This is a genomic window from Yersinia ruckeri ATCC 29473 (assembly GCF_000754815.1).
GTDB classification, from domain to species: Bacteria; Pseudomonadota; Gammaproteobacteria; order Enterobacterales; family Enterobacteriaceae; genus Yersinia; species Yersinia ruckeri.
Window position 1 is genome coordinate 2,576,896 of the sequence record NZ_KN150747.1, and the last position, 57,671, is coordinate 2,634,566.

Consider the following 57,671-nt stretch of genomic DNA (forward strand, 5'->3'; position numbering starts at 1 on the left):
TGAAGGCCAGTCCTACCGGCAGATTGGCCGGCATCTGGATCTGAGTAAAAATACGGTACTGGGAATAGTCAAACGTGAGCGAAAAAAGCAGGTGAATGAAATGGATAGTACCAACACTGACGGATACGAAACTCAGTAGTATTTGTAACGTTCAACTATCACCATATTCTGACAGGCCAGATGTGGCGAAGGCTAGAGGGCGATCTTACACATTTACGTACGAATCCTTACGCCTAGCCAACAACGCCTGAAAGGCTCCATGAGTTCATTACTACATAGCGCGCCGCTAACGGTGGATTCGCTCTGTGCTGCGGCCATGACGGGCGATCAACTTGCCAAAGATATTATTCTGGATGTGGGTCATAGCGTGGGTCGTATCGTTGCTATTATGGTCAACTTATTTAATCCGGAAAAAATATTGGTCGGTTCACCGCTAAATCAAGCCGCCGCTATTTTACATCCAGCGATAGAATCCTGTATCCGTCAGCAGGCATTACCGGCGTACAGTGAAAATATTCAGGTAGAGTCCACCCAATTTTATAATCAAGGCACAATGCCCGGTGCGGCACTGGTCAAAGAGGCATTATATAATGGCTCATTATTAGTGAAGCTACTTCAGGGCTAATCACCTCAGCTTAATAATTTAGAGTTAATTATTAATAGGTAGTAATCAAGATCCCCCGCAAAATAGCCGTTTCTTTTATCGGCTATTTCAAAAAAAACATTCCCGTTCGGCAAAACATTGCGCTAACGCAAGCTGTCCTGTGCTGGCATCGCCTAGACTTTTAACCCAATCGACAATTTCGCCACCCTTTGGCGGGACTATTTTAAGTTGAAACAGTTGATGTCAAAACGGCAAAATTGCGGAGTAATTCCTTTATGTTAACGCGTGTATTTGTTACAGGAACAGATACCGCCGTGGGTAAGACGGTGGTATCTCGAGCTTTACTGCAAACTTTCAGTCAGAACGGTAAGACTGCGGCAGGATACAAACCGGTGGCGACCGAAAGTAAAGAAACGCCGGACGGACTACGCAACGCTGATGCACTGGTGTTGCAGGCATCCTCATCGATTGACCTGGATTATGCAGCGGTAAATCCATTTCCACTGCATGAAGAAGTGATACATGCTAGCACTGAAACCCTGATCAATTATGACCGGATGAGTGAAGGCTTACGCTTCCTGTCAGAGCAGGCTGACACGGTGGTGGTAGAAGGCTGCGGTGGCTGGCAGGTATTAATGAATGATCAACGTTTTTATTCCGAATGGGTAGTCAAAGAAAAACTGCCGGTTATTTTAGTCGTCGGAATTAAACTCGGTTGTATTAATCACGCGATATTAACCGCGCAGGCAATTATTAACGATGGATTACCGTTATTAGGTTGGGTTGCCAACCGAATTAACCCTGGACTGGCACATTATGCGGAAACCATTGATGTATTACGGCAAAAAATACCCGCTCCTCAGCTAGGTGAACTACCGTATTTACCTCGTCCTGAACAGCGTGATTTGGTTAAATATCTCGATCTTTCACTACTGAATAAATAATGCATTAAATCAATCGTCAGAACGGTAACCTAAACGGTTTTAATTCTGATGATTATGACAGATGAACGACTCTGAGTGATAAACGGATATTGGCCGTAACCAGCGAGCAATGGCCGTTGCTATCACGCAGGATAATAATAGTCCCGGCAGTAACGTATATTCCCCAGTCATTTCACATACCATCAGCGCGGCCATGATCGGCGCGTGAGTGGTAGCGGCTAATAAAGTTGCCATACCGGTTAGCGCCATTAACAACGCCACATGCTCACCCAGTAAAGGCCACCAAGTGAGTAGCTGGCCAACCAACATACCTAATGCGGCCCCAATAAATAGTGTTGGGGTAAATACGCCACCGGGTGCGCCGGAACCACTACTGGCTAATACCGCCAGCAGTTTACAGATCAAAATACCGCCCAGTAATAATATTCCCGGTGATGCCGTTAACATTGATTGCACCACACTGTAACCATTGCCCCAAACCTGTGGAAAAATCAGCGAGAGTAAGCCGACGATCGTGCCACCCAATGCGAGTTGCAAAGGCAAGGGCAGATGCAGAGCACGAAAAGCATGACCGCTGGCGGTCATACCTTTTAAAAATAATGGCCCACAAAATCCAGCCAGCACGCCCAATACGGCCATGAGCAGATACTGAATCGGCAGCGGCGAGGGCAACGGCTGCACCTGATACAAGGGAAGTTGTTCTCCCAACAATAGATTCGTGGTCAGTAACGCAGTCACTGCGGCAATCACCACCGGGCCAAGAGAGGCCAGCATCAAAGTACCAAACAGAATTTCGGCGATAAACAGGCTGCCTGCCAGCGGTGCATGATAAGCACTGGCCATACCGGCCGCGGCACCACAGGCAACCCACAGTTTCCACTCGCTGGCTTTGGCATAACGCTGGGCAAAAACCGAAGCGAAAAGGGCGGCCAGCAGAACCATGGCACCTTCGCGCCCGATGGCACTGCCGCTGGAAACAACCAGCAGTGAAGCCAGTGATTTCACCAAACTGGCCGATAGATCCAGCCGCCCATCACCGGTCTCGATCGCTTCCATATAATCGGTGGGTGCCGCTGGTCGCTGATGACGATAACGCTGAAAAATCCACAATAGAGAACCGGCTACCAAACCACCCAACGCTGGGACTACCGCGCGTTGCCAGCCATCGATTGACGAGGCGGCCGCGACCAGACTGCCATCGGTTCGGGCAAACATCAACCACTCTAAACCCAGCATGGCGCGATGGAATAGCCAAACAATCACCGCTGAAGCCACGCCTAACATCATTGCGATTAATAGTCGCCGCAGCATGGCGCGATAGAAATACGGGTGTACAGGTTGTTTCATGCTTCGCCAGTTAACCGGATATATTTATTCCGCCATTGTTACGTGCGGGCAAACCAATGGCTAGTGAAAATTTAGTGAAAACGTTAAAGTGAAACCAAACAAATAAGCGGAAAAGGGCAACTGCGGATAAGGATAAGAAAAAAGGCACCACCTGGATGCCTGAAATCGGAAATCATTAAAATGCCCGTTATTTACTCGCCATTATTTATACGGGTATATACGATTTTATGTGTGTCGTTTTCACAGTGCCCAACCACCTGACCATTACTTTTTTCTGCTTGATCATTGGGAACGATATCAAGCGTAAAATCAGATGCAGGTACACCGTTGTTTATGATCTTTTGCGCAATATCCGCTTTCACGCTTTCGCAAGATGCCTGTGCCGCTAGAGGGGCCATTGCCAGCAATAACGTACCAATAATAAGTGACTTTTTCATCAGTGAATCCTTATGTAGAGTAAATAGGTTATATACCTAATAAACCGTTCAGCCAACTTTAACTCCCAGTATAAGTATAAAATCGCGCAGCATGGAGTTAAGGATTAATCTTGTGACCGCTCTGACGATCCAGGCAACGCTCCGTATTGGGTTCCCAATAAGCATTAAAATTACTGCTACTCAAACATTGGTCTTTTGCATCTTGCGCGACATCATATTTATCAAAATCTTTTTCTTTACGATTATTCACTTTTTTACGCAGGCGTTGGGTTTCATCCCATTGCTCTTTACTTTGGCGAGCCTCTTCTTTGGCCAGAGGATCGTTAGCATTATTGCCGCCAACAGAGACGCAAGTGCTGCCCTGGGTACAAGAGCTTGATTGCGCTAAGACGGCGGAAGACCAAGAAAGAGGCAGCATTAAAACCGCGATGGGTAATAAAGCACGCATTGCGGCATGCAGGCGATGAGTTTTCATGATTAAGTCCTTAGCGAAAGATGAGCAAGCTCACTTTGTTTACACGATCAAATACATGGGTAAACTATACCATTGCACCAGGATTCTGTACTCACTACTGTAACCTCATTTAACCTTTAGAGAGCAAGCCAGCCTTTATGTTAAAAACTTTATTACTCTTTTTCGCTACTGCGTTGACTGAAATTATTGGCTGTTTTCTGCCTTATTTATGGTTAAGAAAAGGTGCATCGATTGGTCTATTGTTGCCAGCAGCGGCCAGCCTAGCAATATTCGTCTGGTTATTAACATTACACCCAGCCGCCAGCGGACGCGTTTATGCCGCTTATGGTGGGGTTTATGTGGTAACGGCGTTGATCTGGTTACGAGTCGTAGACGGAATAAAACTGTCGACCTTTGATTGGCTGGGCGCAGGTATTGCATTGATCGGTATGCTGATTATTGTTATCGGATGGCGGGTAAATTAATCGGGCGCGGCAGAGTTACGTCTAGAAAATAAAGCGACGCTGAGGTTAATAACAACGTGCTTTCCGCGGTGAAACCGACAGGTCGTCAAGGCGCTGTGAATACGTCCTTGTAGGCTCGTTCTGCGCCATTTCTGGTGTGGATACGGGTCTTCCTCCACCAGAAATCACAAAACCGCGGTTTGTCAGCAGCCTGAGCGTAGCCAAGCTACGCTCCATAATCAATCGTTATGACTCGCGGTGAATACTCAGACCAGCGAAGGATTGGCTCACTGGCATCATTTCCAGCGTGTTGATATTAACGTGAGCTGGCAGGGTGGCAACCCAGTAAACGGCTTCGGCAATATCCTCAGGCATTAACGGATTGGCGCCGTCATAGGTCTTACTGACTTTATCAGCATCGCCCTTGAAACGAACGGAAGAAAATTCGGTGCCACCGACTAAACCAGGCTCAATATCTGTCACCCGAATTTGTGTACCCTGTAAGTCTGCACGTAGTCCTAAGCTGAATTGTTTGACAAAAGCTTTCGTCGCACCATAAACATTGCCGCCTGCGTACGGCCAATTGGCTGCCGTGGAACCAATATTGATCACGTGACCGATATTGCGGCTGACCATTTCTGGCAGCAAGGCGCGAGTCATATTGACCAAACCTTTGGTATTAGTATCAATCATGGTATCCCAGTCATCGACATTGGCTTTATGGGCAGGTTCTAGCCCCAGCGCCAGCCCGGCATTATTAACCAACACATCAATATTTCGCAGATTGAGCGGAAGTTCATCGATAGCCTGCTGAATAGCGGCGCGATTACGCACGTCCAGACGCAGAGTATGCAAAGATTCACCCAACTCAAGTTTTAGCTGATCAAGCCGCTCTAGACGTCGGCCAGTCGCAATAACCTGATGGCCGTGGCCAATAAATTTGCGGGCAATCGCTTCACCAAAACCGGAGGTGGCTCCAGTAACAAAAACAATCATGTTCGTTTCCTCAATAATGAAAATGATGCCGGTAACTCATTTTATATCATTAACATACACCGATAATAGGCAACCATCCATCCATTATTACCTTACTCGCCATTACTGAAATGCAGGGCGAAAGAAAAGGGCAGGGAATAGACTAACGCTAGATTGACATATAAAAATAAGATGCTAATACCAGAGAGGTATTTCCCGTGCGGAGAAGCATTACTGTGGAATATTAAATTAAAAGCCGATTTTTTACTCTGAAAATTTCATGTCGCAAGGATTATGATCAATAATAAAAAATAGAATTGATGCTGGCACCAAAAAACACGGGTGCCAGACTGATATATATGTTTCATATCAAAAAAATAAATTAATTTATTTTCACTGAAAATGATGGGTAATGTTGTGTATGTAAATTTTCTGATATTATTTTAATTAAACGATAAAAAGCTAACGCAGGCTGATGTTGATTATTGATGGAAGTATTTTTCCACCAATGCGGCCAAAATAGCCATAGTTTCACTGTCAATGATACCATCGTAACATTCAGGACGAAAATGAAGTTGAAAGCCTCGCACCAAAATTTCCAATCCAAGATCGCTTTCTGCGTGTGAGACATCATAGCCATAGGTCTTAAATAAATGCAGCACTTCACTTTTTGGCGGAATACATTTTGAGAATTTCAACTCATATTTATCTTTTGTTTCATCATCATACCAGGCTCCTATACCGCACATATAAAGTTCATACCAAGGAAATGCGGCACCGGGGTCACTTTTCCGACCGAGAGAGATATCAGAATGTGCCAGCACATGTGTAGGCGTAATATCAGGATAGCGTTGCAAGATATTAAAAGCCAAATCTTTTAGCGCTTCTATTTGTTCATCATTGTAGGGTGGGAAAGTAAAACTCCCTTTATTATCAATGGCCTGATTAACAAGTTCGATCCCGATAGAACTGTCATTAAGATTTGTTCTATCGTGCCAATGACTGATACCTGCATGCCAAGCCCGATCATTTTCATCAACCAGATTAAAAATACGCAAACCATCAAAACCTGCGGCTATATATCCAGGATCGGTGGGATCAGGAATAAGATAGTGTGAACTGACCGTACTCCCCGTTAATACAGTTATCGCACCAACAAAATCGACTACGGTATAGTGAAGTATAAGAAATCTTACGCGCTTATTGAACCCTTTCACAGAACGATAGGAATTATAATCAATGTTAATAACCTGAGCGTTTTCCATTTATATCTACTCCTTGTTATAGCGTGAATAGCTTTAATTACTTATTCATATATCTAACCAGCTTAGCTGATTGGGATTTACATTAGTTTAATTTTACATACTGAGCAAGCCGCATTTTTAAATATATAAAATCAGCATTACTTAATTTAATTTCAGTATTTTTATATATCTATGAGTGCCCGTCACATTAAAAAACTGAAGTTTAAAATAATGCATAGCTAATTATTTAATAAAAATGTATTAAATATGATTGTACACCATCAAATTTAATACAACATGGATTATAGATTTGATTTATTGATTGAGATAATGTGAATCTTTTCATCTTTGGTAAATAAATGTGGAAATTGAAAAAATAAAAACCATGCTTGCGGTATCTTTTATTCGCTCAACGGTAATGAAAGATAATATTTCACAGAAATTAATCAGCCATAATGTTAAAGATGCCGAACTCACAGCTAACTACATTAACGCTGTAACGGGAGGAATGTTCTCAACGAATATCCAGGCAAGAAATTATTATTTTTGCAGTGAGATCACCAAGAACAGCGATACCTTTGATCAACTACTTATTTTGGGTATAGGTTTGGATACAAAAGCAAACCGTCTGTCTCTACTGAACCATAAAGAAGTGTACGGATTAGACATCAATGCATCCTTTATCAACAATCTCTATATCACCAATGGTATTGCACCAAAGGCGAAAATTATTCGCTGTAACTTTACCGGTCTTCCAATCGATATAGTACTGAGGAAATTAGTCGATGCGGGTTTTTCACTCAAAAGGAAAACACACATGATATGGGAGAGTGGTAGTTTTTATGTGACGCCAAGAAATATCATTCGAGTAATAAGATTGCTTACTGAACGTCTTAACCTTGTCAGCCTGAATATCGATATCTTAAATAAAAATATTTTCAATAATGCTGACCATCCACAGGCATCGATGATCAGCAGCGTAGTCAGCTTTCTCGCGGAGATTCGTGAACCCTGGACGGGTTTCTGTCATCCCCCGAGCTTTATCACTCACCTCAAGAAGATGGGTTATAAGCGGGTTGAAATGCGCAGTCACGGACAGGTTGAAATGGATTTATTATCATCACAGAAAGTCATTTCTGATTTGATATTCTTTATCAGTGCACATAAGCAATAGTAAAATAACCCTTTAATATCAATACGATAAATTAATCATCAATGGCTATTTATAGATAGATAAACTATTTAATGGCTGAGAATAAGCTAATACAAAAGGGTGTTAGCTTGTTTTTCATACCATTCATGATGATGATAGGTGATTTCTTGTGGGTAAATGTACTGGCAGTTTGCCAGATTTTACGTAGCGCGATCCTAAAAGATGAGTATTTGTAGATAATAATCCGAATGGAGCAACAATATTGAACATATGATAACGCTATAGTGAAAAAATGCGATGACTTGGATTCAGGGACGCAGGTCGCTAGCATCAAGCGAACCCTTATCAGAGTGCGATAAGAACAAACCAGCATGACATACAGTGAAAAAATTGAGTCAGTACACGGCAAAATATTGAGATAGAAGTTATCAGAATCTGTGAACCAGCAGACGAATTTGATGGCTGTACAGCTAAGCGCAGTTCAGTCATCATTCTTGCTGGAACTGGAATCTTGGTGGAACGAAAAAACTAATGAAGTTGAATATGATAAAAATCATTTTGTGACGATTAAATCCCAAAACTATCCGGTGACAATGGATGCGCACAGATGAAGAATTTATCCTGATAAACCTGATAAACCTGATAAACCTGATAAACCTGATAAACCTGATAAAGACTTAAATCTGAATATTAGCCTAGGGTTACCTTGGTGCGCATAATGTATATTATGTTAAATTGAATCCATCAGCAGCCTGACCATTACCCGCCAGTGCCACGCAGTTACATCAACCCTCACCTTTCTTACTATAATCTTGCAATACATGTATTGGGCAATCCATTCACATATCGCGATATCAATAAAATGCCAATCAGTCTTAGCTAACGGTTAAATGGATTGGCCAGAACCAAAACAGCCATGACGACATTTCAAAGTAAAAAAACTACCGTCATGGTGGCACCCAACAAGCCTCTACTTTTAGCTCTGGCACTGATTGCCATTTGCAGCGTCACGACTTCTATCGATTTATCACCAGCTGTTCATTCATTTGGCATCGGGATAAAAAATTCAGATTTCACCACCCATCACATGACTGGCAACGCCAATTTATTACATACAAATAATACTGAAAATATTAGTGAGCCATATAATACTGCGTGCTAATGCAAATAATAAGAATAAAACAATAGCCTTAACGCAAACCCAACCGAGGGTAAACTGAATCAGATTCGGGTGCCATAATAGCATTCTGGGCTTGCATTGATCCCCCCTTTCAACCACTAGAGGTAAGTGATATATTGCATCGATAAAATCCTCAAGAATGATAGCCATGCGAATCGAGAAGATAAAAAAAATCCTATCAAAAGTAGTAAATAATACCAGTGAGAAAGAAGCCTATACTGCGTTTATTATGGCGGCTAATTTGATAAGGAATGAAGGTTTATCTTTGGAACAAATATATTCCGATAATGTCGTTTATCGTGACCGTATCGTTTATAAAAGTGTTCAGGATGATGAGCATGACGAAATCATGTATTACAAAGAGCGAGAAATTGAGCTAATCAACAAGTATAACTCTTTGTTATCAAGAAGTAAGGAGCTACGTAAGGAAAGAGACCTGGCTCACGATTATAGCAAAAAAATAAAGTCTGAATGTGAACAGTTACAGCAGAAAAAAGATGCTATCGAAACTAATTATAATGAACTTAAATCAACAATACTCCTTCTGCAAAGAAAAACTGAAGACCCGAGCAAAATAGAAATTATAAAACTCAAACGGGATCTTCATGATTCAAACATGAAGTTAAAAAGATTAAATAACTTATATGAGACGCTTTATCGCAGCACAGTAGAAGAGCGAGAAAAGCTACAGGTATTATTGATAAAATACTCCGATTTATTACAGCGCTCTTAATACTCGGCCCTTCTCTGTTATTTATTACTCCTCGCTGCGCGACGATATCTTCGGGCTAACGCTATGAGCCGCCAACTCGGAATGGATCAAACCGAGCCAGCGGCAACGTACATCGCGCTAAAAAATAAGATTAACGGAATGGCGGTTCATTAAAAGTACGTAATTTGCGGGAATGCAGTTGATCGCCCTCCTCTCGCAATAAGCCGATAGCGCGGATACCAATTTGCAAATGTTCCGAAATGGCACCTTCGTAAAAGTGGTTGGCCTGACCGGGCAGTTTAATTTCGCCGTGTAACGGCTTATCAGAAACACAGAGTAACGTGCCGTAAGGCACGCGGAAGCGATAGCCCTGAGCGGCGATGGTTGCACTTTCCATATCAACGGCTACGGCACGACTCAGGCTAAAGCGCAATGCCGAGGCCGAAAACCGCAATTCCCAGTTGCGATCATCAGAAGTGACGACCGTTCCGGTACGTAATCGCTGTTTGACTTCTTTCCCCGGCATACCACTCACTGCTTTGGTCGCGTCATATAATGCCCGCTGTACTTCGGCAATACTGGGAATAGGAATATCCGGTGGCAGCACCGCGTCTAAAACGTGGTCATCACGCAGATAAGCATGCGCCAATACATAATCGCCAATCGCTTGACTTTCACGTAATCCGCCGCAGTGGCCAATCATCAGCCATGCATGTGGACGGAGCACCGCGAGATGATCACAAATAGTTTTAGCGTTAGATGGGCCAACGCCAATATTCACCAGCGTAATTCCCTGTCCGTTGGCAGCGATCAGATGGTAGGCCGGCATCTGATGTTTTTTCCATGCCAAATCAGAAGTGGTTTTCTGTGGGTCCGCATTCTCTGCGGTAATATAAGTGCCGCCAGCGCAGGACAAGGCATCATAAGGACTGGCTGGATCGAGGATCTGCTCACAGGCCCAACTGACAAACTCATCGACGTAACGACTGTAATTGGTAAATAAAATGTAGGGTTGGATGTGTTCAGCCGGTGTGCCGGTGTAATGTTTAAGGCGCGCCAGTGAAAAATCAGTGCGCAACGCATCAAAATGCGACAGCGGAAAACTGTCGGTGCCAATATCTAATCCGTCGGTGATCCCATCGCCAATTTTCGCCAAATCGGTGGTAGGAAAATGCTGGGCCAGCCCAGCAGTCATGGTGCGGTCGAGAATAAGATCCGAGCCATCAATGACAAAGGGATAAGGCATTTCTTGTTGTGACGGTGTCACTTCGAATTTGGCACCATACTGTATTTCCAGCAAGGTTAATTGTTCGGTGAGATAATTTCTAAATAGTGCCGGTCGAGTCACGGTCGTGCTGTATTGGCCAATACGCGAAAAACGACCATAAGCGCGAGTGCGTGGATTATCGCGGAACTGACCGTCCCAGCTCACGCTCAGTTGCGGATAAGCAAATAATCCTGCGGCTCGTTTTGCGACATCCGGTAACGAACCGTCACGAACAAAAGTGCTGATGGCCTCGCGTAAGGCTGCCAGTGCCGACTCATACCGCGTTTCCAGTTGGTCAAGTGCCTCAGATGCACTGAGATAGATGGGATTCTGTGTATTATTCAAAATATCCTCTTTAAGCAACAATGACAGCAATCTAGCCAGCTTACTCAGATAGTCTGTTTTTGGGAAACGCTAAACGTCGGGAAATCTACTGATCGTAACCGCTCGCTCACGAAGCTCGGTGATCACTCTGGTGAGTGTTGTGTCTCCCGGTAATAAAATTTTATGCTGCCCCCACTATGGCGTGACCAAATCAAACCTATTTAAACACCTTATGGTGGATCAACTATGCCGATTGAGCATCAGAAAATACCATTGCAAAGAGCCAGAGACTCGACAGGGATCGTTGGAGCAAAGTAATAAACCCCGTAAAAAAGAGCCGCTTTTGCCACCTATTCAGCCGTTTGATTGGCCTTAATAGCAATTAAAGTATCCGCTGTTGCAGATAACACATTATTTTCTGCGTTAGATCTCTCTGTCAAAGGGTCCCTTTTGCGTGGCAAAATCATTTTTACGTAGTGGAAATTTGGATGACATGCTTGCCCTCGGTGAAAATGGGCAGCCAGTTTTTGCGTCAGCACTTCAACTACGGGAGGCTTTACGCCTGAAACAACAGCAACATATTGCTGATTGCCTGGCAATCCCTCAACCCAACGAAGATGGCGATCGGATGGATTGGTATTCGCCTATCCCCGGTAAAGTGACGTCATGGATTGCCGCCAGTCATGGCGAACGTACCCGCGCGATCAAACAATTGGAAATGTGTCAGGCCACCGTAGCGGCGATCGGTCAACGCGCACTACAGGCCGAAAAAACCGGCCACAAATTGTTCGGTGCCTTGTTATCTAAGGCGTTTCAGTTCCCCGATCAAAATCATGTCTATTTGGTGGACGGGAAACCGGTTATCACTTTCTGGGGCTTCGTCGACCTAGATAAAAAATCTCGTCTTGATGCATTGGATTGTTTACGCGCCACCGCAGATGAACCCAAAGTGGAAATGACATTAACCGCCGCACCGGCGCCGATAAAAGCAACAGTGCCGGTTAAAGTACCGAGTCAGGCCGCGCCAGTGTTGCCCGTGGCAAAAGCGCCGATGGAGACGAATACCGCAGCGGTTGATGCAGTTAAGTCTGCGCCAAACCGGTGGCGACGCCTGCGTTTATGGTTGTTGGTTCCCGCTGCTGCATTAGCCGCCGTATTCGCACTCCAGTTGATAGGGACAAAACCTACGCCAGTGCCAGCCCAACCGCAACAACCGACAGCTCAATCGCTGAGTAAACCGGTCGCGGTAGCCAGCAAAACCGTGCCGCCGCCGGTGTTGAAAAAATCGCTGGCGGAGGCTGATACTCATCTCGCATTGCCGGTGGCCAAAGCCACTGTGGTTGCGCCAGTCGTCGCGCCGGTTGCCGCTGAACCGGTTTCGCTACCGGTGGCGGTCTCTAAAGATGCGCTAGTATTGCCGCCTGAAGCGGTAAAAATCGGCTCAACCAAATTCCTCAATGGCCGTTGGCGGGCGAATCTGGATATCAAAGATCCCGTAACTGGCCGTCCACCGGTACTGAAATACCAAATTAAAGACGGCAAAGGTAGCGCCAGAATCACCTATGGCGACAATATCAGTTGTCGGGTGGATATCCACGCTGGGTTGATGCAGTCCGGTAATCTGGTGATCAATAGCCGTACCAAAGCCCGCTGTAGCGACGGTTCTCGCTATCAAATTCCGGAGCTGGTGTGTAAACAGGGTTTGACCGGCGCGGCCGATTGCACTGGCCGCTATGATGCCGACACCCTTCTTCCTATTACGATGAAACGTGAGAGTAAATAAACCTTATGTTGGCAACGATCACGGATTATAAACAGCGGATTACGCTGATTCAGAACAGCGGGATTCAGTTTTTAGATTTTGCTTTAACGCCTGAACTTGATATCGAGCACCCTAACGCCTTTGTGCGTAAAAGTGCCAATGGCCCATTATTGCGGCTGATGTTTCATCCCGAGCGTGAGAAATATGTGCTGCCAGTGGCAGGCTCGGCTCCAGAAGTGGTCAAGCCCGAATTTAGCTTCCCGCTGGCTCAATCCCTGCAATTGCTGGAAAAAATCTGGCTGCCGCTGCCGTTTCTGCGTTTCAATCCGCCCCGCACCTTTACCGGCGGGCCAGATAACTGGGCGCGAATGCAAGTGTTGGCATTGGACTCTCCAGATCAAGACGGCAATACTCATCGGGTTTGCCTGGCGTTCGATACCAAAGTGTATCCTGAAGGGCACGATAATGAATTTATGGCACCGGGTGAGCATGATGTGGATACCGGAACCCATTTCGCTCTGGCCTACCAAAATGATGAATTGGGCGAGTTCCTCGATCTCACCTGGGTAGATGGCTGGCTGCGGGAAATCTTTATTCAGCAGGCTTCGCGACAAGAGGAACGCACAGATCGCGATATTAAAGCATCGCTGCGGGAATTTGAATATCAGGCTCATTATCTCAACTTGCTGGACATGCTCGGGAAGCAATTAGCTATACCGGACATCAAAATAGCCACCGCGACGTTGCAGGCACCGGCAATCAATGTCGATCTGATTCTGGATGTAGGTAACTCCCATACCTGTGGCGTTTTGGTTGAAGATCATGCTGATGGTAGCCATGGTTTACAGCAAACCTATGAATTGCAACTACGAGATTTAAGCCAGCCTCATTATTTGTATAATGAATTATTTGATAGCCGAGTGGAATTTGCCCAAGCGGCGTTCGGCAAACAGAATTACTCGGTAGAAAGTGGTCGAGACGATGCTTTTATCTGGCCATCGATCGCCCGAGTGGGCCGCGAAGCCAGCCGTATGGCGCTGCAACGTCAGGGAACCGAAGGTTCCACCGGCATCTCCAGTCCGCGTCGCTATTTATGGGATGAAGATAGCTATGCACCCGGCTGGCGTTTTAGTCGCGTTGCCAGCAAATCGTTGAATGAAGCGCTGGCTACCGCCTATCCATTGACTAATTTACTGAATGATGAAGGCCAGCCGCTCTATACCCTTCCCCTTGCCGATCGCCTGCCGGTATTTTCCCCGCATTACAGCCGCAGTTCATTGATGACCTTTATGTTGTCGGAACTATTGGCACAAGCGCTGATGCAAATTAATAGCCCGGCTCAACGTCAGAAAATGCCGCATACTGTGGCTCCGCGCCAGCTACGCAATATCATATTGACGCTGCCTTCCGCGATGCCAAAACCTGAGCGGGAAATTTTCCGTCGTAGAATGCATGAAGCTATTGGCCTGACATGGAAAGCTCTGGGTTGGCATCCAGCCGATGACAATTTTATCCGTAGAGAAGATCAGGCCAAAAGTCGAGTGCCGGTTCCTGCGGTGCAAATGGAATGGGATGAGGCCACCTGTGGCCAACTGGTTTACCTGTATAACGAAACGCAGGTGAATTTTGGTGGTCGTACCGAAGCCTTTTTTGCCAGCATGGCGCGGCCAGATAAAACACTGGCGGCCGGTGAACAACTCGGTAAAAGTCTGCGTATTGCTTCCATTGATATTGGCGGTGGTACTACCGATCTGGCGATTACCCACTATCTGCTGGACGATGGCGTCGGTAGCAATGTTAAAATTACACCGCGTTTGCTGTTCCGCGAAGGCTTTAAAGTCGCCGGGGACGATATCCTGCTGGATGTGATTCAGTTATACCTGTTGCCCGCGTTGCAAGCCGCATTGAAAAAAGCGGGCGTCCCTGCGCCTGACCTATTAATGGCCAAACTGTTCAGTAATGATGGCCGTGCGGACGGACAGTCAACTCTGCGTCAGCAAGTCACTTTACAACTGTTTATGCCGATTGGCCGCGCTATTTTGCAGGCTTATGAAGGTTTTGATCCACTGGATAGCAGTGCCGAATTGGATGCTGTTTTTGGCGAATTGTTGACACAAGTCCCTACGGTACGGGTGTGTGATTACCTGAACACGGAAATTCAGCGAGAGTTACCCGCCGAAGCCGAAGCCTTTGATATTTTGCAGGTTCCACTGATGGTAAAACTGGGCAAATTGCACGCCGAGTTCCTGTCAAATCGCATGAATCTGACGCAAAGTCTACGTTCTCTGTGTGAAGTCGTGGCGCTGTACGATTGTGATGTCTTGCTACTGACGGGAAGACCGTCGCGCTTCCCTGGGATATCCGCGCTGTTCCGCCACTTACAACCGCTACCGACCAACCGAATCCTCTCGTTGGATGGTTATCATACTAATGATTGGTATCCGTTCAGTCGACTTGGCCGGATTGATAACCCTAAATCGACCGCAGCGGTAGGCGCAATGCTGTGCCTGTTAGCGTTAGATCTGCGCCTTCCGGGCTTTTACTTCAAGGCCGGTGATTTCCAACCTTACTCAACGGTACGCTATCTTGGCATGCTGGACGGTAATAACAGCCTGAGCACGGAAAATCTTTACTACCGTGATATCGATTTGGATACACCAAACCATCAGTTGGCCCATGACGCCAGTTTCCCGGTGCGTGGCGCGCTTTGTCTCGGCTTCCGTCAGTTAGATAACGAACGCTGGCCTGCCTCGCCGTTGTATTCCCTGTCGATTGTCGATCAGGAATTAGCGCGCAAAGTCGCCGGTGACGGTGACCTGCAAGTGAAACTGGCGTTGGTCAACGGGGAACCGGATAGCAGCCCGGAACGTTTTGAAATTGCCGAAGCTCGGCTGGGCGATGGCAACCGTGTGCCGTTGCACCATCTGCGCCTTAAATTGAATACGCTGGTAGGCAACGGTGCCGGCGAGACGCATTACTGGATCGACAGTGGGAGCGTATTTAAAAAATGAAATCATTAACCCCCGAACAACTGTCGGCCAGCCTGACCCAGCAGTTACACTCCGTGGCGCAAGGCATTGACCACAGTCTCGAGTGGATCGACAACTGCCGCCATCAGGCTCCCCGTCTGGATACCGAGGCTGAAGGACTGAAATTAAAACTACGACGTCATCGCAGTAAAGCCCGGCGTCTGGCCGATACCTCGGCAACCGGCATGACCATTGGTTTTTTCGGGCAATCTCATCAGGGAAAATCCGCCCTGATCACCGCGCTGGCAACGGACGGTGAGCCTAAACTGGCAACCCGTCTCGGCACAAAAACCTATGATTATCTAACGCATATCAATCCTGATAATCAGGCGAGCGCATTAGCCACCCGCTTTACCCGACAATATGATCCGGTTGATGCGGCCTATCCGGTACAACTGACCTTATTAAGTGAAACCGATATTGCCAGAATGACCGCCAACATTTTTCTGCATGATTTCAGTCAGGTCAAAGGATTATATCAGCCTGATATGACCTATATCGACGAACATCTGCACCTGCTGACGATGCATCGTCAGGCCCAGCCGGTGGCGGGAATGACGGCCGATGACGTCGTCACACTGTGGGATTATCTGCTGGTGTGGTGAGCGGTTGCACCGCCCGCTGTTCAATATTTTGCCGATAGTCGGCGATCAGGTCGATCATGGCATAGCCATGGCGACGAAACTCATCTGGAGTCATAGATAATTGTCCGCAATAGATATATCAGGTTGATTTAGCACCAAAAATAGAATGGTTGGTCGGTGTTATAACCAATAAATGACTGCATGCTGATCCGCTTACCTGAATCAAAACCGCCAATGGCGTGAGGACGGCGGGTATTAATAATCACCAGTTCATTCTTTTTCGGCTGTATTCGCAGCGGTAATTGCAGGCGATCTGCCGGTAATTGCTCGCCTTCAAATAACGCGACTTCATCGAATGAAAAAGCGTCGGTATCCCACACCATTAACTCCCCGCCGCTTGGCGGCGTTTCAATATAAATATTAGCGCTGAACTGGTGTGCTAATTCCGCCACCGAGATGGGCAGACAATCCACATGAGGAACCGTTTCGGATAAATGTGCCGTCTCTGGAAACATGACGCGAATAATCCCGGCAAACATCGGTTTTCCCTCAAAAGAGGCGGTAACGGCACCGTCTGGCCAGTGCTGCTGAAAATCGGCGATCAATGCCTGAATCGGCGGTTGCTCAGGTGCGCAAATATCATCGATTAGCGTGCGCATTTGCGCAGCATCAGCGTAATACTGCTGCCTAGCGCTATCCCCGTCGGATTGACCATAAGTCATATTGAAGGGTGTCCCCCAACGATGAACACCGTAAAAATTCTGTACAACCTGACCCTCTTCATAAATTTCGTGCGTGTATTGATGCAATTTTGCCGTTTGATCGATATAGCGCCTCAGTGCCGAGGCCGTCGCATCTGAACAATAATCCGGAATACGAATAGCCAGAATTTCGCCACTGATTAAACGCTCAAGACTGTGCTGGTTCAGTTGTTTTAATGTGATGATTTTGTCCTGGCTGGACGAAAGTGAATAACACAGGGATGATTGCGGGTTAGACATGATGATGTTCCTACTCCATTAGTTAACATGTAGCCATAAAAATCCTTTATATACAAAGGATTAAATTATATTTTTGTCGTTTAGGAGGGATGCATATCATGATAAAAAATAAGCTTAATCAGCGTTCCCTCGCCAATAATAGAAATGATAATAGTTATTATTACTAATAAATCCAGTGTCATATATAACAATAATCGTTTTTTTAATGAATATTTATGAATTCAAGCATAAGCAAGCCGATGGGCATGGAGGTAAGGCGGTGTAACCGGTAAAGCGTAGACCGTTAGACTGAGTATTCTATGGGCAGAATTGCGCGGGATATTGCACAAAGCACTAACATACATTCTGACTGAGATTTAATCTTATGTATCGTGAGGGAATTAAGCATTTCACCGCTTCGGTGATTTCTTATGAAAATGATCGCATTCTGATGCATTTTCATAAGAAATTGCCGTTGTGGCTCTACCTAGCCGGTCACATCAAGGAGAATTTCTTTGCGAGAAAATTCCAGAAAAAAACGGGTGGATGGCATTGGCACCTGGATATGATTTATCTCTGTAGTCTTCCTGCTGACCTGATTGACGTTGAGGGTGAATTTAAGTGGCTAACGGTGCCTGAAATCGAAGCGTTACCGACACCGCGTGAATTCCCGTCGCTGATCCGTCGGGCTATTGTCGCGAGAAAATACTATTCCAATATTTAGAAGGAATCGCAGATTGTTTTTTTACCGCATTTCAGCGTTCGTGCTGACTGCTATTAATCAGGCTAATAGCAGTTGCTGCAATTCAGACAAAGAAGAAACCTGATAATGCGGTTCAATACCATCCGGTGCCACATTCCCCTGCATATTCAGCCAGCAGGTATCAATCCCTGCATTAATACCTCCCTGAATATCCGAATGTGGATTATCCCCCACCATGAGAATCTGTTCTCTTGGTGGGTTGGACATCAAGTTAAACGCATATTCAAAAATACCCACATCCGGTTTGGCTACGCCCACCTCTTCTGATATCACCAGCGGCGAAAAGACATTTAGCAAGCCAGTGCGTTGCAAACGGACATGCTGTAGATCAGTAAAACCGTTGGTAATAATGCCCATATTGGCTTTGCCATGTAAGGCACCAATTAACTCTTTGGCTCCGGGCAGTAAAGAACAGATATCGGCCATCGCCACCAGAAACGCGCCATTCAGCGTCGAGGGTGAAACCTCCAATCGGTTCGCCCACATTTCAAAGCGTATGCTTTGTAGCTGAGCTGCGGTGATTTTACCGTCCTGATAATCAACCCATAATGGTTTGTTGATCAATTGATAATCCTGGTAATCCTGCGGGGTAAAGTCAGTTTTGAAGCGGGAAAACATCAGTTTTAACCCTTGGTATGCATCAAAATGAAATAGCGTTTCGTCCGCATCAAAAAGTATCCATGTGTACTTCATTCTTTCTACGACTCCTGCGGTTAACGCGCGCTATAAAGGCTAGATTTCATGTCAGTCCGCCATTCTCCAGCAGTTCGTCAGCATGATCAACCCTGCCAGCTAACAGCCAGTCGCTTATATCCGTTATAAAAACAACCGCTAGCCGGTTACCGACCTCAGAAACCGCCTATGCTGCCAAGGAACGCAATATTTCTGGATTGATTTTCACTTGGTTATCACCTTGAGTCAGCGGCAGATTAAACTGACTTTGCATTCTTTCATTCAACAGATGCAAGGCATCGTCCAATGGTAATCCCATATCTGCAGCCACATCGAGTAATTCATTGCGGGACCACAGTAGGCGACTGAGCAAGAAACGGAGTAATGCCGAATGGTCGGCGTCGAGACCAAAGATCTCAACCGGTTTGATCCACGTGCTCAACGGTTGGATCGGTGACGACGCGGGTTGGGCACTGGGGGTGGAAAACATATTTTGCAGCACCGAATACACCGCCCGACTTTCCTGCTGCAACTGAGCCACGCGAACGGTATCGGTCAATATTCTCCCTTTGGTCGCGCCCGGTTGCTGAAGATCGGTATAAACCAGCTTATTATCCAGTGATAAACGCAGATACACCCGCTCGAGAAACTTCACTTCTTGCGGTGTGACCTTGCCATCGGCCTGAATAAGATGAGACAGGAAACGTGCAATAGCCCGACGGGTGGCTACATTCAGCGGTTCAAGTTTTTTTCTCAACGCGCCCAGCGTGCTGGCTTTTTTAATACCGGGTTGCAGATAGGCTTTTAAACGCATGCGCTGTCCGGGACTCAGGTGACCCCAGGCATCAATATGCTGACATAACATGTTTAATTCCGGCTCAGAAATACTGCCATCCACCATCACGGCAGCGCAAGCCAGATCGAGAGTGACAACGGTTACCCGATAGGCGGGTAAGGTTTCAGATTCAGTTTTCAGTAACGTAATCGGGAAAAGTGCAATCGTATCTTGTGCTGAGGGGGTAATATTATCAGTTAATATATCCGGCTCGACACCAAGCTGCATTTTCTCCAAAGCCTTAACCAGCGCTGCGACTTTATTTCGCGTCACTTCGCCTGGGCTTTTCAACCGGCTAAACAATTCGCGGTAGGTCATCAGCAATAAACCATAGCCGACTCTTTCTTTAATATTTTCCAACGCCTGCTGCAACTCTGCCGGCCACAATGTCATCGGCAGCAACAGTACCGCTTCCAAATCGTTAATCTTGTCTGGATTAAGTGCAATAAACTGGCTATAGGTTTCCAACTCGGCATAACATTCATTCAGTATCAGGCGTATTTTCTCCCGATTTTCTTTGGCGACCACCACATCGGGTAAATCATAAATTCGACGGGTGAATTGCTGATCCATGAGTCCGGTCGATGCCGAGCGATAGCAAATTTGTAGCTTGGTTCTATTGATCGGCAGAATAAGCCCTTGTGGAAAATGTTGTTGATAGCGCTGTTGGAACAAATGTGAAAAAACGGCAAAGTTACGGGTTGCTGCGCGATTATGCGGTAAATTCGGATCGGATAAGGCCCAGGCAACGGCCCATTCAGGCGGTAACGGATACTGATCCATCGCCAATTGCCCTAAGCCGATTTTCACCGCTAACGGTAAATCGTTACCGTAGCCATCAAGCGTTTGCGGTGCGGATAGGTAGGTTTTCTCACTGGGATCAAGCGGCGTCAGATAGGCCAGTAAATGACGGCCGCTCTGCTCAAATGCACGGTGTTCACCATAAATACTCAGCAGGCGGATAATTTCTGCTTTTAGCACCGGTTGTTCATTTTTTGCTGCCGCATCCACATTAGCGTCGATTAATAAGCGATGTTCCAATCCATAGAAAAAGAGGAAAACATACCCAATATGCGCATGGGGAGATTGACGTCCGTCAGCCAGCCACTGTAAATAAGCCCGCCGCGCTTCTGGCGACAAAGTTGAGTAATTTGGGCGTTCGTCTGTCAGTGGCAAAGTAATATCTACATCACTCACTGCCACTTTTAACGTTGGATTAATGAAAGCGGGTTCCGCACCGTGACGATTACTTTTCAACTTATTGCCGATATAAATCATACCATCGGGTAAATTAATCCCCGCCACTACCGCCAGTTCGCCGGGTGGTAACCAAGAAGCACGGGATAGAGAACCCTGCGGTAACACCGGTGCTTGATAATTTTGTTTATTCAATTCATCTGACAGTTGGAAAATATAAAACTCATCATCCGATGGTTGCGGCAACGACGGTTCGATTTCATCCAATGACACCACCGTTGCCTCTGCCAGTAACGGGGGCGCATCGACGGTAAGCGCTGTGGTGGTATTTTTGGCCGCTTTAAGGTAACGCCAGAAAAAGAATACGCATAAAAGTGCAGCGCCAACCGTTATTGACGTTTCTTTTGGCAACAATGACAGCAGCCCCAGAATAATCATTAAAAATATCACACGGCCAGTTCCGGCAGATTTTATCTTAATCACGATGGTTTATAAGCCCCTATCTTAAAATAATAATTTTTATTCTGCCCTAAGGGCAATTTTTTAATAATCATTCGATTTTGAATAACACTGATGCGACAGACAGCCAAATTCCCCCGTAGGTGTGCAGGTTTATTGGTTGAACTGGTTATCAATATAAATAATATAAAATAAAACGCCCCTATCGCAGCATCCGTCAATTATGCCAGCTGACTGGGTTATCAGCACGCGGTTTGTCAGGAATAATATTTCCTCCCACAATGATTCAGCGTATTTACCCACGCGGATGAGTCATTTATTAACCAATAAATCCATTTGCAAACATGTTAATTTTGCTCCAATGAATACACTATTAATGCCGCGAAGGTTTACGACCAAAGTCGTGCGGGTAAAACCACGGATGACTTTGGTGGCCCCCATCACTCTGCGCTAACAGGTTCAACCGATTGGTAAATATCAATATCAAAGTACCCGTCGGCCTGCCCATCATTCAGATAAACTTCATAGCACGCCCCTTCTGCGGGCACATAGCCACTGGCTGGCAAATGCTGGCCATATAGCTCGCCCCAGGCTTTGGCGTAGTCACCATCAATAACGCGAGTGCGATAAACGGCGTAAGTGCCGCCAGGAATAACTTGCAGCAAAACCCCTTCGCTGGCATTGGCCGGTAAGACAAAATCATCCGCGACGGAACATGCAACATCAGCGCGCAGTTCTGCCGCTGGCGTGGTTTCAGGATTATCCCAGTACAGCGCCAGCCATGTCTGCGCAGGAATTTGATGATGTTGATGCCAGCTAAACAGTTGATTGAATCCCTGAGGGATGGTTTCGCCATAGGGACCGACAACGCGCATGCTGATAACTTGCAACGGTGTTTTTTCAATAATACGAAATGCCATAATCAGAACCTCGTGATAGCAGGTTTAGGGGCCTGGGGGTCAGTCCCAGTACGATACTACGCGTTACTTAGCGGTATAAAACCAACGATCATTGGTGTGCTTAAACGTACATACTGTACAAACATACAGCATGGCGGTAATATCTGACAATCGTTTATTTCTTCACCGATAGTTGCTGCGTCTTCACTCAATCTGCCGCAAAGTGGTGCAAAAGTCATCAACTGCGTCGATCTCGATAATCAAATGGGCAGTAACGGGCAAGCGATGACGATCGATCGTGGTTACAGTGGGTCACTCATCTGGAATAACGAGGAGAATGAATAGGGCATTCAGAAGTTCGCTGAACCGTTTTCCCCCTAAGTGATTGATGGGGATAACGACACCGAGTCACCGATAAATTAGCGTCTGATCTCGCTTTTTTCGTGCAATACTGCTCGGCATAGCATGCCTTATTATACGCATCTATTTTCACCATCACATTCAACCTGCGGAGCCACATGGAAACTTTTTATATTGATCAAATGCCCACCCCTCAGGGTGAACTCGTGATTATCTGCGATGAACAACATAACTTGCGCGCCATTGATTGGGTCGATCACTATGAGCGGTTATTGAAATTGCTGAGTGCGCACAATGGGCCAAATACCTTTACCCTGACCAAACAATCTAATCCCGGTGGACTTACGGAAAAAATGCAGCGTTACTTTGCCGGAGAACTGACCATTATTGATACCTTGCCAGTAAAAACCGCCGGTACGCCGTTCCAACGTCAGGTCTGGCAAGAGTTGCGCAACATTCCCTGCGGTACCACTATTTCCTACGGCGAATTAGCGCGACGTATAGGCCGGCCAACCGCTTCCCGCGCAGTCGGTATGGCTAATGGCCTCAACCCCATTTCAATCGTCGTGCCTTGCCACCGGGTGATCGGTGCATCCGGCACACTAACCGGTTATGCGGGTGGCATTGAGCGAAAACGCGGGTTATTGGTCCATGAGGGTTATCTTTTAGCGCGCTAAGTGTTGTTGCGCTTATCAGACGCCTTAAAAGATGTTAAAATTGACAAATATCAATATTAATGGGAATACCCTCATGATCCCGGAAAAACGTATTATCCGACGCATTCAGTCTGGCGGTTGCGCAATCCATTGTCAGGATTGCAGCATCAGCCAACTCTGTATTCCTTTTACCTTAAATGAGCATGAGCTGGATCAGCTCGATAACATCATTGAAAGGAAAAAGCCTATTCAGAAAGGACAGGCGTTGTTCAAAGCGGGCGATGAGCTAAAGTCTTTGTACGCCATCCGTTCCGGGACCATTAAGAGCTATACCATTACCGAAGAAGGCGATGAGCAAATCACTGGATTCCACCTGGCTGGTGATCTGGTCGGCTTTGATGCTATCAGCAATGCGCAGCACCCCAGCTTTGCTCAAGCGTTGGAAACCTCGATGGTGTGCGAAATTCCTTTCGAAACCCTCGATGATTTATCCGGCAAGATGCCTAATTTGCGTCAACAAATGATGCGGTTGATGAGCGGTGAGATCAAAGGCGATCAGGATATGATTCTGTTGCTGTCGAAAAAGAATGCAGAAGAGCGTCTGGCGGCGTTTATCTATAACCTTTCGCGACGTTTTGCCCAGCGTGGTTTCTCTCCGCGTGAGTTCCGTTTGACCATGACCCGTGGTGATATTGGCAACTATTTGGGGCTAACAGTAGAAACCATCAGTCGCCTGCTTGGCCGTTTCCAGAAAAGTGGCATTCTTAGTGTGAAAGGTAAATACATCACCATTGAGAATACCGAAGCCTTGGCCCAACTGGCTGGCAATCCAAAACCTGCGCTGTAACATATGATGCCAGATTAATAACTCACTTATTTATTGGTCTGGCGTTCTCTTCTCCTGTTCTGTTTTTCTATCATGGTTTACTCTGTAAGTAACAAACTGTTGATTCACAGTTGTAAGGAGAACCTATGGCGAAGTATCAGAATATTCTGGTGGCTATTGACCCCAATCAGGACGATCAACCGGCGTTACGTCGGGCTGTTTATTTAGTGCAGCGCAACGGTGGGCGGATTAAAGCCTTCTTACCTATTTATGACCTTTCTTATGATATGACTACCCTGCTCTCTCCCGATGAAAGAACGGCGATGCGCAAAGGGGTGATCAGCCAGCGAGCGGCCTGGATCAATGAACAATGTCGTTTCTATATTGATGCCGGCATGCCGATTGAAATCAAAGTGGTGTGGCATAACCGTCCTTATGAAGCCATTATTCACGAAGTTCTGAGCGCCAAACATGATTTACTGCTTAAAATGGCTCATCAGCATGATCGGTTAGAATCGATTATTTTTACTCCGACCGATTGGCATTTGCTGCGTAAGTGCCCGTGCCCGGTCTGGATGGTGAAAGATCAACCTTGGCCAGAAGGCGGTACTGCGCTGGTGGCGGTAAATCTTTCCAGTGAAGACCCGCTCCATGATCCGCTAAATATCAAATTGGTGCAGGAAACCCAAGAATTGGCGGCGCATGTTAATCAGATTGCGGTACATCTCATCAGCGCCTATCCGGTGACACCGATCAATATTGCTATCGAGTTACCGGATTTTGACCCTAGCGTCTATAACGACGCCATTCGAGGGCAGCATTTAGTGGCAATGAAAGCGCTGCGGCAAAAGTTTGGTGTTGATGAACAATTTACTCACGTTGAAAAAGGATTGCCGGAAGAAGTGATTCCCGATCTGGCTGAACACCTGCATGCGGGCGTAGTGGTACTGGGGACTTTGGGGCGAACCGGTCTTTCTGCTGCCTTTATTGGCAATACCACCGAGCATGTGATTGACCGTCTCAAATGTGATTTATTGGCAATTAAGCCGGATGGTTTTACCTGCCCGATTGAATACCATGAAGATGAAGAAGGTTCGGCATTGAAATAAACGGAGCGACTCGCTAATTCAGTCTCTGTAACCTTTAAGCCAGTCTGTCAGCGTGGGCTGGCTTAACATCCATGTTGCTTGTTTCATTTGCTTGGTTCTACCTACCCCCAGCTTGCCCAGAACATTCCCTCACCTGAAATTCCCTCGTCGCTGTGGTCGTGGCGGTTTTTTAATCCGAAAATAGAACAGATAAAGCAGACGAGGAATTAACTTCCCGCGTCTGCGCACCATCAATGTCCAGAAAGCATTACAAGAATGCTTTGTATGGCAGCTCCGGCTCATCGATAAAGATATCGTGGAAGCCCCTATCATGCTGATAATACATTTTGTTTTTATCCGTTGGATAAGTGTACTTCCCGCCTACTTGCCAGAAGAACGGCGCAAACTTGTAGTCTAATCGATCTTTTTTCATTTTCCACAACACCTCGATCTCGCGAGTGTCGCTTTGGAAGTTGGCCCAGATATCATGATGGAACGGCACCACAACCTGCGCATTGAGGGATTCACCGGCACGCAGAATATCGGATGAGGTCATTTTATCGGTCACACCGCGTGGGTTTTCGCCATAGGACAACAGCGCCACGTCAATATCATAATCATTACCGTGTTTAGCATAATAATTTGAATAATGAGAGTCGCCCGAATGATAAATTGAGCCACCACTGGTTTTAATCAGATAGTTAACCGCTCGCTCATCCATGGTATCCAGCAGGGCTTTATCCTTGGAAGAGGTTCCTTTTGGCAAGGTAACCAGTGCGGTGCGATCGAAAGAATCCAATACGGTGATTTGAATATCACCAATCTCAATTATCGCCCCGACTTTGGCCACAATGCAGCGATCCTCTGGGACGCCCCAGCCAATCCACAAATTAACGCAGGCCTGTGGGCCAATAAATTTCACGTGGTCGCCACAGTTTTTCAGCACCGCAGCCGCCACATTAATATCGATATGATCAGCGTGATCGTGGGTTGCCAGCACGGCATCAATTTTCTTAATGGCAAAAGGATCCAACACAAATGGCGAGGTTCGAAGATTTGGCTGTAATGCCCGCACACCGCCCATTCGCATCATCTGATGTTGAGCATTCATATACGGATTCGCTTGCGTTTTTTTCCCAGTACCGCACCAGAAATCAATAGAGATATTGGTATCTCCAGCGGATTTTAGCCAAATCCCGGTACAACCCAGCCACCACATAGCAAAGGTATTGGGATAAACCTCGGTTTTTTCAATTTCTTCATTTAACCAGGTTCCCCATTCAGGGAAGGTGTTCAAAATCCATGATTCGTGGGTAATCTCGTTTACTTTGCTCATAATCAGACCTTTAGGATAAAGAAATCAGACCAAAATGACGTCTACCCCTTGCGCTTTCAGGCTGCTGATGACCTCAGGATTTGCATCCTTACCGGTAATCAGAATATCGATTTTACTGGCTGGGCAAAAGAGTAATCCCGTGCGCTGCCCCACTTTGGAGCTATCAACAACCACGACCAGCTTGCTGATTTTATCCAACATTTGCTGTTCCGAAACCGCAGTTAACATATCGGTTTTGTACAGGCCGGTTTCATTGAGCGCCTTGCCACTGGTAAACATCCATTTGCCTGCATAAGCATCAAAAGTTGTCGAGGTAGGGTTAAGAATAATATTCTGCGTTTTGTTGTATTGACCTCCAATAATGATCACGCATTCGTGGTCGTGCTCAATCAGATAGCAAGCTAGTGGAAAGTAGTTTGTTACAATTTGAACATCGCGGCCACACAAGGTTTGACCGAGTAAAAATGCGGTAGAACCGCAGTTAAGTACGATGCTGTCACCGTCCTCGCACAGTTCGGAGGCTTTGGCGGCAATGCGCGATTTCTCTTCATAGTTATCGGCGTTATTGATGTTTAACGGCGACCAGGCCTGCTTTTTATCCGCGAGACGCTCAGCGCCATTACGCACCTTTTTCAACTGCTTTAACGCATCAAGTTTTGCAATGTCACGTCGTGCCGTCGCGGGAGAAATATCAAAACGTTCCGTCAGGTCACTGATAGTGAGAGACCGTTTTGCATTAACCCAAGCGACGATTTCATGGTGACGCTGTCTTTCATTCATCTCAGTTATCCTACAATAACCGCTCATCCATTGATTACTGATGATTGGTTTTGATTTAAATTGATCATATACGCGAGAAAAACAACTGTCAATGGTGTGATGCTTAACAATTCAATGACAAAACCCTCGGTATATCCGATCTCTATTTTAGCTTCAAAACTCTCAATTCTCATGATATTGAGATTTATTGCTTTTATTTCATTATATTATAAAAATTACACATCTCGCCACTGCGAGTAAATGTGAGAGGAATCAAACTAATCATATTGAATCATTGAATGATCACATTTGATTGTATACCTTGTGATGGTGTCATGTTTTATCCGAAAAAGGGATCTCTACCGGGCGGTCATTAATAAAGGTTCCGTCCAACCATAATGAGTATCAGGGGGTGGTATGGAGTATCTGTATGACGTTTTTTATATCTTCTACAGTCAGGTCATGACAAAAGCGCCGTTGCTGCTAGGCCTGGTGACTTGTATCGGCTATAGCCTACTACGCCGTGATATCACAACCATTATCAAAGGAACAATCAAGACTATTGTTGGTTTTATGCTGGTTCAAGTTGGTGCGACCACATTAGTCTCCGGTTTTAAGCCAGTGATTGAAAAAATGGCCGAGTTCCATGGTCTGACGGGATCGGTGATTGATCCCTACACGTCAATGATGGCGACCATGGAAACTATGGGCGATGACTACTCCTGGGTCGGGTACGTGGTGTTACTGGCGCTAGCGATTAATATTTTGCTGGTTGTGTTGCGTCGCTATACCGGGATTCGCACGATTATGCTAACTGGCCACATTATGTTCCAGCAAGCCGGGCTGATCGCGGTGTTTTACTTTGTGATGGCGGTTCCTATGTGGGAAACCGTGATTTACTCTTCCATTCTCCTGGCTCTTTACTGGGGTATATTCTCCAATATTATGTTTAAACCGACCGAAGCCGTGACCGGTGGTGCCGGTTTTTCTATTGGTCATCAACAGCAAGCCGCATCCTGGATTGCGGTAAAGGTTGCGCCAAAATTGGGCGATCCGAAAGACAACGTCGATAATCTGAAACTCCCCAAGTGGTTACATATCTTCCATGACAGCATTGCCGCTACAGCCATTGTGATGACACTGTTCTTCGGCGCGATCCTGCTCTCTTTCGGTATGGATAATCTACGCGCGATGGCGGGTGGAACTAACTGGGCAATTTATATTCTGGAAACCGGGCTGAAATTCGCCGTCGCAATTCAGATTATTGTCACCGGCGTGCGGATGTTCGTTGCCGAATTATCTGAAGCTTTTAAAGGTATTTCTGAGCGGGTGATCCCGAATGCAGTATTGGCGATTGATTGCGCCGCCATTTATGCCTTCTCCCCTAACGCGATGGTATTTGGCTTTATCTGGGGGGCTTTGGGGCAGTTCAGCGCGGTACTGGTCATGCTGGCTTTCAACACCTCTATCATGATTATTCCGGGTTTTATTCCTATGTTCTTCTCCAACGCCACCATCGGCGTCTTTGCCAACCATTTTGGCGGCTGGCGTGCGGTAATGAAAATCTGCTTCGTGATGGGAATCATCGAAGTCATCGGCTCAGCTTGGGCAATTGACCTGTTTATGCAACAGGGCACTACCTTTAATAGCTGGATGGGAATGGCCGATTGGTCGTTGTTATTCCCACCGATTATGCAGGGTTTATCTGCCTCATCCGTTACGTTTTACCTATTGATTGCCTTGGCGTTGGTCTACATGTTTTTTGCTTCCCGCACCTTACGGGCAGAAGAAGATGCCGAGAAAAACCGAGCTTTAGCGGCACCATTCACCGCTGCGGAATCCACTGAAGTCGATAACCAAGAACCGGTCAGCAACGTAGCCGTGAAAGGCGGTCATCCGGTGCGGATTCTGGCTGTCTGTGGCAACGGCCAGGGTTCTTCCATGATGATGAAAATGAAGATCGGCAGCTATCTGGAGAAGAAAGGGATACCTCACCATATGGATTCCTGCGCGGTTTCTGATTACAAAGCCAAGCTGACGGCGACTGACATTATTGTTTCGTCGAAACACCTTTCGAGCGAAATGGAGGTTACCGAGGGTAAGTTTATTCTCGGGGTACAAAATATGCTGAATCCTCAGTCATTTGGCGACGAGTTGCTGAATCTGATCGAACAAGTCACTCAAGCAAAATAACGTTAACTTTGATGAATATTTAAGTCTTATCCGGGGAAAAATCACAATGGCAACCTTATCACTAAAAGACTCGTTGATAGCAAACCGTTCCATATTGCTACAGGCACCGGCCAATGACTGGCGCGCGGCCATCAAGTTAGGCACCGATATGCTGATTGCCTCTGGAGCCGTAACTCCGGCCTACTATCAAGCCATTATCAGTAGCGTTGAAAAACTTGGCCCCTATATCGTTATCGCACCAAATTTTGCCATGCCGCACGCCCGACCAGAAGACGGCGTAAACCGTACAGCTTTTGCGCTGGTTACCTTGGCTGACCCGATTTATTTCGACGGTGAAGACGACGCAGTGGATGTATTGATTACCCTTGCTGGCAGCAATTCGGATGAACATATGGCGGGGTTAATGGAGGTCACGCAGGTTTTGGATGACGAAAATAGTGAAACCGGAGTAGACCTGGATAAATTGCGGCGGTGTCGAACCATAGAAGACGTTTATGCGGTTATTGATGCAGCGCTGCGGGTGTAACAAGGAGAAGTCATTATGTATCAAACACTGAAACAACGGGTGCTGGACGCCAACCTGTTATTGCCCCACTTTGGTCTGGTGACCTTCACTTGGGGCAATGCTTCTGAGATTGATCGCCAGCGCGGCGTTCTCGCCATTAAACCTTCTGGGGTGGAATATGACCAGATGAAGGCTGAGGATATCGTCGTGCTGGATCTGGACGGTAAAGTCATTGAAGGGGATTTAAATCCCTCCAGCGATACCCCGACTCATCTGGAGTTATACCGCCGCTTTCCTGCCCTTGGCGGCATTGTGCATACCCATTCGCGCCATGCGACCATCTGGGCGCAGGCCGGAAAGGATCTCCCGGCTCTGGGAACCACCCACGCTGACTATTTCTACGGCGATATTCCCTGCACTCGGCCATTGAGCGACAACGAAATCAATCAGCACTATGAAGAAAACAGCGGACGGGTGATTGAAGAAACTTTCAACCGACGCGGCATTGACCCTGTGGCCGTCCCTGGGGTGTTGCTGTATGGCCATGCGCCCTTCACTTGGGGAAAAGATGCTCAAGAAGCGGTACATAACGCCGTGGTGTTAGAAGAAGTGGCGGCGATGGCATTGGCAACACGCTCCCTCAATACGCATATTCACCTGCAACATGCTTTGTCGGATAAACACTATCAGCGTAAACACGGTAACAACGCCTACTACGGGCAACGTTAGCCGCCGACTGACAATCAGTCTCGCTTTCTACACTCTCACCTCGGCATCCGAAATCCGCTGCCGCTGACTAAAAAGGAATATCACATGGCCAAACCTATGCTTCAAATCGCGCTGGATCAAACCGATCTGGCCAGTGCCGTTAATTTGGCGAAAAGCGTTGCGGGCTACGTCGATATTATTGAGGTCGGGACTATTCTGGCCTTTGCCTGTGGAATGGAGGCCGTGACGACTTTGCGTAAAAACCATCCAAACCATCTATTAGTTTGTGATTTAAAGACCACTGACGGTGGTGCCATTTTATCGCGCATGGCCTTTGATGCCGGTGCCGATTGGCTGACGGTTTCTGCCGCTGCGCACATCGCAACTATCGCGGCCTGTAAAAAAGTCGCCGATGAGTTGGGCGCTGAAATTCAAATCGAAATCTACGGTAATTGGACTCTAGATGACGCCAAATCCTGGCGAAAATTGGGGATTAAGCAAGCCATTTATCATCGTTCCAGAGATGCAGAACTGGCTGGCGTGGGTTGGAGTGACGATGACCTGACCCGCATGCGTGCCCTCTCGGATTTAGGTCTGGAGCTTTCGATTACCGGCGGCATAGTGCCGCAGGATATCCGCCTGTTTGAAGGTATTCGGGCGAAAGCCTTTATTGCCGGGCGCGCCTTGACCGGTGAAAAAGGTCAGTCAACCGCCCAAGCGTTACGCGCCGAAATCGATAAATACTGGGCATAAACCACAATCTCAGGGGGCTGCTAATGTATGCAAACGGGATAAATCAAGTTGTCGGAATATATGAAAAAGCCTTGCCCAGCGCGATGTCGTGGGAAGAAAAACTCAAAACGGCCAAAGCGCTAGGCTTTGATTTTATGGAAATGTCGGTAGATGAATCCGATGAGCGACGAGCCAGATTGGATTGGTCAGATCAGCAAATCTATGACCTGCGCCGCCTTTGCGAACAGCATCAGATTCCGCTGCATTCCATGTGCCTCAGCGCTCACCGCAAATATCCTTTTGGTTCAGCGGATAAAACCATTCGCCAACAGGCGCAGATCCACATGGAAAAGGCGATTAATTTCGCCTACAAGCTCGGTATTCGCGTGATCCAATTGGCGGGCTATGACGTTTACTATGAAGGTTCGAATCAACAGACTCACCAACGTTTTATCGACGGGATGAAATGGAGCACTAAACTGGCCGAACGTGCCGGAGTCATGCTGGCGGTCGAGATTATGGATACCGAGTATTTGAATTCATTGAGTAAATTTGAAATTCTTAAACGGGAAATTCCCTCTCCATACTTTATGGCCTACCCCGATGTGGGCAATATTACCGCTTGGAATTACGATACGTTGACCGAGCTGAAGCTAAGCCGCGACCATATATTGCAGATCCACCTGAAAGACACGCTGAAAGTGAGAGAAAATGCACCAGGACAATTTCGCGATCGGGTGATTGGTGATGGAGACGTGGATTTCCATGCTATTTTCCAAGTGCTGCGGGATATGGATAGCCGCGTACCGCTTGTTATTGAAATGTGGGCACAAGATGACAACTGGCGCGACAATATTCTCAGCGCGCAAAAACACTTGAATCAGGCCGCCGCACGCGCCGACTTCCCGTTATATTTATCGCCCCAATCCGCTTAAATTGTCGGCAAAAAAATCCGGAGGCAAAAGTTGCTCCGGATTTTTTATTTTTATCGGCTTGATATCAGGGCCAGTTTGACTGGCCCGTTCTTCCGCCTAAACGATTACAACGCACGTAAGATCGCTTCCACGCTGGCTTTGGCATCACCAAACAACATTTGCGTGTTGTCTTTAAAGAACAGCGGGTTTTGCACGCCAGCATAACCGGTATTCATCGAGCGTTTGAACGCAATAACATTCTGCGCTTTCCACACTTCCAGCACCGGCATTCCCGCGATAGGACTGCGCGGATCTTCCAGAGCTGCCGGGTTAACCGTATCGTTGGCACCGATCACCAATACCGTTTCGGTTTCCGGGAAGTCCTGGTTAATTTCGTCCATTTCCAGTACCACATCGTAAGGCACTTTGGCTTCAGCCAGCAGTACGTTCATGTGACCCGGTAAACGACCCGCAACAGGATGAATACCAAAGCGAACTTTGATACCGCGCGCCTGCAATTTGGCGGTGATATCGGCCACTGGATATTGCGCCTGTGCCACCGCCATACCGTAGCCTGGGGTGATAATCACCGAGCTGGAGTTTTTCAGCAGTTCGGCCACTTCTTCAGCGGTGGTTTCACGGTATTCACCCATCTCGTCAGCATCTCCGACGGAAGAACCGTCAGTACCGAAGCCGCCAGCAATGACGCTGATAAACGAACGATTCATCGCCTTACACATAATGTAAGACAGAATGGCACCGGATGAACCGACCAGCGCACCGGTGACGATCAGCAAATCGTTGCTCAGCATAAAACCGGCTGCCGCTGCTGCCCAACCGGAATAGGAGTTGAGCATCGACACCACAACCGGCATATCGGCACCGCCGATGGAGGCCACCAGATGCCAGCCAAACGCCAGTGCAATGGCGGTCATCAGGAGCAGACAAATCCCCTGCACGGCCACGCTGTCGGTTTTAACAAACAGCACCATCAGGAAGACGGAAACAACCAGTGCCAGCAGATTTAATTTATGGCGATGAGGCAAACTCAGCGGTTTGGAAGAAATAATCCCGCGTAATTTGCCAAAAGCAACGATAGAGCCAGTAAAGGTTACCGCACCAATAAAGATGCCAAGGAACACTTCAGTCAGGTGAATGTTCAGCATCACCTGATCCATTGCCGCCCCGTGATCCAGATAGCTGTTGAACCCGACCAATACCGCGGCCAGACCGACAAAACTATGAAGCATCGCGACCAGCTCCGGCATTTCGGTCATTTCGACTTTCTTCGCCAGATAAATACCAATGGAACCACCGATAACCATCGCCACGATAATCCAACCAACGTTGCCGGAATCCGGCCCCAGAATGGTGGCAATCAGCGCAATAGCCATACCGGTAATACCCATGGTATTACCCTGTTTGGAGGTTTCGTGGCGGGATAAACCGGCCAGACTGAAAATAAATAAAATCGCGGCAACTATGTATGCAGCTGTGACGAGACCACTAGACATCAGTTACCCCTTAGTGTTTACGGAACATCTTCAGCATGCGCTGAGTCACGGTGAAACCACCGAAAATGTTGATGCTGGCAATCAGCACGGCAATAAAGGATAAGAAACTTACCCAACCGCCGTGACCGATCTGCAACAACGCCCCTACCACAATGATGCCAGAAATGGCGTTAGTCACGGACATCAGCGGCGTATGCAACGCATGGCTAACATTCCACACCACGTAATAACCCACTACGCAAGCCAAGGCAAACACGGTGAAGTGTGACAGAAACTCTTTCGGTGCCACGTTGGCCAACCAGCCAAACAACACAATGGCGATTGCCATGATGATATATTTGGTCCACGGCGATGTCGGTTTGGCGGCTACTTTTTCGATCGGAGCCGCCGCTTTTGCCGCCTGTGGTTGAGCAGATACCTGAATTGGCGGTGCTGGCCAAGTGATTTCACCGGTTTTTACCACGGTAACGCCACGGATGACCGTATCTTCAAAATCGATATCGATTTCGCCATTCTTCTCTTTGCACAGCAGCTTGAGCAGGTTAAGCAGATTGGTGCCGTACAGTTGTGAGGATTGTGTCGGCAAACGGCTTGGCAAATCAGTGTAACCAATGATTTTAATGCCGTTATCCGTCACGGTGATTTTATCCGCCACGGTCAGTTCGCAGTTACCACCGGTTTGTGCCGCCAAATCTACAATCACGCTGCCCGGCTTCATGGAGGCCACCATTTCTTTGGTGATCAGCAACGGTGCCGGTTTGCCTGGGATCAACGCCGTGGTGACAATAATGTCCACTTCCGCTGCCTGAGCGGCAAACAGTGCCATCTCAGCCTTGATAAAGGCTTCCGACATCACTTTGGCATAACCATCACCACTGCCTGCTTCTTCCTCAAAATCCAGCTCAAGGAATTCTGCGCCCATACTCTGAACCTGTTCTTTCACTTCCGGGCGCGTATCGAAGGCGCGCACAATCGCACCCAAGCTCCCAGCCGCACCAATGGCAGCCAGACCGGCAACACCAGCACCAATAATCATCACTTTGGCTGGCGGCACTTTACCTGCGGCAGTAATCTGGCCGGTAAAGAAGCGACCAAATTCGTGGGCGGCTTCAACAATTGCGCGATAACCGGCAATGTTGGCCATCGAACTCAGGGCGTCCATTGACTGTGCACGCGAGATACGTGGCACGGAATCCATCGCCATGACGGTAACCTGACGTTCCGCCAGTTTTTTCAGCAGTTCAGGATTTTGGGCTGGCCAGATAAAGCTGACCAGCGTGCTGCCGGCACGCATTAAGGCGATTTCATCGTCCTGCGGCGCGTTCACCTTCAAGATCAAATCAGACTGCCAAACATCGGCGGTATCTGTAATCGTGGCACCGGCTTCCTGATAGGCTGTATCGTCAAAACTGGCCAATCGCCCAGCGCCTGCCTCAATGGCGACGGTAAAGCCGAGTTTCAGCAGTTGTTCCACCGTTTTCGGCGTTGCTGCAACCCGTGCTTCATTGGTCAACCGCTCTCTTGGTACACCAATACGCATAATGTTCCCTTTTAGTTCTCTTTGATGATGATTGTCGTCATCCTGCCTATAGTGGTGATTTCGAGGTGCCGAGTGTTGATCGCGGCCGAAATCTGCTTGCTACAGCTTCCTATAACCTACTGAAAATGTGACTTATGATCCATATTTGTCTGCATCATAGTGATAGTTTTTGCATTAAAACTGATAGCTGGCGCAGAGATTGTACAAATGACTATCAATTTTATATTTTCTAGCGTGTTATTCTACTGAATGACACCGAGTTAAAATTATTCCTAACTGATATTTATCCCAGAGACAACGGGGCGTCAGGTTAGCAAAATGTAAATAAATCAAACTTATCCCGTTAATTAGCTGATGGCTCAAACTTATCCGTATCCATCGATAAACCCGTGCTGTCTTGTCTGTTGTAAATAGTCACACTGTTCAAGATAAATTGCTGAGACACCTGCCATTATTACATGTAATAATCATCGGCTATTCTGTTACACATCAATAGTTCTGCACGTATAACGTTAATGCGCAAGGCGAAAGGATTTTTTATGAAGCTGAAATACACGATCATCGCGTCAGCATTGCTATCACTGACTGCATTTTCTGCTGCTCAAGCCGCGCAAGAATTAGCGCCGGAAAAAGCAGAGTCGATTAAACCGTTTCAACGTATAACAATTACCGGCCGGTTTAACGCTATCAATGAAGCAGCGGCCGCTGTATCACGTCGTGCTGACGAGTTGGGCGCAGACGCTTTCTATATTCAGGATACCAACAGCAACGGTAATGGCGGTAACTGGCGTGTAACGGCCGATCTTTACCACAATAATGCCGAAGCAGTGAGTAAAGAGACACAATACCGCACATTCAATGGCGTAAAAGAATTACCCAAGACGGAAGCTTACCTGCTTGAGCCGTTTGATACCGTCTCAGTGAGCGGTTTCTTCCGCAACCAGCCAGACATTAACGACGCGATTGCCAAAGAAGCCAAGAAAAAGGATGCCAGTGCCTTCTTTATCGTGCGCCAAGTTGATGCCAACGCGGGTGGCAACCAGTTTATTACCGCCTATGTGTATAAAGCCGATGCACCAAAACGCAAAGTACAAAGCCCTGATGTCATCCCGGCCGATTCTGATGCTGGCCGTGCCGCATTGGCTGCCGGTGGTGCCGAAGCGGCTAAAGTAGAATTGCCGGGCGTAGCCTCTTCCGGTACGCCAAGCAACATGGTCGGCCGTTTCTTCGAAACGCAATCGTCCACGGGCAAACGTTACACCGTCACTCTACCGGATGGTACCCAGATTCAGGAAGTCAATAACGCCACCGCGGCGCAAATGGTACCTTTTGACTCCGTTAGCTTCACCGGTCACTTCAACAGTATGACCGATGTTTCAGCGGAAGTGGCAAAACGTGCCGCAGCCAAAGGTGCCAAGTACTATCATGTGACGCGCCAGTGGCAGAATAAGAGCGGTGGCAACCTGACCGTCAGCGCTGATTTGTTCAAATAATTGTATTGGGGCAGCCTTCGGTTGCCCCATTCTTCCCACTGATGATGCCCCTCCGACTTTTCCTCCGCGCAAATCCTGTGCAACTGAATAATTTCTTATCCTAATCGCATAACCAATCATTGCATCCGCCCTCTTCACTCCGTAAAATGTCGGCACTTTTTAAGTGCTATTATCTTTCGAACATGATGTTTTATTCATCATATCGTGCTGACATGTAGATAATATTCATCACATTAATTCTTAAAAAACCAGGGCCTCTAGCATTGGAAAAAAAACTCGGTCTGACCGCGCTAACCGCGCTTGTTCTCAGCTCTATGTTAGGTGCTGGCGTTTTTAGTCTGCCGCAAAACATGGCTGAAGTTGCCAGTCCGGCGGCTTTACTTATCGGTTGGAGTATTACTGGCGTTGGGATTATCTTCCTGGCCTTCGCCATGCTGTTGTTAACGCGCCTCCGGCCGGATTTGGACGGTGGCATCTTTACCTATGCGAAAGAAGGCTTTGGCGATTTAATCGGTTTTTTCTCCGCCTGGGGTTACTGGTTGTGTGCGGTGATTGCCAATGTGTCTTATTTGGTGATCGTGTTTGCCGCCCTGAGTTTTTTTACTGATACACCGAACCACATTGTTTTCGGTGAGGGTAATACCTGGCAAGCACTGATTGGTGCGTCTTTCCTATTGTGGATTGTGCATGCCTTGGTATTACGCGGCGTTCAGACTGCGGCCAGTATTAATCTGGCTGCGACCTTGGCGAAACTGTTGCCATTAGGCGGGTTTATCATCTTGGCCGCCATTGCCTTCAATATGGAGACCTTTACGCTGGATTTCACCGGATTGGCCTTGGGCACACCGGTATGGGAACAGGTTAAAGATACCATGCTGATCACCCTGTGGGTGTTTATCGGCGTAGAAGGCGCGGTGGTCGTCTCTGCCCGGGCGCGCAATAAAAAAGATGTGGGGCGAGCCACGATGTTAGCGGTGCTATCGGCATTGAGCGTTTATCTGCTGATTACCCTGCTGTCTTTGGGCGTGGTTCCCCGAGTCGAACTGGCAGGAATGCGTAACCCGTCAATGGCCGGGTTGATGGTGGAATTGATGGGACCACTGGGTGAGATTGTCATTGCGACCGGATTAATTATTTCGGTCTGTGGAGCCTATCTGAGCTGGACGATTATGGCAGCAGAAGTGCCGTTACACGCAGCAAAACACGGCGCGTTCCCTAAGGCATTTTGCCAACAGAATAAAAATAATGCGCCATCCCACTCGCTGTGGTTTACCAATGGAGCAGTGCAAGTCGCTCTGGTGCTGATTTGGTTGACCGGCAGCAATTACAATACCTTGCTAGCCATCGCATCAGAAATGATCTTGATCCCTTATTTTCTAGTCGGTGCATTCTTGTTCAAAGTTGCGTTGAAGCGACAAGACTGGCGGTTGATTGTGGCAGCCAGTGGTGCCTGCCTATATGGCTTATGGCTGATCTACGCGGCAGGTATGCTGCATCTGCTGTTGTCAGTGCTGCTTTATGCTCCGGGTTTATTGGTGTTTATTTATGCACGAAAAAGCCATAACGAACTGAAGATTTTGAATAAAATGGAGCGTACGGCTATTGGTCTGGTCATGGTCGCGACGCTGCCAGCTACTTGGTTAATGATGCACTAATGGTTAAGTGCGCTCGGCTAAACGCCAGTTCTATTTTTTGGGCTGTGGGTGAGTGTCGAGCGCGTTTTCTAATAACGAGTTTGGCCGACAGCGTTATTTTCCCTTAGCGCACCGCGCATTGAATATTAAAAACAGTTTAAGATAGGTAAAGGATCGTGTTAATCCTCTTAATCGTAGCGATGCGATTAAGACTCACTACGTAAACTCACATTATTATACGAACCAGATGTTGAACAGCATTAAAATAACGTTAATGAAAGGTTAAAAATAATAAGGGGATCTTGCAACCGACCACGCGATTATTATCGGCAATAAATAAAAATAGTATCCATAAATCCAAAGAGTTGATACGAAGTCTGCATTTGAGCAATCTAAGGTTCAAAACAATTCGGCAAGACTAAATAACCGATGTTATTACCAATGAAATTAAAACGATTCAGCTACAGTGTGTTGATATTTATAGCGTAATACAAGAAAGTCACAATAAGTTTTAATTCGCTGCATTAGTGTGAAAAAACAAACCATTGCAACATTGTACTAACAATTGTTACTTTTCAGCATGATGCGCTGGTCCATTGAACCAGTAGCCGTTCACCTACGGGAAACAAAGAGATATTCATTGAGCATTGTTGAGTAATGACCGCCAATTGTTCGATTTCCAACCCATAGGGTAACTGGATATCAAGAGAAGTAATTCCCTGCTGTTCCGCCAAACGAATTAATCGAATAATGTTGGTCTCATCACTGACCTGTGTTGATAATACCTGCAAAGCCAATACCGTCAGCTGAGCCTGCGGATTTTGCTCTAGCTCAGCCTGAGGTTTAATTACCATCCCAAAAATTGGCATCACGCCATAAATAGCGTCGATAAAGCTCCAGTGTTTCTTACAGGAGGCTGATAGAAATCCCATATAATCAAAGCAGACGGTTTCACGCTGCATCCGCTCACTACTCATCCCCTAATCCTCTCTTGATTCAAAATAGTATGGACTACGGCTAAATAGAGATGACGTCACATTCGGTATCGCTAATATAATGGCATAATTCTCTTAGTGTTGACCAGCCGGAGACGATACTTTAATGATGGTAATGTATAACACTGTGTCAACGCTCAAGTTTCGAGAGAAAATCCTCGTGGTATTGCTTTCTTCGGCGCGCTATGCTGATTCCATCATTTGAATTGCAGACTTTTGTAGATCGGGAAATATGCCTAAAATCGTTTTTGTCGAAGATGAGCCGGAAGTCGGTAAATTAATCGCAGCCTATCTGGGGAAACATGATTTTGATGTGTTGGTTGAGCCGCGCGGTGATACGGCGCAAGAGTTTATCTCCCAGCATCAGCCAGATTTGGTTCTACTGGACATCATGCTACCGGGCAAAGACGGTATGACGTTATGCCGCGATCTTCGCCCCACTTATGATGGCCCGATTGTGTTACTAACCTCGTTGGACAGCGATATGAACCATATTTTATCGCTGGAAATGGGGGCGAACGATTATATTTTAAAAACGACACCACCGGCGGTGCTATTGGCTCGTCTGCGTTTGCATCTGCGCCAGCACCAAAGCCAAAGTAAAGAACCGCAAACCACGCCGCTAACAAACCAGAATGCCATTCATTTCGGTTTGTTGTGCATCGATCCGGTTAATCGTCAGGTCAATCTGGCTCATGAGGAAATCCCCCTCTCCACCTCTGATTTTGATTTGCTGTGGGAGCTGGCTACCCATGCCGGTATTATTATGGATCGTGAAGTGCTACTGAAAAGTTTACGCGGTGTCAGCTATGATGGCATGGATCGCAGTATTGATGTGGCGATATCCCGTTTGCGTCGTAAGCTGTATGACAACACACTGGAACCCTTTCGCATCAAAACCGTACGGAATAAAGGTTATTTGTTTGCACCCAACGCCTGGGAAACACTCCAGCAATGAAAAAACTATTTATTCAATTCTTTTTATTGCTGTTTGTCTGCTTCCTGGTAATGGCCATGTTGGTTGGGCTGGTTTATAAAGTCACCGCCGAACGGGCGGGTCGTCAGTCATTGGACGACCTGATGAAAAGTTCGCTGTCACTGATGCGCAGCGAACTGCGGGAAATTCCGTTGCGTGACTGGAACAAAACCATCGAAACACTGGATTTGAATCTCTCTTTTCAACTGCATATTGAGCCATTAGATAAGCGGCAACTCACGCCGAGACTGGATAAACGTTTACGGGCAGGAGAAATCATTGCCTTAGATGATGAATATACCTTCTTACAGCGAATTCCTCGTAGTCACTATGTGTTGGTCGTCGGCCCAGTGCCTTATCTTTTCTATCTTCATCAAATGCGTCTGCTGGATTTGGCTCTGCTGGTGCTTATCGGCATGTCGCTGGCATTACCGGTTTTTCTTTGGATGCGGCCACACTGGAAGGATTTGATGCAGTTGGAGAATGCTGCCCAGCGTTTGGGATCGGGGTATTTAGACGAACGAACGCACTTTGATCCTACCTCTAGTCTAAACCGTTTAGGTGTGGCATTTAATCAGATGGCGGATAATATCAGTACGCTGATTGCCAGTAAAAAATTGCTGATTGATGGCATCGCCCATGAATTACGCACTCCGCTGGTGCGTCTGCGCTATCGTCTGGCCATGAGTGATAACCTCACCGAGGCTGAACAACAGGCATTAAACCGCGATATTGGTCAGCTTGAATCATTGATAGATGAATTACTCACTTATGCTCGCCTCGATCGTCCACAGGTTTCTCTCCATCTAGAATCGATTGATTTACCTGATTGGTTACACACTAAAGTTGAAGATATACGTTTGATCCACGGTGAGCGGGAGATTTTGCTAGATATTCCGCACAGCGGTCACTTTGGCGCAGTGGATCTCCGGTTAATGGAACGCGTGCTGGATAATTTGGTCAATAATGCGTTGCGCTATTCTAATAAACGGCTGCGTATTGGTTTATGGTTTGATGGAGATGATGCCTGTTTACAGGTTGAAGATGACGGTCCCGGCATTCCGCCAGAAGAAAGAGCCAAAGTATTCGAACCCTTTGTTCGTCTGGACCCCAGTCGCGATCGTGCGACCGGTGGCTGCGGTTTAGGACTAGCGATCGTACATTCCATCGCTCAGGCATACCAAGGCAAAGTATTGTTGGAAAGTAGTTCTCTCGGCGGTGCCAGCTTCCGCTTCTGCTGGCCAGTAAAAGAAAATCACTCTTTATCCACGGAGCTGGATTGAGGTTGACTAAATGGTATTGGAGTTATGAATAAACCATGACGACACGCCCCCTCGGCTCAATATAGCGACGAAGTGCACAGGTTTCTCTTCAAGATCGATATCCGCTGGGACGCACGGCGACCTTGGAAAATCACCTTACCTTAAACCACACAGCCGCTCACTGTGTGGTTCCAACGATGCTGACTTAATTAACAATAATAATTACTTAATTATCCCGCAAATGTAACGCCCACCGCCACCACCCAGTGGTTCAGGATGGTCTGACATGTTATCCCCTCCTACATGAATCATCAGGGCTTTTCCTTTTACTTCAGCCAGTTTTTTAAGTCTGGGTGCCGAAATCATATCCATAGCGCGACCATCAGCATTAACGTGAAGTGCTGGCAAATCCCCCAGATGCCCATTCCCATACGGACCTTCATGTCTGCCGGTTTTATCCGGATCAAAATGTCCTCCGGCAGCTCCGGCTGCGATGGATTTACCTCCTTTTAACGCCGGTTCGCAACTGCCATTTTCATGAACATGAAAACCATGCATTCCGGGGGATAGCCCTTTTAGAGAAGGAAGAAACTCCAGCCCATTATTGCTTTCACGCACAACAACGGTTCCAGCACTCCCCTCGATTCCCTGTGAAGTCACAATATTCATTGTCACATTCGCACTCTCCGCCAGAGCGGACGTACAGAAAAATGCTGATAACACTATAATAATTCGCTTCATACGCGCCTCAAATTTTTCAGAATATAGTTATGATCAGAAATAATCATAACCTACCTTTCATTTTTGTGCCTTTAGCTGGGACATGACATGAAAATTTCTCGCATGCCTATCTGCATTATTAAAAATAACACTAAAATGAATCACCGCTATTAATCATCCTATCCTCCAATAAAGTTATCAATGCCATTTACACGGAAGACGGTTGATCATTTATTCAAATATAACAGGATAACTCAATGAGATTTAAATCTGGGTCTCGTATATAGCACGACATAATGGCACCACAGGCTCCCGTTCGTCTGACGGGTTCTTCAATAATGACAATCCCGGTTTTCTGTAGCTGGTCAATGATGACATCAATGGTACCAGCCACAATAAAACACAAATCCAGCGATCCAGGCACAGGTAAATGTGCTTTAGGTTCAAGCTCTTTACCATATTCATGAACATTGATTTTTTGCTGCCCAAATAAAAATGCCGTTCTGTTTTCGCCGAATATAAACAGTTCCATCCCCAGAACCCGGGTATAGAAATCAGTACAAGCCTTAATATCGCGGGTAGTGAGTACAATGTGGTCAATATGATTTATTATCATTGTCTTTTTACTCTTGTTCCGATTTATATCTTCAGAAAATATCTTTTGGGTAAGTATCACAACGCTGACGAAATCGGGCTGTAAATTGGAGCCACGATAGACCGCACTGACGAAACTCTCACCTTCTGAGTGTCGACTCCTCAACACTATTTACCCCAAGTGACGCAACATTTTGAATATCATAGTTTGTCAGAATTAAGCACTCGCATTCATTGTGAGTAGGTCAGTCATATTATTCTAATAATAGTATGACCTAAACATTTTGTTCGTCATGATATTGCTGTATATCATGACCGAAAAGGGAAAAAATAATGTGCTATGGCACTTCTATTTTGTGCTGAAACGCTCGGTGTTAATCTGTAATGTCGATTTTCTATGGAATACTGGTGATATTTACGGACATGAAATAATCGGTCATGCTGCATTTGTGGAGTTGAAAAAGCATAGTAATGTATGTTGTAACTAAAAATGATATTAACGCGACCTCTCATCATGCCGCTATGGCTGTGGTGAAAGCATAACGCCATCATCAGCTCGGTCTTTAGCCTGAATTGCCTGTCGTAATGCTCGAGGCGTTATCTGATAGCGTTTCTGAAACCGTGATGTGAAGCGAGATGGGCATTGATATCCATTATCTCTGGCGATCTCACCGATTGGTTTACTGGTCGTCTGTATGGCATTAAGCGCATTACCTAACCTCACGTCATCAAGGATTTGCTGAAAACTCCCACCTTCTGCGGCCAGATGTCGATGGAAAGTTGACACCGACATGTGAAGTTGCTCAGCAACGGTACGCGCCGACCAGCGGGCAGAAGGAGAAAGAATTAGCAAGTCCTGACACCGGGCAGTCACCGTGTTATCCGAAGAGTCCAGAAAAATATTGGCAGCACTGGTCTCTCTAAGTATCAGTAATAGCCCTAACAGCATATGTTCAAGCAATTGTGATGAATAATCATGATCCAAGGCGAATTTTAACTGTTTCCAGCAATATTCCAGCTCATTGGTGAGTTTGATACAAAACCGCTGAACATCCTTTTTTTTGTGTGGCAAAGGGTAGTGCTTCAAATAAAAATTAGTTATTGATAAAGGAATATAAATAATTTCCGACAGGTAGCCTTCCCCTGCCGGAATATTGGCAATCTGTAGTTCGTAGCCAGCCGGGAAGACGATCAACTGAGAGTGGTCAGCCGTTTCAGTATGCCCCTGCCACTCGATAATCTTTCTCCCCTGCCTGACTCGACATAATGCAGGCATGAGTAATTTGACTTTGTGCAGCACATGCGCCTGGCGTGAGCTGATTTCCTGCATACTCAATTTTGCCTGCATAAGGTGTTGTTACTCGTGACCGTAGACGGGAACAATTTCGGCGGTTGCCAGCTTATTAGCATTCAGCATAAACCCAACCAGTGCGCCGCTGGAGTTGCTATCAATTGGCAGTTTATCCACTTTCAGCGCCCACACTTTGAAATGGTAATGATGCGGTTTATCCCCTTTCGGCGGACATGCACCACCAAAACCAGCATATCCAAAATCATTGCGACCCTGCACTGCGCCGACAGGAAGATTTGAGCCGTTTTGGTTGCCAGCATCCGCTGGGAGCGAATGCACATTGGCAGGAATATTCACGACTGTCCAGTGCCACCAACCGGAACCGGTCGGGGCATCTGGATCAAAGGCCGTGATGGCAAAGCTCTTCGTCCCTTTAGGCGCCGCCGACCATTCCAGTGACGGAGAGCGATTTCCACCTTCACAGCCAAAACCATTGAACAGATAAGACTGAGTCAGTGGTACTCCGGCTTTAATCTCCTTACTGTCCAAACGGAATTCACCCGCTTGAGCAGATAATGAACAAAACGCTAACATGGCAAGCCCGAGATGCATTTTCATAACAGATCCTTTAATGAGTGATTTCAACCTATTCTAGGGTTTTATCTCAATTAGCATTATGCAGATCGAATCAAAAACTATAAAAAATCAATCATTATTAACTCTAATTGTAAAGATACGTTCCCTTTACGACACGGTTAGCGGTTAGCGTGAACCCTCTCCGGCCAGCGACTGCTATATGCCCGTACATCAGGGGAAAAGGTGCAGTCAGGCCGCTCGACAAAGCAGGAACCCACCGAAATGACTCAGGCCACAGTTTGAGCATAGTAGGAACCCTCCGCCTTTAGACGGAGGAGGATGTCAAATCCGCTCATTCTAATATCAACAGTGCATATCAATCCCTGAGCGCTTTTTATTAAATTTTTAAGTCAATGGATATCAATGAGTCAGCTTGTACAATCGGTTACACGCCGAAACCATTGACTCACGGATCTTCACATCGCTATTCCCTACACTCTTTTTACCAACCCTGGTTTCACCAATAGATAGGGTTAAACCTAAACTGAATGCCGAGGAAATACCCATGAAAAAAGTATTAGCCTTCGTTGTTGCCGCTACTCTGGGTCTGTCTTCTGCGGCCTTTGCTGCGGACACCGCGGTTGCACCGACAACCACAACGGTGCAACACAGCACAACCGCCAAAATGACACATGAAAAACAGGCTAAAAAGGCGGTGAGCAAGACTGAGAAGAATCCAGCGCAGAAAGCACAGGCGGCCAAGAAACACCATAAAGCGTCAGTAAAAGCAGCTCCGGCTGCAAAATAGCCCTACAGCACAGGTCGAAAACCCGCTGTAATACCTGACTCACTCAACACCCGGTTATTCCGGGTGTTTTTCCATCGGGGGTCGTCATTATGCTGCGCCGCTATCTTTTTGAAATCACCTTGGCCGCACTGATCATTTGTGGCCTGATTACTGTCGTATTTTATCTATAACTCACGTCGGTCTATTTCACTAAACGATCGAGAAATCAATTGCCAGCTACCAACAATATAGTGAATGATGTCTATAGTTACAGGTAGCAATATTCCTAATTAGATAGGAATCAGTCATATTTTTTCAGTGTAAATGGACGATTTTTGCAAGGCAGATGACTTAATGCGCTTATCCTCATTGCTACTATTTAGCCTGTTACCGCTCTGCATTTCTCTGGCCTATGCCGATGTACCCGAGACCAACAGCGCTAGCGACCAAACCACCCTTTTCTTTGGTCAGGATGACCGAACCGAAGTCACTGATGTTGACGCATGGCCGTGGCAAGCGATTGGTCAGATTGAAACGGCCAGTGGCAACCTATGCACCGCGACATTAATTTCCCCCAATCTGGTATTAACCGCAGGCCACTGCGTGTTGGCACCACCGGGCAAGATTGATAAAGCCATTGCTCTACGCTTCGTGTCACAGCAGAAGAAATGGCGCTATGAAACCCGCGATTTAGAAACGCTGGTTGATATCAGGCTGGGAAAAAAACTAAAACCGGATGGCGAAGGATGGATTGTTCCACCGGCAGCGGCAGCGTTTGATTTCGCACTGATTCGACTCACTGACAGTAAACCCTTGCCAATCAAACCATTACCACTGTGGCAAGGCAGTGCTACCGAATTGACTCAGGCACTCAAACAGGCTCACCGCAAAATAAACCAGGCGGGTTATCCGTTGGATCATCTAGACAACCTCTATCGTCATGAAAACTGCCTGGTGACCGGTTGGGCGCAGCAAGGTGTGTTATCCCATCAGTGCGATACACTGCCTGGTGATAGCGGTTCACCACTATTGCTGAAAGATTCCGACGGTTGGTCACTTATTGCCATTCAAAGCTCGGCGCCATCAGCCAAAGATCGTTATCTGGCCGATAACCGCGCGTTAGCCGTAACCAGCATCAAAGAAAAATTAAAACAGTTGGGGAAAATCATTCAAAATAAATAGCGCCAGAATTCACTGGATTGATCGTGATGAGAAGGCGCGCTCTCCTATTACAATGGCTGTCTACGTCTGGCTAAAAATCACCGCGTAGCGAATAGACCACGCGGTGAACCGTTCTGGTTTACGGGGAAAGCTGCTCGATAGCCTGCAAGATACGTTTCTCCGATACCGGATAAGCCGTGCCCAACTGCTGAGCAAACAAGCTCACCCGCAACTCTTCAATCATCCAGCGGATTTCTTTTACCTCATCATCCTGTGACCGGTCTGGTGGCAATTTTTGCCGCCATTGCTGCCAAACCTGCTGCACATGCTCGACTCGCAGCATTTGTGCCCGATCCCGATGAGGATCAATCGCCAGTTTCTCCAATCGACGTTCAATGGCATTCAAATAACGCAGAGTATCAGGCAGTTTTTTCCAGCCATTATTGGTGACAAAACCTCGGTATATCAGCCCCGAAAGCTGCGCTTTAATATCGGATAATGCCAACGCCAGCGCAATATCCACCCGCCCCTTGAGGCGTTTATTAATACTGAATACCGTGGTCAAAATTTGCTCGACCTGCCGGGCAATATCCACCACGGTGTCATTCAGTTCGGCTCGTACGTTTTCCTGCAACCGGCTGAACGCTTCCGCTTGCCAAACCGGCCCGCCGTATTGTGCTACCAATTTATCCACGCCACAGGCGATACAATCATCGATTAAATCCAATACATTACCGTAGCTGTTGAAATACAGGCCCAGTTTGGATTTATTCGGTAACTTTTCGTGCAAGTACTTTATCGGCGAAGGAATATTCAGCAACAGTAGGCGGCGAGTTCCTTGCCACATCGCTTGCTGCTGCTGGGTTTCGGTTTCAAATAGCCGAATAGCCACACTGTCTTTTTCATCCACCAATGCCGGATAGGCTTTGACTTCATAACCACCACGACGCTGCGCATAGCAGGTGGGCAGATCGCCGAAGCTCCAGATATGCAAGTCGTTCTGCTCCAGCCCATCGTCTGCAACCGCCGACAGGGTTTCCTGCACTTTTTCCTGTAACTGAATGTTCAGCGCTGCCAGGTCTTTACCTTCCCCTAGGCTGTGATTCTTATCGTCTACGACACGAAATGTCATCCGCAAATGATCGGGAACCTGATCCCATTGCCAGCTTTCACGTGACACCGTCACGCCTGTCATGCGACGCAGTTCACGTTCTAGTGCATCCAGTAAGCCCGTTTCTAGCGGTGTTACCCGCGCCAAAAATGCCTCGGCATAATTCGGAGCGGGTACAAAATTACGCCGTATCGGTTTTGGTAAGGATTTTATCAGCGCGATGACCAACTCCCGGCGAACACCAGGAATCTGCCAGTCAAAACCGCGATCCTGAATTTGATTCAGGATCGGCAACGGAATATGTACCGTCACGCCATCAGCATCGGTTCCTGGTTCAAACTGATAAGAAAGACGTAGCTTCAAACTGCCCTGATACCAGAAATTTGGGTAATCTAACGGATTAACTTTATTGGCACCGTCTTTAATCAGCATGGTTTTTTCAAAACTCAGCAATTCAGGCTGCGTCTGACTGACGGTCTTCCACCAGCGATCAAAATGACGGGCTGAAACCACATCACGACCAATGCGCTGATCATAGAAATTGAACAGCGTATCGTCATCAACCAGAATATCTCGACGGCGAGATTTGTGCTCCAGCTCTTCAACCTCGGCCAGCAATTTGAGGTTCTCACGGAAGAAAGCGTGACGCGTCTGCCAGTCGCCCTCCACCAGCCCATGTCGAATGAACAGCTCGCGAGATAATGGCGGATCAATTGGGCCATAATTCACCTTGCGGGCGGCCACAATCGGTAGGCCGAAAAGCGTGACCTTCTCGTTGGCCATCACTGCCCCTTGGGCTTTCTCCCAATGCGGCTCGCTGTAATGATGCTTAACCAAATGCTGCGCCAATGGCTCAATCCATTCCGGTTCAATACGGGCAGCGATTCGCCCCCACAAACGGCTGGTTTCTACCAGTTCGGCGACCATCGCCCACTTAGGTGGTTTCTTGAACAAACCGGAACCGGGGAATATGGCAAAGCGGGCATTACGCGCACCGGTGTATTCTTGCTTATCCGCATCTTTCTGACCGATATGGGATAATAAACCCGTCAGTAATGCCGTATGCACACTACGATAATCCGATGGCTCGCTATTAACTGGTAACCCTAGCTCTCTGACAACCTGACGCAGTTGGGTATAGATATCTTGCCATTCACGAACCCGCAGATAATTCAGATAATCACTACGACACAATTTACGGAATTGGGCGGAAGACAGCTCTTTTTGCTGTTCTTTCAGGTAATCCCATAGATTGACGAAAGCGAGGAAATCCGATTCTTTATCCGCGAAACGACGGTGCTTCTCATCAGAGGCCTGTTGCTTATCCATAGGACGTTCGCGAGGATCCTGAATCGATAGCGCGGCAGTAATCACCATCACTTCGCGCACACAACCATGCTTCTGGGCTTGCAATACCATGCGCGCCAAGCGCGGATCGACCGGTAGTTGCGCCAACTGACGTCCAAGCGCTGTCAGTTGTTGATGCCCATTCGGGGCGGTCTGGATTGCGCCAAGCTCTTCCAGTAGCCGTACACCATCCTGAATATTGCGTTTATCCGGCGCTTCTACAAATGGAAATGCGGCAATATCACCCAATCCAAGTGAGGTCATTTGCAGAATGACTGATGCAAGATTGGTGCGCAAAATTTCTGGATCGGTAAATTCCGGACGAGAGAGGAAATCCTGCTCGGAATACAGTCGGATACAAATACCATCGGACACACGACCGCAGCGCCCTTTCCGCTGATTGGCCGAGGCCTGCGAAATCGGTTCAATCGGTAAACGTTGCACTTTGGTACGGAAACTATAACGACTGATACGCGCCGTTCCGGGATCGATAACATATTTAATCCCTGGCACAGTCAGTGAGGTTTCCGCCACATTGGTAGCCAGAACAATGCGTCGCCCGTGATGAGACTGAAATACCCGATTTTGCTCACTATTCGATAAGCGGGCATACAGCGGTAGCACTTCGGTATGAGGAAGATTAAGTTTATTCAGCGCATCCGCCGTATCGCGAATCTCCCGCTCGCCACTCATAAAGATCAGAATATCACCTGGACTTTCCCGACCAAGCTCATCTACGGCGTCAAAGATAGCCTGTAGCTGGTCTCTTTCTACGTCATCCGCATCATCGACAATCGGGCGATAACGCACTTCAACCGGATAAGTTCGCCCAGATACTTCGATAATCGGCGCATGATTGAAATGATGCGAGAAACGCTGCGGATCAATGGTCGCAGAGGTAATGATGACCTTGAGATCCGGTCGTTTTGGCAGTAATTCCCGTAGATAACCCAGAATAAAGTCGATATTCAGACTACGTTCATGAGCCTCATCAATAATCAGGGTATCGTACTGTAACAGCAGGCGATCTTGCTGAATCTCAGCCAGCAGAATACCGTCAGTCATCAGTTTAACCAGCGAGTTTTCGCCCACTTGATCGTTAAAACGGACTTTATAACCGACACAGCCGCCAAGAGTCGTGTCCAACTCATCGGCAATGCGGTTGGCCACCGTCCGTGCCGCCAAACGACGTGGTTGCGTATGACCGATAACCCCTTTGACGCCGCGCCCTAATTCCAGACAGATTTTAGGGATTTGAGTCGTCTTACCGGACCCCGTTTCCCCGGCAACAATCACGACCTGATGATCGCGAATAGCCTGATAAATATCAGCTTTTTTTTGACTGACCGGCAGGTTTTCTGGGTAAGAAATGGTCGGACAGGCGGTTCTGCGGCGGGTAACTCGCTGCATGGCAAGCGCCATTTCACCTTCAAGGGTCGAGACAAGTGTTTGCAGTTCCTGCGGTTTGGTAATTTTACCTGCGCCTTGCAAACGGCGTCGCAGCCGCTGCTGATCACGAAGCATCAACTCGCCAAGCTGGGCGGATAATGCGGCGAGAGAAGATTTCACGTTCCGTATTCCTTGTTACCTTGCCACCGACTCACCACGGAGGCCTGATTTTCTTAAATTATATTGATAAACATGTATTGCTAAACATGGTACCACAGTCGGCTTTTGCACCCTATATGGCGCTGATACCCAACACGGACGTTTTATTCAATAAAATCGAACAAAGCACGCAAATAATTGCGCTATTCATCGTTGCCAAATATGAATAAAGTATCTGTCATTGAAACGGCGATACCCTTGTATTTCACTGTTAGCTATTAAGGAATTTCGATGAGTAAAGTTCTGGTTCTGAAATCAAGCATTCTGGCAACGCACTCACAGTCCAATCAATTGGCCGATTTTTTTGTTGAAAGATGGAAAACTGCCCACGTGGGTGACGAAATCACCGTTCGTGACCTGGCGGCTCAACCGATTCCTGTATTAGACGGTGAACTGGTTGGTGCATTGCGCCCTTCCGGTGACACCCTGACTCCACGTCAGCAACAAGCTCTCGCCCTCTCTGACGAATTGATTGCCGAGCTGCAAGCCCATGACGTGATCGTGATAGCAGCACCGATGTACAACTTCAACATCCCAACTCAATTGAAGAATTATTTTGATCTGATTGCTCGTGCTGGCGTGACGTTCCGCTATACAGAAAATGGCCCAGAAGGTCTGGTGACCGGCAAACGTGCAATTGTGCTGACCAGCCGTGGTGGTATTCATAAAAACACCCCGACTGACCTGGTCGAGCCTTACCTGCGGCTGTTCCTGGGTTTCATCGGCATCACCAACCTTGAATTCGTATTTGCAGAAGGTATCGCTTACGGCCCAGAAATGGCGACCAAAGCGCAAGCTGATGCCAAAGAATATTTAACTCAGATTATTACCGCGTAATTCACGTTATTACTGCGCCAGACTCCGGCACTCTACTTGTCTACCCATTCAAGGTTATCTCTGATTGCGCACCTTTAGGTGCGCTTTTTTATCGCCAACAATCCCGTAACTTATCGCGCTTATCGTGCTTTCCCGCTTTATCGATTAACCCGAATAATCAGCACCAGGCTTAACGCTGTATCCACTGTCCATTAATGCCGCGAACAAACTCCCCCGACGCCGCGCGATTCACCAGTTTTTGTCCAGCCAACTTAGCCACTTCATCCGTTGGAACATGATTACTCCTCGCAACTTCCTGATATTTCACTTCCCGCGCAGCATTGATTTGTGCCACCAGCGCCAGAGTTTCAGTATCTTTCTTAATCGGTGCCAGATAACCGCTCAGTGTCTCGCCAACCCGCCCTTGCTGTTTAGCCTGATCCAGACTCAACGCCCAGCCACTGGCGCTGAACAGTAGACTACTGAGTATCAGACTAACGCCAACCCACCCTATCGATTGCTTCTTCATGTTGGCTCCTAGAACAGATCAGATTGATTTTTCAGTAAAGTTTCAACATCCTTATCGACCTTGATACGGATCTCATGTTCTATTTTGACATTCATATTGATGGTGATCGGTTTTTCCGGCGTAGCCACTTCAAGCCGCACACAACCACTCAGCAATACCACGCCCAACACCATGATTACCTGATACTGCTTTGCCAACATGTTCATTTGGTCTTCCCCGCCGGTATGCCTGATTGCTTGCATAACGCTTTAATTAAACACTACAAATAATCTGACAGCTTCCGCAATGACGGCATACCTTCATCCATCTACCGCTATCCGATACTGTACGCCATAAGCGACTGAATTGATTATAACCACAACCTGAACGGATTCTACCTAACACTCTCGACGTATATCATTAAAATTGCGCAGCGCTACGCAGAATTAACCGCTAAATGACCATGACTGACAAAATCTTATTATGCTTAACACGCTGTAAACCACCGACACTTCGGACAGACATTTTACTGATGGAGACACCACATGGAACCCTACGTCACTACGCTTTCCTCACCCATTTTGGTTTCCGGTCTGCGCTTACGCACCCGTAATAGCGATGAGTCCGATGAGAAAACAGCGCTGATTTCCGAACTATGGCGGCAGTTTTTTCTGCAAAAAATCGCTGATAACACGCCATATCGACAAGCATCTTCACCGATCTATGGTATTTATACCGCTTATGATGGCGGCGTGACTGGATATTTTGATGTTATGGCGGGTGTTGCTGTCAACCAAGCGGCGGCAGATGCTGATATTATCGAAATTCAAACCGGAACTTATCGGGTGTTTGATGCGCATGGGCCAATGCCGGAAGCCATTATTGAAGCATGGGGTAAGGTTTGGTGCTTCTTCGAACAACATCCAGAAATGAAAAGACGCTTTGCTACTGACTTCGAGTCTTATACTACTGCTGAGTCCGCACAAATATACATCGGCATTCTGCCCTGAACGGTGCGAGCAACCTTATCATCAGCCAATATCAACCCGCCTCACTGTACGCATAACTGACACAGGCTTTGCCACCGTACCGCGCTGATAACGATGAGCATGATAACGGCTCACTCTTGGCGGTGACGGTGGTTTTCAATGACTTCAGACTTCAGCGACTGGTCGCGGTCACCCTGGTATCTGCGGGTATTGTCTCTGCCGGTATAGACACCGGAACGGGCGTTGGCATGGATAGCGTCTGTTGCAACCACTCTTGTAGATTGTCGCCAAAACGTAAACTGCGCCAGAGTTGGAAAATATTTTCCTGATGGGTGTAATTCAATACCACCACGCGTTTGGCATTCTTGCGCGTATTCACACCATGAATTTTCGACTTGAGCGTCAGTTCACCCAAGTTATCCAGATTCACTTCAGCATAAGAGTTATCAATCTCCAGATAGCGCAACCAATCGATCACCGCCCCATTGGCAACATTGCTTTCCCCTATGGAATCAGCCAGATCCTTATCCAAACGTAGCGTCAGCAAACCGGCATTGGCGATCCAGCCATGCCGTACCAGCCAATGAGGATTATTCAAGAATAGAGGTAACTCACCATCAACTTTGCCAGACATAGCAAACTGCTTGGGATTCAGCGCGGTAAATAGCTCGCTGAGATCGACCTGCTTAAATTTAAGCACCGCGGCATCCCGCTGAGGAAAGCGCAATGCCGATAGGCTCAGATGCCCATGCAGAATATCCATACCTACATGACTGAGAGTTAATGGCATGTTATCCGAATAAGGATAAGTCCCTTGCAGATCGGCAGTAATATTTTGCATTTCAAACAAGTTGGTCAGCGAGGCTATGCGCAGCATCACGGGCTGTTGGGCACCCAGTTGCCACAAATGATCCTTTAGCCGATAGGGCATCACAAAATCTAATCCGCTTAACTCCCCGTCCTTCAGCCACATGCTGCCCTGACTGACCACCCAATGACCGCCTGCGGTAAATCCCTGTTGTCGCGCAGCGGAGAAGGCCGCCTGCGCGTAAAACTCACCGTCCCGCAGCTTGATCCCTAAATCGGGTGACAGCAATGGCTGAAACACCTGTAAAGATTGTTTTGGCCACCAGGCCTTACCTCTTAACCGTTCACCATCCCAGCGGCCTCGTAGTGGGATAGGCCCAATTTGTTGTGCCACCAGTTGGCCTTGAATCTGGAAGTTATCCGGGCTGCTGCCAGCCAGTTGCAACGCCATGACGCTGGAAGGCAGGTAGCCACCATTATTCATTTCAACCGCTTTTGCCGTTAGCTGCATATCAGCGTTAAACGACGGTTTGCCACTATTCCGTTGCCAGCGTAAAGGTTGCTGTAATGTCAGTCGAGGCTGTACTACCCTGACGATGCCATAGCGAATATGATCAAATCCGGTCGAGAGTTGATCAACCTGAACCAGCGAATCCAGCCAGCGACCTTTACCCGCGATGTCCCAGCGAGCAGACAGTGGTGGCAAATTTCCTTGCCCCCAGTAACGCCATTGCCAATCGCCCTTATCCGGCCAGAAGTTCTGTGCATTACCGTCCAAATGGAGGCTAAACCGACCCCAATAACTATCTTGTGCATTAATAATGGCCTGTAAGCGACCATTAATACCGGCGCTGGTAACCCGCACTCCCGCCAACGGCCAACGTGCGTCATTCAAGCGTAGCTCTGGCGTCATGTTGCCATGAGCGCGCAGTAACGCCCCTGGCGACAAGACCAGTGATGGGTTCAGTAACGAACCGCTGAGTATCCCCGGTAGCGTGGCATTGAATACCACACTGGATAAATTGGCTTGTCCGCTGATCTGGAACCGCAGATTACTGTCTATCAGGCTGATATTACCGGGGCCAAGTGTCAGTACCGCATTCCCTTTACCGCTTTGTCCGGCAGTAATCACATTCAAGCGGGCGCTAATGGTCGCTTGGTCATAGCCCTGACTCCAATCCTGTATATTGAGATCAATACCGCCACTTAATGGCTGATCGACATAAGGCCACCGCCAGTGGCCCTGATTAACCTGAATATGTCGGGTAGATACCTGCCAAGGCAGTATGGCCAGCGGCGTATCATCGCCTTTCTCACGCAAAATCAGTTCGCCCTGTTGCCGCTGCCAACGTAGTGCCACCAATAACGGCTTCTCTACGTAGGGAGTCGTCAACTCCACGGCCAGTTGCCCCTGCAACGGCAATCGGTCTAGTGTCAGCGGAATTTGCAGTTGACCGGACAGTTGTAATGGCTGTGCGCTGCCGGGAACGGTAATAGATAATCGATCTAGATTAAGCTGTTGTTGATGATCCAGCGTGGCAGCAAAGGTCAATTGTGGGCCGCGATAATCGATTATTTGGCCTGAAGAGGTCGTCGTCAGACTCACGGCCCCAGCATAGTTCTGCCAAGGAGTTATCACTAACTTATTAATATTTAAGTCTATATTGGCAATTCGTTGTTGCCAGACAATCAGGCTCTGGGTCGTCGATGCAGCACGGTCTGAAGGTAATTGACTCAGGCACTCGGTATCAATCTTCAGGGCATTAGCCTGAAATCGCCAACGACCGTCGCGATATGTCAGATGGGCATCACCGAGATGCGCCAATTGGCAACCTTCAGCGATAAAATCCAAACCTTTCATGTACAGAGCGCCATCCCGCCAAGCCAGCGGATGGTCTAGAATAAGTTGACTACCGACGGGTAGCCAATGAACCACCACTTTCGGCAACCATTGCGGCATAGTTTTCCATAATGCAGCAATAGCAATCACGCTGACCAGCAGCAACCAACCGATCATTTTGAGGCTTTTAATCATTATTGGCCTTATTTTATGCTCTGTGTTTCCTAAACCCTTACGCCATAGCATAACAAATTTCTGATGCTTACCCTTAAGTTGGCGAATTAAACACTCAAGTCAGCGTAATCACAGGCCGTTTTGCTCAGACAGCCGTCGCTAACAAATGGTATGATTTATTTATTTCTGATAGTTTGATCACAATATTTTGGCGGAGAAGTCATGATGAAATTAGCCATTTACAGTACCAAACAGTATGACCGTAAGTATCTTGAATGGGTAAACCAGAAATTTGGTTTTGAACTGGAGTTTTTCGACTTTCTGCTTAGCCCTAAAACGGCGAAAAACGCCGTGGGCTGTCATGCGGTATGTCTCTTTGTCAATGATGATGCTAGCCGTGAGGTTCTAACCGAACTGGCCGGATTGGGCGTGAAAACTCTGGCTCTGCGCTGCGCCGGTTTTAACAACGTCGATTTGGTCGCCGCAGAAGAGTTGGGTATCCAGGTTGTCCGCGTACCGGCCTATTCACCAGAAGCCGTCGCTGAGCATACCGTCGGTATGATGCTAAGCCTGAATCGACGGATTCATCGTGCTTATCAACGCACCCGCGACGCTAACTTTTCTCTGGAAGGACTGATCGGTTTCAATATGCATGGTCGTACTGCCGGGATTATCGGTACCGGTAAAATTGGTATCGCGACCATGCGAATTCTGAAAGGCTTTGGCATGCGCCTGCTGGCTTTTGATCCTTATCCCAGTGCCGCAGCGCTGGAGTTAGGTGCAGAATATGTTGATCTGGAAACGCTGTACGCCAAATCAGACGTTATTTCATTACATTGCCCAATGACGCCAGAAAATCATCATCTACTGAATAAAGAGGCTTTTGCGCAGATGAAAGACGGTGTCATGATCATTAATACCAGCCGTGGCGGGTTAATTGACTCTACCGCCGCCATTGAAGCGCTGAAACAGCAGAAGATTGGCTCTCTTGGTATGGATGTGTACGAGAATGAGCGGGATCTGTTCTTCGAAGATAAATCTAACGATGTGATTCAGGACGATGTGTTCCGTCGTCTGTCTTCCTGCCACAACGTACTGTTTACCGGCCATCAAGCCTTTCTGACCGAAGAAGCACTGATCAGCATCTCAGAAACCACCATGCAGAATATTCAGCAGTTGGAACAGGGTTTACCTTGCCCCAATCGGGTGAATGCATAATTAACGACTCGCTGTCAGAGTGATCATCAGGGTGTGCTATGCGCACCCTGAATTTTAGTCAATCGGTACACTATCAGTGTCATAAATATAAACCTGCGAAATAACCATTTACACCCTACTGTTCTGGCATCTTGACCAGTCGTTCCCGCCCGCCCGATGTCTACCTGCTCCCTGCTACTGCTACCTTGGACGAGTTAAGATTACTCTTGTTATCTCTCCCTTTGGTCATCACTCCATGATAAAAATGGCGTCATTTGCTAGCATATCACTCTATTAATCAATAGTATTCGTCTACCCATCGGACAACGGCCATATCCCATCAGGAGAGATAATGAAGAAAATTGTTCC

Annotated in this window: 52 protein-coding genes and 1 pseudogene (1 of these 53 running past the window's edge); 29 read left to right on the forward strand and 24 right to left on the reverse strand. The window is 47.2% G+C overall.

The window, feature by feature from the left end; genetic code table 11:
* Nucleotides 1-223: 223 nt before the first annotated feature.
* Nucleotides 224-625: pseudogene (locus DJ39_RS11420) on the forward strand (ROK family protein); the annotation flags it as partial.
* 254 nt (nucleotides 626-879) lie between these two features.
* The gene (gene bioD, locus DJ39_RS11425) at nucleotides 880-1,548 is read left to right on the forward strand and encodes a dethiobiotin synthase (protein WP_038242582.1); all 669 of its coding nucleotides are present in this window, start codon (nucleotides 880-882) and stop codon (nucleotides 1,546-1,548) included.
* A gap of 39 nt (nucleotides 1,549-1,587) precedes the next feature.
* Here the strand turns inward: bioD and clcB are convergent, their stop codons facing one another.
* From clcB to DJ39_RS11440, 3 genes are all read right to left on the reverse strand, one after another.
* A complete protein-coding gene (gene clcB / locus DJ39_RS11430; RefSeq protein WP_004717419.1) occupies nucleotides 1,588-2,895 on the reverse strand; it encodes a voltage-gated ClC-type chloride channel ClcB in 1,308 nt (435 codons plus the stop codon).
* Between the two features lie 191 nt (nucleotides 2,896-3,086).
* The gene (locus DJ39_RS11435) at nucleotides 3,087-3,332 is read right to left on the reverse strand and encodes a DUF1161 domain-containing protein (protein WP_004717420.1); all 246 of its coding nucleotides are present in this window, start codon (nucleotides 3,330-3,332) and stop codon (nucleotides 3,087-3,089) included.
* 97 nt (nucleotides 3,333-3,429) lie between these two features.
* Nucleotides 3,430-3,807 (reverse strand): DUF1283 family protein, encoded by a 378-nt coding sequence (locus DJ39_RS11440; protein WP_004717421.1) that lies wholly within the window; start codon nucleotides 3,805-3,807, stop codon nucleotides 3,430-3,432.
* A 137-nt stretch (nucleotides 3,808-3,944) separates the two neighbouring features.
* On the opposite strand from DJ39_RS11440, the gene DJ39_RS11445 reads away from it, so the two are divergent.
* Nucleotides 3,945-4,271, forward strand: coding sequence for a YnfA family protein (locus tag DJ39_RS11445; RefSeq protein WP_004717423.1), 327 nt, complete (start codon nucleotides 3,945-3,947; stop codon nucleotides 4,269-4,271).
* Nucleotides 4,272-4,496: 225 nt separating this feature from the next.
* Here the strand turns inward: DJ39_RS11445 and ydfG are convergent, their stop codons facing one another.
* Both ydfG and DJ39_RS11455 read right to left on the reverse strand, forming a co-directional pair.
* On the reverse strand, nucleotides 4,497-5,246 hold the full coding sequence (gene ydfG, locus DJ39_RS11450; protein ID WP_004717424.1) for a bifunctional NADP-dependent 3-hydroxy acid dehydrogenase/3-hydroxypropionate dehydrogenase YdfG: 750 nt from the start codon (nucleotides 5,244-5,246) through the stop codon (nucleotides 4,497-4,499).
* Between the two features lie 461 nt (nucleotides 5,247-5,707).
* Nucleotides 5,708-6,490: an N-acetylmuramoyl-L-alanine amidase gene (locus DJ39_RS11455; RefSeq protein ID WP_004717426.1), complete on the reverse strand. Its 783-nt coding sequence runs from the start codon at nucleotides 6,488-6,490 to the stop codon at nucleotides 5,708-5,710.
* A gap of 340 nt (nucleotides 6,491-6,830) precedes the next feature.
* Here DJ39_RS11455 and DJ39_RS11460 point away from each other — a divergent pair, with 340 nt between their 5' ends.
* From DJ39_RS11460 to DJ39_RS11470, 3 genes are all read left to right on the forward strand, one after another.
* Entirely contained in the window at nucleotides 6,831-7,643 is an 813-nt protein-coding gene (locus DJ39_RS11460; protein ID WP_004717428.1) for a class I SAM-dependent methyltransferase, read from the forward strand.
* Nucleotides 7,644-8,538: 895 nt separating this feature from the next.
* Complete coding sequence (locus DJ39_RS17960) at nucleotides 8,539-8,784, forward strand: hypothetical protein (protein ID WP_139240418.1); 246 nt, start codon at nucleotides 8,539-8,541, stop codon at nucleotides 8,782-8,784.
* Nucleotides 8,785-8,950: 166 nt separating this feature from the next.
* Nucleotides 8,951-9,535 carry a hypothetical protein gene (locus tag DJ39_RS11470; protein ID WP_038242590.1) on the forward strand — a complete coding sequence of 195 codons (585 nt, stop codon included), beginning with the start codon at nucleotides 8,951-8,953 and terminating at the stop codon, nucleotides 9,533-9,535.
* A gap of 130 nt (nucleotides 9,536-9,665) precedes the next feature.
* On the opposite strand, the gene DJ39_RS11475 is transcribed toward DJ39_RS11470, so the two are convergent.
* Nucleotides 9,666-11,126, reverse strand: coding sequence for an AMP nucleosidase (locus tag DJ39_RS11475; protein ID WP_038251383.1), 1,461 nt, complete (start codon nucleotides 11,124-11,126; stop codon nucleotides 9,666-9,668).
* A 433-nt stretch (nucleotides 11,127-11,559) separates the two neighbouring features.
* On the opposite strand from DJ39_RS11475, the gene DJ39_RS11480 reads away from it, so the two are divergent.
* The 3 genes from DJ39_RS11480 to DJ39_RS11490 are packed head-to-tail and all read left to right on the forward strand — an operon-like array spanning nucleotide 11,560 to nucleotide 16,501.
* Nucleotides 11,560-12,888, forward strand: a complete 1,329-nt coding sequence (locus DJ39_RS11480; RefSeq protein ID WP_004717438.1) for an SrfA family protein — start codon at nucleotides 11,560-11,562, stop codon at nucleotides 12,886-12,888.
* A 5-nt stretch (nucleotides 12,889-12,893) separates the two neighbouring features.
* Nucleotides 12,894-15,878 carry a virulence factor SrfB gene (locus tag DJ39_RS11485; RefSeq protein ID WP_004717441.1) on the forward strand — a complete coding sequence of 995 codons (2,985 nt, stop codon included), beginning with the start codon at nucleotides 12,894-12,896 and terminating at the stop codon, nucleotides 15,876-15,878.
* The gene (locus DJ39_RS11490; RefSeq protein WP_038251385.1) at nucleotides 15,875-16,501 is read left to right on the forward strand and encodes a virulence factor SrfC family protein; all 627 of its coding nucleotides are present in this window, start codon (nucleotides 15,875-15,877) and stop codon (nucleotides 16,499-16,501) included. Before DJ39_RS11485 ends, DJ39_RS11490 begins: the two co-directional genes overlap by 4 nt.
* Here DJ39_RS11490 and DJ39_RS18330 read toward each other — a convergent pair.
* On the reverse strand, nucleotides 16,470-16,595 hold the full coding sequence (locus DJ39_RS18330) for a hypothetical protein (protein ID WP_256592770.1): 126 nt from the start codon (nucleotides 16,593-16,595) through the stop codon (nucleotides 16,470-16,472). The genes DJ39_RS11490 and DJ39_RS18330 overlap by 32 nt on opposite strands.
* A 34-nt stretch (nucleotides 16,596-16,629) precedes the next feature.
* Nucleotides 16,630-17,481 carry a 2OG-Fe(II) oxygenase family protein gene (locus DJ39_RS11495; RefSeq protein WP_004717446.1) on the reverse strand — a complete coding sequence of 284 codons (852 nt, stop codon included), beginning with the start codon at nucleotides 17,479-17,481 and terminating at the stop codon, nucleotides 16,630-16,632.
* A gap of 364 nt (nucleotides 17,482-17,845) precedes the next feature.
* Between DJ39_RS11495 and DJ39_RS11500 the strand changes: the two genes are divergently transcribed.
* Nucleotides 17,846-18,184, forward strand: coding sequence for an NUDIX hydrolase (locus tag DJ39_RS11500; protein WP_004717449.1), 339 nt, complete (start codon nucleotides 17,846-17,848; stop codon nucleotides 18,182-18,184).
* A 57-nt stretch (nucleotides 18,185-18,241) separates the two neighbouring features.
* On the opposite strand, the gene yjjG is transcribed toward DJ39_RS11500, so the two are convergent.
* The 3 genes from yjjG to sbmC form a co-directional block, all read right to left on the reverse strand.
* Nucleotides 18,242-18,916 (reverse strand): pyrimidine 5'-nucleotidase, encoded by a 675-nt coding sequence (yjjG, locus tag DJ39_RS11505; protein WP_004717450.1) that lies wholly within the window; start codon nucleotides 18,914-18,916, stop codon nucleotides 18,242-18,244.
* 166 nt (nucleotides 18,917-19,082) lie between these two features.
* Nucleotides 19,083-21,410 (reverse strand): tellurite resistance TerB family protein, encoded by a 2,328-nt coding sequence (locus DJ39_RS11510; protein WP_004717452.1) that lies wholly within the window; start codon nucleotides 21,408-21,410, stop codon nucleotides 19,083-19,085.
* Nucleotides 21,411-21,826: 416 nt separating this feature from the next.
* The gene (gene sbmC / locus DJ39_RS11515; RefSeq protein WP_004717457.1) at nucleotides 21,827-22,306 is read right to left on the reverse strand and encodes a DNA gyrase inhibitor SbmC; all 480 of its coding nucleotides are present in this window, start codon (nucleotides 22,304-22,306) and stop codon (nucleotides 21,827-21,829) included.
* A 497-nt stretch (nucleotides 22,307-22,803) separates the two neighbouring features.
* Between sbmC and ogt the strand changes: the two genes are divergently transcribed.
* From ogt to uspE, 3 genes are all read left to right on the forward strand, one after another.
* Nucleotides 22,804-23,322, forward strand: coding sequence for a methylated-DNA--[protein]-cysteine S-methyltransferase (gene ogt, locus DJ39_RS11520; protein ID WP_004717459.1), 519 nt, complete (start codon nucleotides 22,804-22,806; stop codon nucleotides 23,320-23,322).
* A gap of 73 nt (nucleotides 23,323-23,395) precedes the next feature.
* Nucleotides 23,396-24,148 (forward strand): fumarate/nitrate reduction transcriptional regulator Fnr, encoded by a 753-nt coding sequence (gene fnr / locus DJ39_RS11525; protein WP_038242608.1) that lies wholly within the window; start codon nucleotides 23,396-23,398, stop codon nucleotides 24,146-24,148.
* Between the two features lie 125 nt (nucleotides 24,149-24,273).
* Nucleotides 24,274-25,236 (forward strand): universal stress protein UspE, encoded by a 963-nt coding sequence (gene uspE, locus DJ39_RS11530; protein ID WP_004717466.1) that lies wholly within the window; start codon nucleotides 24,274-24,276, stop codon nucleotides 25,234-25,236.
* A gap of 247 nt (nucleotides 25,237-25,483) precedes the next feature.
* Here uspE and ulaG read toward each other — a convergent pair whose 3' ends face one another.
* Nucleotides 25,484-26,551 (reverse strand): L-ascorbate 6-phosphate lactonase, encoded by a 1,068-nt coding sequence (ulaG, locus tag DJ39_RS11535; protein WP_004717467.1) that lies wholly within the window; start codon nucleotides 26,549-26,551, stop codon nucleotides 25,484-25,486.
* Between the two features lie 24 nt (nucleotides 26,552-26,575).
* Entirely contained in the window at nucleotides 26,576-27,331 is a 756-nt protein-coding gene (gene ulaR, locus DJ39_RS11540) for an HTH-type transcriptional regulator UlaR (RefSeq protein ID WP_004717469.1), read from the reverse strand.
* A 396-nt stretch (nucleotides 27,332-27,727) separates the two neighbouring features.
* Here ulaR and DJ39_RS11545 point away from each other — a divergent pair, with 396 nt between their 5' ends.
* The 5 genes from DJ39_RS11545 (at nucleotide 27,728) to DJ39_RS11565 (ending at nucleotide 32,383) form a co-directional block, all read left to right on the forward strand.
* On the forward strand, nucleotides 27,728-29,503 hold the full coding sequence (locus tag DJ39_RS11545) for a PTS ascorbate-specific subunit IIBC (RefSeq protein WP_004717471.1): 1,776 nt from the start codon (nucleotides 27,728-27,730) through the stop codon (nucleotides 29,501-29,503).
* A gap of 46 nt (nucleotides 29,504-29,549) precedes the next feature.
* Nucleotides 29,550-30,029, forward strand: coding sequence for a PTS sugar transporter subunit IIA (locus DJ39_RS11550; protein WP_004717474.1), 480 nt, complete (start codon nucleotides 29,550-29,552; stop codon nucleotides 30,027-30,029).
* 15 nt (nucleotides 30,030-30,044) lie between these two features.
* A complete protein-coding gene (locus DJ39_RS11555; RefSeq protein ID WP_004717476.1) occupies nucleotides 30,045-30,737 on the forward strand; it encodes an L-ribulose-5-phosphate 4-epimerase in 693 nt (230 codons plus the stop codon).
* Nucleotides 30,738-30,821: 84 nt separating this feature from the next.
* Nucleotides 30,822-31,469: a 3-keto-L-gulonate-6-phosphate decarboxylase UlaD gene (locus tag DJ39_RS11560; RefSeq protein ID WP_004717477.1), complete on the forward strand. Its 648-nt coding sequence runs from the start codon at nucleotides 30,822-30,824 to the stop codon at nucleotides 31,467-31,469.
* Between the two features lie 23 nt (nucleotides 31,470-31,492).
* Nucleotides 31,493-32,383, forward strand: a complete 891-nt coding sequence (locus DJ39_RS11565; protein ID WP_004717480.1) for an L-ribulose-5-phosphate 3-epimerase — start codon at nucleotides 31,493-31,495, stop codon at nucleotides 32,381-32,383.
* A gap of 104 nt (nucleotides 32,384-32,487) precedes the next feature.
* Here the strand turns inward: DJ39_RS11565 and pntB are convergent, their stop codons facing one another.
* Both pntB and pntA read right to left on the reverse strand, forming a co-directional pair.
* Complete coding sequence (gene pntB / locus DJ39_RS11570) at nucleotides 32,488-33,876, reverse strand: Re/Si-specific NAD(P)(+) transhydrogenase subunit beta (protein WP_004717483.1); 1,389 nt, start codon at nucleotides 33,874-33,876, stop codon at nucleotides 32,488-32,490.
* Nucleotides 33,877-33,886: 10 nt separating this feature from the next.
* The gene (gene pntA / locus DJ39_RS11575; protein WP_004717484.1) at nucleotides 33,887-35,416 is read right to left on the reverse strand and encodes a Re/Si-specific NAD(P)(+) transhydrogenase subunit alpha; all 1,530 of its coding nucleotides are present in this window, start codon (nucleotides 35,414-35,416) and stop codon (nucleotides 33,887-33,889) included.
* A 539-nt stretch (nucleotides 35,417-35,955) separates the two neighbouring features.
* Here pntA and ydgH point away from each other — a divergent pair.
* Both ydgH and DJ39_RS11585 read left to right on the forward strand, forming a co-directional pair.
* A complete protein-coding gene (ydgH, locus tag DJ39_RS11580; protein ID WP_038242612.1) occupies nucleotides 35,956-36,909 on the forward strand; it encodes a DUF1471 family protein YdgH in 954 nt (317 codons plus the stop codon).
* A 263-nt stretch (nucleotides 36,910-37,172) separates the two neighbouring features.
* Complete coding sequence (locus DJ39_RS11585) at nucleotides 37,173-38,564, forward strand: amino acid permease (protein WP_038242613.1); 1,392 nt, start codon at nucleotides 37,173-37,175, stop codon at nucleotides 38,562-38,564.
* A 554-nt stretch (nucleotides 38,565-39,118) separates the two neighbouring features.
* Here DJ39_RS11585 and DJ39_RS11590 read toward each other — a convergent pair.
* Nucleotides 39,119-39,520 (reverse strand): hypothetical protein, encoded by a 402-nt coding sequence (locus tag DJ39_RS11590; protein WP_004717491.1) that lies wholly within the window; start codon nucleotides 39,518-39,520, stop codon nucleotides 39,119-39,121.
* 250 nt (nucleotides 39,521-39,770) lie between these two features.
* Between DJ39_RS11590 and rstA the strand changes: the two genes are divergently transcribed.
* Entirely contained in the window at nucleotides 39,771-40,496 is a 726-nt protein-coding gene (gene rstA / locus DJ39_RS11595) for a two-component system response regulator RstA (protein WP_004717494.1), read from the forward strand.
* Nucleotides 40,493-41,797, forward strand: a complete 1,305-nt coding sequence (rstB, locus tag DJ39_RS11600) for a two-component system sensor histidine kinase RstB (RefSeq protein ID WP_038242615.1) — start codon at nucleotides 40,493-40,495, stop codon at nucleotides 41,795-41,797. Before rstA ends, rstB begins: the two co-directional genes overlap by 4 nt.
* Before the next feature lie 201 nt (nucleotides 41,798-41,998).
* On the opposite strand, the gene sodC is transcribed toward rstB, so the two are convergent.
* The 4 genes from sodC to DJ39_RS11620 all read right to left on the reverse strand — a co-directional run bounded on the left by sodC (nucleotide 41,999) and on the right by DJ39_RS11620 (nucleotide 44,999).
* Nucleotides 41,999-42,517: a superoxide dismutase family protein gene (gene sodC, locus DJ39_RS11605; protein ID WP_038251387.1), complete on the reverse strand. Its 519-nt coding sequence runs from the start codon at nucleotides 42,515-42,517 to the stop codon at nucleotides 41,999-42,001.
* 214 nt (nucleotides 42,518-42,731) lie between these two features.
* Nucleotides 42,732-43,112 carry a VOC family protein gene (locus DJ39_RS11610; RefSeq protein ID WP_004717499.1) on the reverse strand — a complete coding sequence of 127 codons (381 nt, stop codon included), beginning with the start codon at nucleotides 43,110-43,112 and terminating at the stop codon, nucleotides 42,732-42,734.
* 498 nt (nucleotides 43,113-43,610) lie between these two features.
* The gene (locus DJ39_RS11615; RefSeq protein ID WP_158650679.1) at nucleotides 43,611-44,420 is read right to left on the reverse strand and encodes a helix-turn-helix transcriptional regulator; all 810 of its coding nucleotides are present in this window, start codon (nucleotides 44,418-44,420) and stop codon (nucleotides 43,611-43,613) included.
* 27 nt (nucleotides 44,421-44,447) lie between these two features.
* Nucleotides 44,448-44,999 (reverse strand): kinase inhibitor, encoded by a 552-nt coding sequence (locus tag DJ39_RS11620; protein WP_004717505.1) that lies wholly within the window; start codon nucleotides 44,997-44,999, stop codon nucleotides 44,448-44,450.
* A 523-nt stretch (nucleotides 45,000-45,522) separates the two neighbouring features.
* On the opposite strand from DJ39_RS11620, the gene asr reads away from it, so the two are divergent.
* From asr to DJ39_RS11630, 3 genes are all read left to right on the forward strand, one after another.
* A complete protein-coding gene (gene asr / locus DJ39_RS11625) occupies nucleotides 45,523-45,765 on the forward strand; it encodes an acid resistance repetitive basic protein Asr (protein WP_004717508.1) in 243 nt (80 codons plus the stop codon).
* A gap of 89 nt (nucleotides 45,766-45,854) precedes the next feature.
* The gene (gene ydgU, locus DJ39_RS18515; RefSeq protein WP_457921369.1) at nucleotides 45,855-45,935 is read left to right on the forward strand and encodes a small membrane protein YdgU; all 81 of its coding nucleotides are present in this window, start codon (nucleotides 45,855-45,857) and stop codon (nucleotides 45,933-45,935) included.
* Between the two features lie 163 nt (nucleotides 45,936-46,098).
* The gene (locus DJ39_RS11630) at nucleotides 46,099-46,926 is read left to right on the forward strand and encodes a trypsin-like serine peptidase (RefSeq protein ID WP_038242621.1); all 828 of its coding nucleotides are present in this window, start codon (nucleotides 46,099-46,101) and stop codon (nucleotides 46,924-46,926) included.
* 118 nt (nucleotides 46,927-47,044) lie between these two features.
* Here the strand turns inward: DJ39_RS11630 and hrpA are convergent, their stop codons facing one another.
* Nucleotides 47,045-50,932, reverse strand: a complete 3,888-nt coding sequence (gene hrpA, locus DJ39_RS11635) for an ATP-dependent RNA helicase HrpA (protein WP_004717514.1) — start codon at nucleotides 50,930-50,932, stop codon at nucleotides 47,045-47,047.
* Between the two features lie 270 nt (nucleotides 50,933-51,202).
* On the opposite strand from hrpA, the gene DJ39_RS11645 reads away from it, so the two are divergent.
* Nucleotides 51,203-51,808 carry an FMN-dependent NADH-azoreductase gene (locus tag DJ39_RS11645; protein ID WP_004717517.1) on the forward strand — a complete coding sequence of 202 codons (606 nt, stop codon included), beginning with the start codon at nucleotides 51,203-51,205 and terminating at the stop codon, nucleotides 51,806-51,808.
* A 169-nt stretch (nucleotides 51,809-51,977) separates the two neighbouring features.
* Here the strand turns inward: DJ39_RS11645 and DJ39_RS11650 are convergent, their stop codons facing one another.
* On the reverse strand, nucleotides 51,978-52,316 hold the full coding sequence (locus DJ39_RS11650; protein ID WP_004717518.1) for a YdbL family probable chaperone protein: 339 nt from the start codon (nucleotides 52,314-52,316) through the stop codon (nucleotides 51,978-51,980).
* A gap of 8 nt (nucleotides 52,317-52,324) precedes the next feature.
* Nucleotides 52,325-52,516 (reverse strand): YnbE family lipoprotein, encoded by a 192-nt coding sequence (locus DJ39_RS11655; RefSeq protein ID WP_087931108.1) that lies wholly within the window; start codon nucleotides 52,514-52,516, stop codon nucleotides 52,325-52,327.
* 324 nt (nucleotides 52,517-52,840) lie between these two features.
* Between DJ39_RS11655 and DJ39_RS11660 the strand changes: the two genes are divergently transcribed.
* Complete coding sequence (locus DJ39_RS11660) at nucleotides 52,841-53,305, forward strand: GyrI-like domain-containing protein (RefSeq protein WP_004717522.1); 465 nt, start codon at nucleotides 52,841-52,843, stop codon at nucleotides 53,303-53,305.
* Nucleotides 53,306-53,456: 151 nt separating this feature from the next.
* Here DJ39_RS11660 and DJ39_RS11665 read toward each other — a convergent pair whose 3' ends face one another.
* Nucleotides 53,457-56,126, reverse strand: coding sequence for a YdbH family protein (locus DJ39_RS11665; RefSeq protein WP_004717525.1), 2,670 nt, complete (start codon nucleotides 56,124-56,126; stop codon nucleotides 53,457-53,459).
* A 204-nt stretch (nucleotides 56,127-56,330) separates the two neighbouring features.
* Between DJ39_RS11665 and DJ39_RS11670 the strand changes: the two genes are divergently transcribed.
* Both DJ39_RS11670 and hslJ read left to right on the forward strand, forming a co-directional pair.
* Nucleotides 56,331-57,323 (forward strand): 2-hydroxyacid dehydrogenase, encoded by a 993-nt coding sequence (locus tag DJ39_RS11670; RefSeq protein WP_038242763.1) that lies wholly within the window; start codon nucleotides 56,331-56,333, stop codon nucleotides 57,321-57,323.
* 331 nt (nucleotides 57,324-57,654) lie between these two features.
* A protein-coding gene (gene hslJ, locus DJ39_RS11675) for a heat shock protein HslJ (protein ID WP_004717528.1) crosses the window boundary here: on the forward strand, nucleotides 57,655-57,671 show its start. Its footprint extends 421 nt past the window's final position; the window shows 17 of its 438 coding nt (coding positions 1-17); it begins with the start codon at nucleotides 57,655-57,657; its stop codon lies beyond the right edge, outside the window.

Excerpts from the sequence above, each read along its gene's own strand:
- bioD (WP_038242582.1), top strand. The coding sequence starts at position 880 with ATGTTAACGCGTGTATTTGTTACAGGAACAGATACCGCCGTGGGTAAG.
- clcB (WP_004717419.1), bottom strand. The coding sequence starts at position 2,895 with ATGAAACAACCTGTACACCCGTATTTCTATCGCGCCATGCTGCGGCGA.
- DJ39_RS11435 (WP_004717420.1), bottom strand. The coding sequence starts at position 3,332 with ATGAAAAAGTCACTTATTATTGGTACGTTATTGCTGGCAATGGCCCCT.
- DJ39_RS11440 (WP_004717421.1), bottom strand. The coding sequence starts at position 3,807 with ATGAAAACTCATCGCCTGCATGCCGCAATGCGTGCTTTATTACCCATC.
- DJ39_RS11445 (WP_004717423.1), top strand. The coding sequence starts at position 3,945 with ATGTTAAAAACTTTATTACTCTTTTTCGCTACTGCGTTGACTGAAATT.
- ydfG (WP_004717424.1), bottom strand. The coding sequence starts at position 5,246 with ATGATTGTTTTTGTTACTGGAGCCACCTCCGGTTTTGGTGAAGCGATT.
- DJ39_RS11455 (WP_004717426.1), bottom strand. The coding sequence starts at position 6,490 with ATGGAAAACGCTCAGGTTATTAACATTGATTATAATTCCTATCGTTCT.
- DJ39_RS17960 (WP_139240418.1), top strand. The coding sequence starts at position 8,539 with ATGACGACATTTCAAAGTAAAAAAACTACCGTCATGGTGGCACCCAAC.
- DJ39_RS11470 (WP_038242590.1), top strand. The coding sequence starts at position 8,951 with ATGCGAATCGAGAAGATAAAAAAAATCCTATCAAAAGTAGTAAATAAT.
- DJ39_RS11485 (WP_004717441.1), top strand. The coding sequence starts at position 12,894 with ATGTTGGCAACGATCACGGATTATAAACAGCGGATTACGCTGATTCAG.
- DJ39_RS11490 (WP_038251385.1), top strand. The coding sequence starts at position 15,875 with ATGAAATCATTAACCCCCGAACAACTGTCGGCCAGCCTGACCCAGCAG.
- DJ39_RS18330 (WP_256592770.1), bottom strand. The coding sequence starts at position 16,595 with ATGACTCCAGATGAGTTTCGTCGCCATGGCTATGCCATGATCGACCTG.
- DJ39_RS11495 (WP_004717446.1), bottom strand. The coding sequence starts at position 17,481 with ATGTCTAACCCGCAATCATCCCTGTGTTATTCACTTTCGTCCAGCCAG.
- DJ39_RS11500 (WP_004717449.1), top strand. The coding sequence starts at position 17,846 with ATGTATCGTGAGGGAATTAAGCATTTCACCGCTTCGGTGATTTCTTAT.
- yjjG (WP_004717450.1), bottom strand. The coding sequence starts at position 18,916 with ATGAAGTACACATGGATACTTTTTGATGCGGACGAAACGCTATTTCAT.
- sbmC (WP_004717457.1), bottom strand. The coding sequence starts at position 22,306 with ATGGCATTTCGTATTATTGAAAAAACACCGTTGCAAGTTATCAGCATG.
- ogt (WP_004717459.1), top strand. The coding sequence starts at position 22,804 with ATGGAAACTTTTTATATTGATCAAATGCCCACCCCTCAGGGTGAACTC.
- fnr (WP_038242608.1), top strand. The coding sequence starts at position 23,396 with ATGATCCCGGAAAAACGTATTATCCGACGCATTCAGTCTGGCGGTTGC.
- uspE (WP_004717466.1), top strand. The coding sequence starts at position 24,274 with ATGGCGAAGTATCAGAATATTCTGGTGGCTATTGACCCCAATCAGGAC.
- ulaG (WP_004717467.1), bottom strand. The coding sequence starts at position 26,551 with ATGAGCAAAGTAAACGAGATTACCCACGAATCATGGATTTTGAACACC.
- ulaR (WP_004717469.1), bottom strand. The coding sequence starts at position 27,331 with ATGAATGAAAGACAGCGTCACCATGAAATCGTCGCTTGGGTTAATGCA.
- DJ39_RS11545 (WP_004717471.1), top strand. The coding sequence starts at position 27,728 with ATGGAGTATCTGTATGACGTTTTTTATATCTTCTACAGTCAGGTCATG.
- DJ39_RS11550 (WP_004717474.1), top strand. The coding sequence starts at position 29,550 with ATGGCAACCTTATCACTAAAAGACTCGTTGATAGCAAACCGTTCCATA.
- DJ39_RS11555 (WP_004717476.1), top strand. The coding sequence starts at position 30,045 with ATGTATCAAACACTGAAACAACGGGTGCTGGACGCCAACCTGTTATTG.
- DJ39_RS11560 (WP_004717477.1), top strand. The coding sequence starts at position 30,822 with ATGGCCAAACCTATGCTTCAAATCGCGCTGGATCAAACCGATCTGGCC.
- DJ39_RS11565 (WP_004717480.1), top strand. The coding sequence starts at position 31,493 with ATGTATGCAAACGGGATAAATCAAGTTGTCGGAATATATGAAAAAGCC.
- pntB (WP_004717483.1), bottom strand. The coding sequence starts at position 33,876 with ATGTCTAGTGGTCTCGTCACAGCTGCATACATAGTTGCCGCGATTTTA.
- pntA (WP_004717484.1), bottom strand. The coding sequence starts at position 35,416 with ATGCGTATTGGTGTACCAAGAGAGCGGTTGACCAATGAAGCACGGGTT.
- ydgH (WP_038242612.1), top strand. The coding sequence starts at position 35,956 with ATGAAGCTGAAATACACGATCATCGCGTCAGCATTGCTATCACTGACT.
- DJ39_RS11590 (WP_004717491.1), bottom strand. The coding sequence starts at position 39,520 with ATGAGTAGTGAGCGGATGCAGCGTGAAACCGTCTGCTTTGATTATATG.
- rstA (WP_004717494.1), top strand. The coding sequence starts at position 39,771 with ATGCCTAAAATCGTTTTTGTCGAAGATGAGCCGGAAGTCGGTAAATTA.
- rstB (WP_038242615.1), top strand. The coding sequence starts at position 40,493 with ATGAAAAAACTATTTATTCAATTCTTTTTATTGCTGTTTGTCTGCTTC.
- sodC (WP_038251387.1), bottom strand. The coding sequence starts at position 42,517 with ATGAAGCGAATTATTATAGTGTTATCAGCATTTTTCTGTACGTCCGCT.
- DJ39_RS11610 (WP_004717499.1), bottom strand. The coding sequence starts at position 43,112 with ATGATAATAAATCATATTGACCACATTGTACTCACTACCCGCGATATT.
- DJ39_RS11615 (WP_158650679.1), bottom strand. The coding sequence starts at position 44,420 with ATGCAGGAAATCAGCTCACGCCAGGCGCATGTGCTGCACAAAGTCAAA.
- DJ39_RS11620 (WP_004717505.1), bottom strand. The coding sequence starts at position 44,999 with ATGAAAATGCATCTCGGGCTTGCCATGTTAGCGTTTTGTTCATTATCT.
- asr (WP_004717508.1), top strand. The coding sequence starts at position 45,523 with ATGAAAAAAGTATTAGCCTTCGTTGTTGCCGCTACTCTGGGTCTGTCT.
- ydgU (WP_457921369.1), top strand. The coding sequence starts at position 45,855 with ATGCTGCGCCGCTATCTTTTTGAAATCACCTTGGCCGCACTGATCATT.
- DJ39_RS11630 (WP_038242621.1), top strand. The coding sequence starts at position 46,099 with ATGCGCTTATCCTCATTGCTACTATTTAGCCTGTTACCGCTCTGCATT.
- DJ39_RS11645 (WP_004717517.1), top strand. The coding sequence starts at position 51,203 with ATGAGTAAAGTTCTGGTTCTGAAATCAAGCATTCTGGCAACGCACTCA.
- DJ39_RS11650 (WP_004717518.1), bottom strand. The coding sequence starts at position 52,316 with ATGAAGAAGCAATCGATAGGGTGGGTTGGCGTTAGTCTGATACTCAGT.
- DJ39_RS11655 (WP_087931108.1), bottom strand. The coding sequence starts at position 52,516 with ATGTTGGCAAAGCAGTATCAGGTAATCATGGTGTTGGGCGTGGTATTG.
- DJ39_RS11660 (WP_004717522.1), top strand. The coding sequence starts at position 52,841 with ATGGAACCCTACGTCACTACGCTTTCCTCACCCATTTTGGTTTCCGGT.
- DJ39_RS11665 (WP_004717525.1), bottom strand. The coding sequence starts at position 56,126 with ATGATTAAAAGCCTCAAAATGATCGGTTGGTTGCTGCTGGTCAGCGTG.
- DJ39_RS11670 (WP_038242763.1), top strand. The coding sequence starts at position 56,331 with ATGAAATTAGCCATTTACAGTACCAAACAGTATGACCGTAAGTATCTT.